Source organism: Parapedobacter sp. (assembly GCF_035556095.1).
Lineage (GTDB): Bacteria > Bacteroidota > Bacteroidia > Sphingobacteriales > Sphingobacteriaceae > Parapedobacter.
Window position 1 is genome coordinate 57,672 of record NZ_DATMFT010000024.1, and the last position, 46,411, is coordinate 104,082.

Consider the following 46,411-nt stretch of genomic DNA (forward strand, 5'->3'; position numbering starts at 1 on the left):
AGCCGCTATTGCACTAGCGATTTGAAGCGTGGACCATCAAACGTTTTCTTTACTACTTGTGGGAACCTTGTTATATCTGCCGAGGGTATACGTGCCCAGGAATCAAAAGCCCGTGCAAAGAAGCAGCCACTTAGCATTAGAGGAAGTAAAACTAGCGAGTTTTACAAAAGAATGACGGTAGCGGAAGCCCTACGGAATTATCGCCCCGACAAGCGGCTAACGATAAACTGGTATCCGGTATTTGATTACTCAATTGACCAGGTGTGGGCCACGTATGGTATGACGTCGGCGGATTTGATGTTTGCTAGGGCATTTTACCAGCAGAATGGCCTCGTGCCTGACTGGTGGCCGTTCCATCCTGCGTATGTTTTCGGAAACGAGCGGGTGAGCTGCATGTTTTGTGTGCTGGCGTGTATTGGTGATCTGCAATGTGGAGCGAAACACAACCCGGAGCTGCTGGGACAAATGATCGAGATGGAAGATGAAGGGAAGGCGACGTTTAAAAGTGGCTGGAGTTTGAGAAATCTATTAACTGAATAATATCATGAGTGAACTTAATAAAATATTGATCGGCGATGCTTTGGCGAGGCTAAAGGAATTGCCCGACGGTATTGCGCACACATGCGTAACGTCGCCGCCATACTATGGCTTACGTGATTATGGAGTGGCCTGCCAAATAGGTATGGAGGCTACGCCGGAAGAGTATATTGATAAGCTGGTGACGGTTTTTCGTGAAGTGCGGCGTGTACTACGTGATGATGGCACGTTGTGGGTGAATATTGGGGATAGTTATGCATCGGCCGCTAAGAAGCGGACAGATGAACAGGCATGCAGAAAATCGGGCTTGATGGGTGGTAAGGGTAACCAAATTGCTTGTAAGAATCAGCCTAAAAAGATGGGGCCGGGCTTGAAGCAAAAGGATCTAATTGGCATACCCTGGATGCTGGCTTTTGCTTTGCGGGCGGATGGGTGGTATCTGCGCCAAGATATTATTTGGAGCAAACCAAATTGCATGCCCGAATCGGTTACCGACCGCTGTACAAAAAGTCATGAATACATATTTATGCTTTCGAAGCAACCGAAGTACTACTATGACCATGAAGCCATCAAAGAGCTGGCTGTGTACGATGTGGATGGTACCGGTACCGCGGCGAGAAAGGCGCGCGTGGCAAACAGCAACAAAAGCGTGCCGGATGAGCTGCGAAACGGTATCAGAGCTGGATTTAAAGATGCGTCTAAATTTAACGGAAAACACAACGACAAACAGCGGGGCCATTCGAGACGGCATGAGGGTTTTAATGCTAGATGGGATCACATGACCAAGCGCGAGCAGGGACCGGGGATGCGGAATAAGCGGTCTGTATGGACGGTATCGCCCGCCCAGTTCCATGAGGCCCATTTTGCGACTTTTCCGGAAAAGCTGATAGTGGATTGCATAAAGGCTGGTAGTCCGCAGGGGGGGGTAGTGATTGATCCATTCGGGGGCGCTGGTACTACCGCCGTTGTGTCTGATAAACTGGGTAGATACTGGATTATCATTGAACTCAATCCGGCGTATGGAGATATTTCTACTAATCGGGTGGCGTCTAGTCAGGGTTTGTTTCAATTTAATAGGGTTGGTTAAATGTCACACGATTCAAGCAAACTGATTGCTTTCAACTACTTCGGGGGAAAACTTACCTGGACTGACTGGCTGTATAAGTACTTTCCGAAGCATGTGCATTTTATCGACGTGTTTGGTGGCTCGATGGCCGTTACGCTGAATAAACCGCTGAGCCGGATTAATACATATAACGACATCAATGGCGATGTAGTGAATTTTTTCCGGGTGCTGCGCGATTATCCGCGTGAGCTGATCACACAGCTTTTGCTTACACCGATATCGCGGCAGGAATATAATGAGTGCTGGGGTGATGTGGACGAACCGGTTGAGCGGGCACGGCGTTTTTACGTGCGTGTACGGCAAAGTATGTTTAGCATGGGTGGCCAACAGAAAAATAAGGGATGGCGGCTATCGAAAGCGAAAACGGATGTATGGGGGGGAGAAGTGGTTTCGCTGTGGTGGAATAGTATACCTAAACTGATTGAGATATCGGATAGGCTGATGAGCTTGCAGATTGAAAATAGGTGTTTTCGTGAGTTGATTCCGTTACTGGATTTTGCCGAAGCTTTCTTTTACCTGGATCCGCCGTACCCAGTGGAGAGCCGGGCCAGCAAAAATGATTACCGGTTTGACTTTACAGATAATGATCACATTGACTTGGCGACGGTGGCACGGGCGGCTACTGGGATGGTGATGATTTCATCTTATGACTGCGGACTGATGCGCGAGCTGTATGGTGATTGGGAAATGGTGGCTTTCCCCTCGAAACGGAATAATATACGTAGTGGCCTGGTGCAGGAATGTATTTGGATGAACTACGAGCATAAGGAACAATTGACACTTTTTAATAACTAAATATCATGAACGAAAATTTATTGAACACAGAAATTGACAAGCTCGACGAATTGTACGAAGGGCTGAAGGACTGTATTTACGGTGAAATGCCAGTGGGAAAAATGAATAAGGCGCTGGGCTTATTGGTTAAAATTCGCGACCAGTCGGCCACGAATATCCAGCGACTGGCGGCAATGGATGTCGGTCCTGTTTATCCTATACTGGAAGAGCTGGAGCGGGCTGAAACAAAGCACCCAGCGTGGCCTAGCGATCCTATTCATGCGGCAGCTGTTGTACAGGAAGAATGCGGGGAAATGGTAAAGGCTGCCGTGCAATATGTATATGAGGGCGGTGAGGAAAAGGCTTTGCTGGCGGAGGCTGTTCAGACGGGTGCAATGGCTATTCGGTTCTTGAAAAATTTTAATGGCCGAAAGACTACGCGATCGGTGACTGACGAATTTGATTGTAGCGCCACATAGCCATGCCTTGCGATTATTCGGAATATCCGGCCAATTGGAACGAAATCCGCCAACGGATTTTGGAACGGGCAAATCATTGCTGCGAGTTTTGCGGGGTAGCCAACTACACCGTAAAGGCTAACGGGACCAAGGTGGTACTGACGATTGCCCACCTCGATCATGATAAGAGCAATGCGGATGTTTTGGATGATCGATTGCGGGCGCTGTGCCAGGCGTGCCACCTGAAGTATGATTTGCCGAGGCATATCGAAAATAGGAAGTATGGCCGTAACTGGCGGCGCGACCAGTTGAAACTTAATTTTTGAACTTAATTTTTATCAAAATGCCAACTTTATCTTACAGCGGTGTATCGAGGATTGAAAAGCAATGTTGTGTATCCTTTAAAAAGGATGACGGGGCGGAGCTGGTGATGTACGGCGAAATCATCAATCACAAAGTGCTGAAGGATTCTATTGGACCGGTTTACCGCCACAAGAGCGATTTTCAAGCTCTTGACGAATCAACGCAAAAGGAGATAATTGAGGCTACGTATAAAGAGTTGCATACACTTATTTATAGCATACATGGAGACTAAGAAGAAAACATACGTGCTCACGGTGAGCAAGGTATTTTTGAAGGGCCACCCGCGGGCTGGCCAGCCTACGAACTTCCGGCAGCTGATACTGGAAGGAAAGAAAATACACACGATACGCGCCGGGGAGTACTGGCGCAAAGTGGCGGAAGAAGTTAACGCTGGGAATGCGGTGCTGAGTGTGCGTGACTGGATTGGAAGGCCATATAATAGTAAGCAAGACGAGTTTTTGCGGCTGGAAAAAATGGGGTGGCAGGAAACTATGGTATTGCCATATGGGGATGTGAGTAAAGATGTGCGCATACGTACGAATGCTATTCATGAGGGGAGTTTTAGCAGCGTAAGCGAAAAATACGTAGCTGCGAACGATGGGCTGGCGGTGGAAGATTTCCGCGCTTGGTTTGGCGGAAGCCTTACAGGCGGTATTATCCACTTCACGGACTTTCGGTATTGAGCTTTTTTTGTATCTTAGCATTGGTTTAGGTTGATAGCCCCAAATCCCTTTGGGGTGGCCCCGATCGGTAACACGGTCGGGGCTTTTTTGTGTGGTGGAGTTTAATTACTAAGTTGTTTTTTAAGAGGGTGGCGAAACTGCGTGGATAGCATGGATAGCGTGGACACACGTTCTATATATATAAAGATTGTATTAATAATCAACATATTATGATGCTATAGCTCGCGAAAACGCTCGCAAACATTATCCATCCGTGTCCACGCGTGTCCATACATTTACATCTTTGATATCCGAAACATTGGGAAGACTAAAAATATTAGTATAATTTTGTGTGTATGGAAGAGCATGGAACGATTAGACGTTTTGATAAATCAGTGCCGCATGAGCTGAAGCTTACGCTGCGCATGGCAAAAGATAACGGATGGTGGATTTACCAGCGGAGTACTAAGAAATGGTTTACACCGCAGGAATTTCAGAATGAGGCTTTCCGGTTGCTCGTTAAAGAGCCAGGTGGCCACATGAATGATTATGATTTTGTGCCGATGAACCCGTGGGACGGACTACGGAGGCGTGTGGACTATCTGCAAAAGGTAATGACGGAAACGATTGAATTTTCGCGCAGACTGGAAGAGCATTATAAGGCCAACGGGATATTTAAATAGTTAAAAACTATCTAATATATTTTTTATATAGTTTTTGATTATAATTAGCTATATTTGAGGGTACTAATTACCCAATACCATGAGCGACATTGTAAGAATAACCGTTAAGCCGCATGTAAGGCGTTATCTTTTGGTCCAATTTGGTCCGCAGCTTTTGATCTCCGATCGTAACTATGCCGCTGGCTTGTTACGATCGATGTTTGAGCCTTTTGCAAAGGATGATCCGGGGCGCATTCGCCCTTGCTTGAAGCATAGCCTGGGGGAAATGTATGATGTATGCATGGGTGAGACGGGTTTGCGGAAGTATGGTGGATATCTTAGCGCTGAGAAATTGAAGCTTTTTAGCGAGGCAATTGATTTGTTGATCAAACAGGAAATGTACCGCTGGTGCCATCACCCGGACGCGCCGGATACGAAGGTTGATTATAACATCCGCCGTTTTCAGGATTTTTACGGCTTCCAGGAGGAACATCTTTCGTTTGATAATTTGAAGCGCTGGTATTACCGCGAGCGCCAGCGGCTGGAGGTGCGAACGGGCGTAGATGAAAATGGGAAGCCGGGGCTGGTGATCCCAATGATGATTGAGGATTTTGATCGGCCAGTGGTGGGTGCATTCGGCAGTAATTTTCCGCCTCAAATGTCGCTTTTCGGGTGATTTTGCCGAAACCGTGGACACTTGTGGACACTAGGTGTTTTGTTATTTACCTAGTTATTAGTGTTTTAGGTTTTTAGGTGTTTTTTGTGTCCACGAGCCGTGGATAATGTAAAGCGCTGATTTTGTTGGGGTTGTATGGTTAATGTCCATCGTATCCATGATATCCAAGGGAAAACAGATATCAGCCTTTCCAAAGGACTATTTTTTTATTTTTAAAATCGGTATTATAAAAGCATCATAATCGCCGACCACTTCGATATTATTATCGGAAATGACTTTTGGTTTATGATTGATAGTTGACCGTTGCATCGGGACAAACTTGTTTTCGTCAAATTCTACGAGCACTATATCAGGATAACTAGGGTTTGCCAATATAACTCCGTCGTCCTTTAATTCCATTGCCAAGATATGAGGTTCATCAACCGGCTGCCATTTTAATTTGTTAACCAGATATTCTTTAGTTATTTTTTCTTTTGATTCCATATCCAAATATACAACTATTTCCCGTCCTTTCCCTTCAACACCGTTTGCTGTCACTTTGCGCTATGGCAAAGATTCATATACTACATGACGGCGACAACATTGGCTCGATTGCTCACGTGATCGAGATCGCCCACCACACTGATTTCTCATCTTTCGCGCCCATTGCTTTCAAAGCCGGCAAAGGCTGGAACCAAGTGGAAATACTTCCGGCCCAAGGCAGCTTGGAGCCTACGCGCGAGGAAACGGACAACGGTATGCGCTACACGTACCAAGGGAGGTTTCGTATACACCACCCGACAGCGGAGCTGGAGGCTACGCTGGCTGCTTACATTGGCCAGCGGTCGGTGCTGCGCATCCGCGACATGAATGGCCGCTACTGGGTGATTGGTTCGCCGGTGTGCCCGGTAACGATCGTAATGGCTGGCGATACGGGTGAGACGTATACCGGTGCTCCGCACTACCAGTATGGCTTTCGGGTGGAGCAACCGCACCCGGCGCTGTAGTGTCCTTTCGCCCGCTAAGGGCATTATTCAGTTTTGCATTCTCATAGTATTGGTTTTCCGGCACTGCCGTGGTGGTGGTGCCGGAATTAAAAGAGTTAAATGAAGCGTCCATTTTTTGAAGTTGTGCAGGCGAAAGCCGGGGAAGCTGGCCGGATAAATATCTACGGGGTGATTGGTCCCTGGTGGGATGAGACGAATGCCAAAGGTTTTATCCGCGCTTTCAATGCGTTGGAAAAGGAGCATGAGCGGATAAATATCCATATCAATGGACCAGGCGGTTCGGTATGGGAGGGTTTGCCGATTTTCAACGCTATCAAAGCGAGCAAGAAGGAAGTGCATACATATAACGACGGTATTGCCTTCAGTATGGCTGCAATGATCTTGCTGGCGGCTAAGCCGGGCCGGGTACACGCGGCCAAAGGTTCGTTGATGATGATTCACAACGTTAGCACGTGGTCATACGGGAACGCGCGGAAGCTCCGTAAGGATGCTGACACTATGGATAAGTATGACGATGTGCTGGGTGGTTTGATCGCAGACCGGACGGGCAAAGCCCTCGACGTGGTGCAGGCCGAATACATGGACTACGACGATCATTACTTTACGCCGGATGAAGCGAAAGCGGAGGGCTTTATCGATGTGGTGGAAGATTACGACGCTGAGGATATGCCGGAAAATGTGAAGGAAATGAGCCCTGAGCAGGTGGCAGCTTGGTATGATGAGCGGATGGAAGAGCCATCGCAGTCTTTTATGGCTAAAGTGATGGATCAAGTTGGCGCGATGATCGGTTTGAATAAGGATCAAAACCCGAAAAATATGTTTGGTAATAAATTTTCGAAACTCACAGCCCTGGCAAAAGTTGCTGCGGGTGATGTGACGGCGGAGCAAGTGGATGCCGTAAACACCGAAATCGCAGAGGCTGGGATTGAGGGTGTAACGCTTGCATTGGATAGTGAGCTGGCTACTGCTGAGCAAAACGCTACTGACTTGGTCGAGGCAAAGAAAAAGGTAACGGATTTGGAAGCTCGGGCGACTAAAGACAATGCAACCATTGAGGCGCTAAAGGCGGAAGTGGCAGAGCTGAAGGGTAAGCCAGCAGCTGAAACAACCACTACCAAAACGGATAAGGATGACGTGATCCCGACCGGTGAAAAAGAGGAAGAGGTGGACAATTTCCGCACTTCGGTGGATGAGGAGTATGAACAAATTTGGGGTAAGTAAGCCCTGATTGTGATTTGCTAAATTTTTAGAACTGGATAAGATGAAAAATTTTTCGAAAGGATTGGGGTTGGCGGTCGGCTTGTTGCTGACGGCTCTTTTATCGCTCTTTGTGGCGAATGCGGTGGGTAAACCTGCTTTGCTGGGGGTGCTTTTTGCTGTGTTTTTAATTGGGGGGCTGGTGCCTCGAGGGAACGCGGGTGTGCTCCGTGCAGAGGCATCGCCGGATATTTCGGCGCTGGCTGCATATGCAGGTAAATACGCGAAGGGATTGTATAGGCGTTTTGTAACTGGCATACAGGTATTCAACGATATCACACCCATGTTTAACGTTAAAAACAAGGTGAACCTGCATAAGCTAACCGTTAGTGGTGGCCCGATGCCGTACTCAGGTATTGAGGAGTCGAACCCTAACGACATCAAATTGAGCGGGCAGGTGCTGGAGGTTGATGATTGGCAGCGGGATATTACGATTGAACCGAAAAAATACCGTACGATCTATCTCGCGGAAGATCGTGGCCCTGGTGAAGGCGCTACTAACACTCGGATTCCGTACGCACAATTTACACTGGAAACGGTGGCTGATGAGAATGCCTCAGCAATCAATAACCAAACCGTTTGGAATGGTGTAGGTCGCGCGGCATTCAGCGCGTTTAATCCGGCTTCTACTTACGACGTAGGCGATTTGGTTCGCTTCAATACGGGTAAGAAAGATCACTATTTCCGTGCGTTGGACGAAACGACAGCGGGGCAGTCGCCCGCTACCCACCCAGCAAAATGGCTCAACGTGGATGTGCTGGCTATCTGTGAGGGTTTGGGGACTAAAATCCGCACGCTGCGTACAGCTGATGCATTGGGTAAAGTGGTTACAACGGGATCGTTGGCCACTGATGCGTATTCAAAGTTCAAAGCTGTGTACCGGGGCGTTCCCGAAGTAGTGCGCGCAAACAGGAAATGCTTTATGTATAGCTCTTTGTCTTCTTTTGAGGCGTTGCTTGATGATTTCGAGGGCGATATCTCGAAGTATACCGATAAGGATTTGAAGTTGGTCACATTGCCTACGTCCAATGGCAATTGCATCCTTAAGCCGGTAACGTGGATGAGTGGGAGCCAGCAGCTGGTTTGTACGCCGAAGGAAAATCTGATTGCTGCGACCGACTTGCTGGGCGATTACGAAAAATGGCGGCCTATCGAAAAGATGTACACGATCGACTTCGGTTTGACTGGTGTGCTGGGTTTCGGTGTGCAGGACCCGGAAGTGATTTCGACCAACGACATGAGTTAATAAACGTTGCCCGGCTTCGGCCGGGTAACTTTTCGATACTTTTTTACTGATAAAAAGATGCAAAAGTTTAAAACAATTGAAGAGGCGCAAGAAGCCTACGACAGATTGCAGGGTGTTCATACCGAATTGAAGGGAAAATACGACGCACAGGCTAAAGATTTTTCTACGGCTAAGGGTGTGGTAGAGGAGCTTACTGCGAAGCTGGAAGATGCTTCGACGGGCAAACCAGCGCAAGTCATAGCCGCCGTTGGGAAACAAAAGTACGTGGTCAATTTCGGCGTGAACGGAAAAACCAAACAGCAAGTAGCGGAAGATGGGAAGCTGCTGCAATCATTGGTGAAGGCTGAAAGCGGTGCGCTGACGGCGATTAAATAATGGTTGAACGATTTTAAAACCGTAAAACATGGATTATAATAGTATAATGGATATCGCGCTTGGCTTTCAAGATGGCTTGGAAAACGCCAGCGGTATTCAGGAAAAGGCTTACTTTATCCCCAGCTCTTATATAGAGACATGGGGGAAGCCAGCTGCGGACGGCACGACCGCGGAAAGCTTGGTGACGATCGAAAATGATCACATTTTAAAGGAGGGTAAGGCTCCCATTGCATTGGATGTGCTGACTGACAAGTCGGGCGTGAACGGTTCGATGGACGGTGAGATTTTGAGCAGTGTTTTCCAAGCTACGCTGGAAACCTTTATGCCACAATTGTCGGCAAAGAATCTTGGTAGCGCAGGTGCAATTAAGAATTACCGCGGAATCGTGTTGTTTAAACGCACCTTTGGCGGTGATTGGTTGCAAATTGGCTCGGAGGAGATTTTGGCACGTCCCATTCCTGGGGGCACGTTCGGTACCGGTGTAGGTCCTACTGGCGAGCCTGGTATTCGAATCAATTTCCAAGGCTTCAGCCATATGCCACTTTTCGTTTACAAAGGGGAATTTCCAGCCCCTGCACCCGGAGGATAGACTATGGCAGTGAAATTCTCTTTGCCAGCTGATCTTGCTGGCAGCTACGAAGTGGTAAATACCACATCGCCGATTTTGGAAAGCCGGATCGGTCGGATTGATTTTCGCAGGCTCACAAAAGAAAAGGCAGAGGCGTTGATCAAAGCGGGTACTAGGTACTTGCGTAAGATTGAAAAGAAACCTTCCACGGCGAAGGATAAGGAATAGGTGTGTGCTTTTTTTGGTTAGTTTGGAGCCACCGCTGGGAAGCGGTGGTTTTTTTGTTTAAATATGATACCACTTCAATCTAAAGTTCTCTACGTGGGAGAATAATTCTCGAAGATTGTCATTTATATCGTCAGGCTCATTAGGGGTTGCAAAAATTTGAGCATCAAGCCCTGATACAACTTCTTTAATAGTTTGCTCGGAATGTCCACTTTCGGCTGAAAATTCGAAGTAGGATTCCCTAATAGATTTTAGCTGCTCGATATTTTTACCAGCCGTTACGGCAAATGAATAGAACTTTACTAATGGGTTTTTTTTTCCAAATGACGACTTCAGTCTTTCACTTATATCGACTATTTCAATGTAAAAATTATCAAACCTTTTATAGTTTTTAATTACATAATTTAATGTGTTTTTTTGCCCATTATTTTTTTCGTCTATAGCTTTCTGGAAAAATGATTCTAACTCAACTAAATGGTAATTATTGAAAGGCCCCCTAATAAATGCTATATATTCAATAACAGAACCGGCTTTTGCCTTTGCGTCTATTACTAGGTCATACTTTTTTTGTTGTTTCCACGCAAAAAGAGCGATAGCAGCAATTACCATCGTGAGAAAAGATGCAATTGTGGTAATTAATTGCAATAATAATTCACTAGATGAAGAGTCAAAGTAAAAGTTAAACATAGATTTATAATTAATAGCTTAAGCAAATATACAAGTTTAACATCTACCAAGTGTCCTTTCCCCCACACTTTCCCTTTAGGATTTTTGAGTCATGCAGGAAATACGCGCATGGCTCGAAAATCAAGATTATCCCACTGGTGTCGCACTTTATGAAAAGTTCGGCACCAGTGACTTTCTAAAGCAACTTTTCGCAGGTGGATCCAGCCAGTATACCCGAACGAAGCTTTGGGAAGAGCTGGCTAGCTTGGTGCCTGAAGATGCTACCCATCCTGATCTGCCACCAGCGGAAGCCACTACCTCAGAAATGGATCACGAGAAAGTGATCACCAGCCCGATCTACCTGAAGCTTTGCCGCGATCGTGACCAGGTGTTTAGGCAGATCGACCGAAATATGTATTTGCTAGACACGTGCCGGTCCGACGATACGCGCTACAAAGCCGCCAAACAAATACTTCGCCTGCAGCGACGCAAGCAGGAATTTTTCGCGGAGCTGGATTACATGGAAGAGCATGGCGCTCCCATGCCTGTAGCCCCGCCTAAAGAGCATAAGACACCGGAAATGCAGCGGTTGTACGTGCAAATCTGCAAAGCCGAAAAAAGGCTGCTACAGCCTAATTTAAGGAACCGCGAAAAAACGACGCATTTGCTGGCACGCAAGCGTGCTAGGCTCGAAGAGCTGCGTAGAGAAAGGAGTGGTCTATGAGTTTGATACGGGCAAAGGACGTTGATATTGATGGTCCATTGGGCCGCATCTATAAAGCGCATTTGTCGAATAAGGTTGACCAGCTTCGGGCAACAGACAAAGCACTACTTACCCGCATGAGGCGGGTAGACACGTTGGTACGCGAAAAGAAGCTGCACGAAGAAAAGCGATATAATTCGGGGGGGGAATCTTACGTGTTTTCATTCAAGCGTCCCTATAAAAAGCGCGAGATTGTTGAATGGCTTCAATCGGAGTTCGGGATTTCTATCCGCCAGGCATATTTGGATGTCGAGATGGCCCAGCGCTTCTTTCACAGTTTCGAAACGTCGCAGGATCGTGAGATTGCTCGTGGCATGGCCATTGAGACCGGCGAGGAAATGATGGCCCGTGCGGAAGCTGCTGGCGACTTCCGCGCAGCTGCAGCTATTTTCAAAGAGCTCAATCAAATCAAGCAGCTGCGAACCTTCCAAATGGATTTGCTTGATCCGAGCGAGTACATTCCGACGGACCCCATACTGGTCGATGATCCGTCTAAGCTTGGCTTTCCCGCACTGGATGAGCCGGTGGAGGACATCAAGGCCCGACTGATGAAAAAGCTCAAAAAGGGATTCATTGAGACACTCGTAGAAGATGCTGAAACGGTTGATGATGAAAATGTGGAAGAGGAGGAAGTCTAATGGCCGAAATCTATCTTAACGATCCGCAGAAACGGTCATGGTACACCCAGTGCAAGGAAGAGTACGGCGTGTGGGGGCGCGGTACCGGAAAAACGCAAGGTCCCATTGCTGACCGTACCATACGGTTCGCCAATGCGATGCCCAGGGGGGCTACCGGTATTGTGGGCACGACGTACATGCAGTTGCTGGACCGTACATTGCCACCATTACTGAAGGCGTGGGAAGATCGTGGATACCATGAAGGCATACATTTTTGGGTGCGCACACGGCCACAAGATAGGTTGCTCATCCCGAAGCCGTTGTACAAAGTTCTACACCCGGAATACTCTATATTTTGGTGGAATGGCCACGTTTTTCATTTGATAAGCCAGGATAAGCCGGGACTCGCCAATGGTAAGACGCTCGATGCTATTGTATGCGACGAAGCTCGCTTTTTAAACCACGAGCGATACGTAGACGATATCGCGCCGATCAACCGGGGTAACCTCGACCACTTTAGCCATCTACCCTTCCACCACGCCGTGACCATGTTTACAGACATGCCGCGCGATCCGCGTGGGCGCTGGATACTGGATAAGGTGGAGCAGATGGATACGCGTGGCATCGCGGAGATCGCGATGCTCCAATATGAGCAAAACAAACTGTTACAAAAGCGCCTGCAAAAGAATCTAAGAAAGGGACAAATTAAGTATTTAAACCGCAGGATATCGGAGTATAACCGGGCATTGCATGCGGCACGGTCGGAGTACCCGGTTTATTATTCCGAGGCCAGCAGCTTAGAAAACCTAGCCATCCTGGGCGAAGAGCAGATACTGCAATGGCGGCGGGAAATGATTACCCCGGTTTTCAAAGCAGCTATCCTTAACGAAAAGATATTTTTGATTGATGATGGTTTTTACCACCTGCTGGATACCGATCACCATTGCTATAACGAGTACGACTACAGTTACATCGAGGGTCTGGGGCTACACTTACCACCGGATGCGCTATCTGATTGCCGGAAGGATGCTGATCTGATTAAAGGCAAAGCCATTGATGTGTCATTCGACTACAATAGCAAGATCAAATCATTGGTATGTGGGCAGGATACCAATCGCGCATACCGCGTATTGAAGTCGATGTTTGTTACCCGCGAGCAAGGTAAGATACTGACGGATTTGGTGGATGAGTTTTGCGAGTACTACAAACCGCACGATTGTCACGATGTTAATTACTTCTATGATCACACCGCAAAGGTAACGGACGCTACGCGTCTCAAAACATTATCTGAGATCGTGATGGATCAGTTCCAAGCGAATGGCTGGCATGTGCGTGGTATCGACATTGGCCAGCAGCCAATGCACGAAACGCGTTACCGGATGTGGGAGGAAGTGCTGAAGGAAAAAGATCATCGTTTCCAATCGGTACGCTTCAACCGGCAAAACAATGATAACCTAATCACGGCCATGCAGGCATGCGGTACCAGACAGGGGCGCAATGGCGTGGAGAAAGATAAGCGCCCCGAACAAAACAGCAAGGTAAAGCCCGAAGATGCACCGCACCTAACCGACGCGCTTGACACCCTCTACATTGGCAAGTTCCAATTTGATTATGGCTATGACCTACCAGTTACCGATCTGCTGATAGCTTAGGAACGCGAAGAGCGGGGAGCGCCCCACCCCCACCCCCCTATTCATATATCGTCAAAAGTGCACGGAAAGCTTTCCCTTTCGGATAGGGCGTGGCGGGGTCAACTGTGTGTCACTGCGCTAAAAATTTTCAGTTTTCACGGGTAAGGTTTTGGCCATGAAACTTTTGCCTCAAAAAATCGTGCACAAATGTGCGTCGCTGGACTTTCCCTGTTTCGTGTCCTTTCGTCCGTGCGCGCGAGGGGGGACTTTTGGGGCATGGAGATCATTAAGGTGAAAGATATGCTCAATACGATGGCCATGCGTGGCGCGGATGGTGAGCTGATTCCTTTCTCGATCACGTTCGTGACCTGCGACGAAAAGCTGGGGACTGGTGGTAAGAAAATTACGCTCGATCGCGCAGTACTGCTTGGCGGTCCCAGTTCGAAAAACAAGCGCGGTAGTCGTGATCCGCAGCACTACGGAAATTATACCAGGAACATCCGGCATGCAGACAGCGACCGGATTATAAAGATTCACGCGTTGCTGGTAACGCGATTCAACGGAATGAGGGTAGCACAATAATGGCAAAAAACAACGGGGTTGAGTTTGTAACGGATGATTTGGCGCTGATAGCTGGCGGGGAGATACTGGTGGAAATGGGTACGCCGGTCAATCTCGATCCGTTGAAAAAGCAACCGGTGAGCCCGAAGAAAAAACAGCAATCGAGCGAAGAGATAGCGCGTTGGGGAGAGGATAACGATTTCCCGCAGTTGATTATCGAAGCGAATGAGCGTAGCACGGAACTACCTTCATTGCTGGACTGGATGGCGCGGGCACTTCAGGGACGCGAGGTACTTCCGTTCATCAAGAAGTGGAATCCGGAAACGCGCAAGCTGGAGTATGAGTACGTGGAAGATGAGGAGATCACCAACTTTTTAAGCGATATCGCATTTAAGCGCTATATGCGCGAGGCCCCCACAGATTTCTTTTGGTTTTGGAACGTTTTCCCGGAGCTGATTAAAGCGAAAGGCGGCGATAAGATTGCTTACCTGGGCACGCAGGATGCGAGCTTTTGCCGGTGGGGGAAGCAAAACAACAAGGGGATCGTAGATAAGTGCTACATCAATGCGAACTGGCCGGATGCGAGGCCGGATGATAAGGAAACGGTAAAACTGCCGGTTATTGATCCCTACAGTAATGAGCGTATTGATTTGGTTAGGAAGAGCCAGGCGACTACGTTTATTTACCCAGTGTCGTATCCATCGCCGGGCAAGGTGTATTATCAGCTGGCAAAGTGGAACGGCTATTTGGTGAGCGGATGGGAGAGCGTGGCCCGTAAAATTCCTAAATCAAAAGAAAACCAAATGAAGCGCGTGTTTTCAGCGCTGTACAAACTATCAATCCCGATTGCTTATTGGCCAGCTACTTACAAGGATTGGGATAAACTATCACCTCAGGAGCAAAAGGAGAAAAAGCAAGAAAAGCTGGCGCACATTAACAAGACGTTGACGGGTGAGGAAAATGCCGGTAAAACAATCTTGACGGAATTTGGGAAGGATCGGGCGGGCAATGATTTGCCGGAATGGAAGATTGAGAAAATTGAGCGGCATGAGTTATCAGGGGAACACTTGGAAGATAGCCGCGAGGCCAGTGAGCATCTGATGCGCGCGCTGGGGGTTGACCCGACGTTGGTGGGCGATGGTCCCGGTAAGAAGATGGGCGGCGGTAGTGGCTCTGATAAGCGTGTGGCTTTCAATATCTACGTCGCTTTACAGCAACCATACCGTGATGTGATACTGGAGCCGCTGGATTTCATTGCGGAGTATAACGGCTGGAAGGCAAAACACCCCGGGCTGTGCTTTCGGATGGTGGAGATTGAGCTGGAAACGCTGGATAAATCTCATAAGACGGCTAAAGAAACAACTAACTGATATGAACACAACTAAATGGGATGTCGCTACTGAGCTGGACAAGCTCAAGATGATGGATCAGCGCCGGTCAGGGTCGACCGTGCTGCTTTTTTTATCCGACGCGGCGCAAGTTGAAGAGCTGGGGCGGATAATTGCCCAAGCGGGGAACTTAGCGAATGTAAAAGTGGTGCACATCGCGGAGTTGAATGGCCGCAAGCCCACGCACATAGCTGTAGATGAAGTTGACCACTTATCTTTTGAAGTGGATTCATCTTTGGCGTCTGTGTTAGACAAGATGTGCGAACGCTCCCCCGAAGATTTTCGGAGAGAATATTTAGGCGAGTTCCTTCCTGGCGGTGAACCTATCGCAGATCGACTGAAGGATGTTCCGATGGCTAAAAGTGAGTTTGTCGTGGCTTCGGAAAGTCGCGGCAAATGGAAGGGGCGCCGGGCGATTGAAAGGGGGTGGCGGCGATGATTTGGGTAACGACGGATGAGCAGCTGAAGGCGGCCGTTAGCGCGGTTACTGTTGATTTGAGTATCGATAGTTTGGGCTCGTTTCTGCTGGAGGTGGAGAGCGATTTTATACTGCTGATCGGGAAGTTGGCAAAGGATGAGCTGGTGGCGCTCCCTGATCATATTGCTACGGTGTATATACGGGCGGCGGCGGTAAACTTGGCGCTGGCGGCGTATGCTAGTAGCGGGGCGATGCTGATATCTGATGCGGGGATGCATGTGACGAAGAGCGACCGTAACCTCCCCGCGAGTGATAAGAAGATCGTGGCGTTTAAAAGGGATCGGCACAAGGTGGGCTGGGGCTATTTTGAAAAGTGCGTGGCACAAATGGAAGCTGATGCGGTGGCTTTCCCGGGATGGAAGGCGAGCGAAGAGCGGGCGCGGTACATGGCGCTTTTCGTGGATTACTCGTTTGAGTTCGCGCTGTATAGCAAGGTGAATGTTTCGCCTGATCTGTATCAGCGGCTGCGGCCGGAAATCCGCAAAACGGAGATTGATGTGCTGGCGCCGGTACTGGGTAGTGCGGTGTGGACGGAATTAAAGTCGCGCAAGAATGGCGACGGCGGTGACTTGGATGGCAAGTGGCAGGAACTGTTGGAGCAGGTGCTGCGGGCGCTGGGGCCGCTGGCGCTGGCGGATGCGCTTCCTTACCAAATGGTGGAAGTGGGCAAAGATGGTGTTTTCCAGCTGAGCGAGGCGGCGCTGAGTAGCACCAGCGATAACATCGAGGCGCGTAGCGTGGTGCAGCCCCGGGTGATGGCGGGGCTGTTGACGCGGCTAGTCTCGGAAGGCGAGGCGGAACTGGAACGGCTGCGCAAGTTCCTTAACGCGAACCGGGCGACGTTTGAGGGTGCGCCGGATCATGAGGTAGCGCCGATGGCAAAGATTAACGAGGGGTTGGATGATTCTAATGTGTACTTTTTATGAGACCGGATATTTTTTGGGATCATCTACGACTAAACCTATTCAATGGCCGGATACTGCAAGCCCAAAAAGTTGGGATTGATCGTATAATAGACCGCTATTATGTGGAGCGGTTACCCAGCGGCGGTTTTTCGCAATTGGCGTACTTGCTGGCAACTTCATATCACGAGACGAATAAGGCGATGCAGCCGAATTATGAAAACCTGAACTATACGAGTGCGATGCGGATTAGGGAGGTGTGGCCGAGCCGTTTCCCGACGCTGGCTAGCGCGGCGCCGTACGTGCGCAACCCGCGCGGACTTGCAAACTTTGTGTATAACGGAAGGCTCGGAAATCGACCGGGCACGGATGACGGGTGGAACTACCGTGGCCGTGGTGATGTGCATATCACGGGGCGCAACAACTACGTGTTTGCAAGTGAAAAAACGGGTGTGGACTTACTGGCTGATCCTGATTTGGCGTTGGATGAGTTGGTATCGAGCAAAATTTTGGTTGTGGGTTGCTTGGAAGGATGGTTTACACGGGGCATGCACCGTCTATCGGATTATGTGGCGGGTGGCTTACGGGACTTCGTGAATGCGAGGCAGGTAGTGAATGGACTTGACCAAGCGCGTTTGATAGCGGCGATTGCTGATGTTTTTGAAAGTGCGGCCTTGCGAACGGTTGCGTGATATCATGCTTATGGATGAAAAGAAAGTGAATTGGTTGGTAAAGAATTTTTCGGAGCTGGTTGGGCTCTTTGATACGAAAACGCGGGCTTCGATAATGGTGCTGTTGTTTGCGCTTATTGGCTTTTTGGGTTACGATCTGAGGCGGGTGTATAACGTGCGGGCGGTGGATAGTGAGGCGCGGTTGAAGCGATCAGAGGATTTTATATACAACCAGGTGCTGCGGCGGCTGGAGCCCGAAATATCGCAGATGCGTGAGAATACGGATAGTGCGCGGGCGAAGGTGGACACGATGGCGCAGAAAACGGCCCCGTTGCTGGAAAAGCTTTCGGAAGCGGTTGAGGATTTAAATAAGAAAAGGAGGTAGCAATATGAAACGGCTATTATTTGTTGCAGTAGTGCTGCTGTTATTGGGTAGTACTTCAAACCGGGTGCGCGAGCGGCGTACGATCGGTGTTGCGGCGCGTGAGCTGGGAATCAGTGTGGACTCGTTGGAGCGGAAGGTGATGGAACTTGAGGCGCTTACGAGCCAGCTTGCGGAGGTGGAATGAGGTGGCGCGGGGCAAAGATGCCGGTGGCATGGCACGTGTGGGAATGGGTATTGATTTTCGCGATATCGGGTTGCGGGGTATTTAGGGATTCGACGCGCGATAGGCGGCTGGATAAGGTGGATGCTTCGGTGTTGCTTGATGTGGCGCGGGTGGATACGAGCAAACGGCTAGTGCTGGAGCGATGGAATGTGCAGCAACGGATGCCTGGGCAATCGTATTCGTTTGGTGGCAATTTCGTAGACGGCTGGCTACGGGTGGTCAATCCGTTGTTTGAGCTGCAGATGGGGCTGGATAGCTTGGGTAATGTGCTGAGCGGTGCGCTTGTATTACCGCCTTCGGATGTGTCGGGATCGGGCGAACGGCTGACGCTGGAGCAAGCGGGGAAATCGGAACGGGATAACTCGCAGTTGGAAGTTAACGAAAAGCACAAGGCGGATGAGCGCACGGGTACGGCATCGTGGAAAGGGGTTTGGGTGTGGCTGGGGGGCATTGCGCTGGTGCTGGTGTTTTTATATGTGCTGGTGCGATATTATTTGAGGCGATGAACACGATACATATTGAACGTAGGGGTAAGCGGAGGTATTACCGTGCGCCATCGGAATGGAATGAGCTGACGCGGCGGCAGATTTTTGCCTGGTGCGGCATTGTGCGGCAAGCGATATCGGTAGAGGATGCGCTGGCGGCTGCGGTGCTGCTGTTTTATAAAATTCCGCTGGATCTGCTTAGCTGGCTTTCCCCGGGCCAGCGGTTTAAGCTGGCGGAAAGCTTGGGTTTTCTTGATGGTGAGAATAGGCTGACCACGAATGTGATCGGCCGCGTGCGGTTATTGGGCCGGGCGTACCACGGTCCGGTGGGCAGGCTGGCCAACGTGAGCATTGGGGAGTTTAGGCGCACGGAGATTTATTACCAGCACTGGCTGCGTTCGCGGGACCCGCAATTATTGCGGTTGCTGGCGGCGACGCTTTTCCGGCCGAAAGGTAAAGGTGGAGCGGATGATGTGCGCGAGCGGATGGTGGAGCGGCGTATTAACCGCAGGGCGCGGCTTTTCCGGCTGTTGCATCCGAACTGGTTGCATGCGATTCTGCTTTATTACGAGGGTTGCCGGGCTGCGGTACGGAAGCTTTATCCAAGGGTATTCGTGAAGGCAACCGGCGGGGACCAAACGGACGGTAGGCCACAACCGTGGAAGCTGGTGGATTTGGATACGCATATTTTGGCTTTTAGCGGTGATAAGCTGGGGACGTATGCGGAGACGAATGAGGTGAATATGCACGTATTTTTTAAACATATGACGCAACGGCTGGAGGAGTACGATGCGCGCCAGCGGAAAGGGGGAACGGTATGACGATAGCTGATTTTTTTGATTTCCTGGAAGCGAAGGCGGTGCAGCACGCGGATATACCGCACGACCCAGCCAATAAGAAGGTGGCATTTTACGGGTTGGATGATCCGTATGATTTGGAAGAGTTTGACCAGGCGCTGCGGAACTTTGCGGCTTTCCCGGCGATGCTGGCGGAGCTGAACGAGGGTGAGCTGGATGACAACGATTCGGCGAACTACACGGACACGATGATGGGCGGCTTTATGATCGTGGATAAGCGGCGCGGTAAGGAACCGACGCGGGACGTGCGCCACCGGTGCCGGGAAATAGGCAAGGCCATCATTACGCAGATACGAAAGGATTCGCGGGCGGGTGTGGTGAAGCCGGGGGAGATTGTACACATGCGGATCAACAATGTTTCTTACACGCCGGTGGGCCCATTGGCGTCGCAGTACTACGGTTACCTGTTTACTTTCCGGTTTATATGTCCTTTCTCTTTTTAGTGTATAGGGGGATTTTTGGGCTATGGCGATAACCCTTACACGTGAGCCCGGGGCGGCGGTTTTCAGCCGTAATCCGGTTGTTTTCGGCTTCCATACGGATAGGCGCTATGCGAACGAGGGTAGGCCGTTTGTAGGGCATTTGGTGTTTTCCAGTCCGCGAACGGATGGTGTGGTGATGAGGTTGGAGTATGGGGGGACAACGCTTTTTTTTGTTTTTGTGGATGTCATTGATGGCAGCGGCTTGCGGTTACCTGCATGGGATGGCGTTGAGACGATGGCGGAATGGCGTGATAAAGTGTTGGCGGCGTTGAGCCGCAATTATTACTTGAACCGGGATTTTGAGCTTACGGCCGTTTCTGATAATACAATAGCGCTTAGTGCGCGGGTAAATAGTGATGCGTATGATGTGACGCTGTTAGATGGCGTAGGAATAACAATGGGTTGGCAGCAGAGCGGCGTGCCTGCCTTGTTTACGGCCAACTTGAAGGTGCTGGCGGAGCTGTATGTGATGGGCTTGGACGGCGGGTATGAGCTGTTTGTGCAGGCGGTATTGGAGCCGGACGATAACGGGCACGTGGTGTGGGATGTTTCGGAAGCGCTAACAACGGCACTGCTGGCGGATGGACATGATCGGCCTAACCTTTCTTTGCCGGTGTTTGAGACCAGCGGCCGCACCGTCCGTCGCTTTTTTGTGCGGTACGCCGAGATGCTGGGGCAACCGCAACGGGTGGGCATAATAACGGACACGGCTGTGAAGTGGGGTGTATATGGCGGCTTCAGCAAGGGGATGCTGGCAGAGCGCTCTTTTCCGGGTTGGTTTGTATCTGCCGGAAAATTGAAGTGGATGGACCAAAGCGGCGGCTACCGCGTGGTGAAACCCGACCAGCCCGACTACTTGTATGCGGTGAATTTTTCGGGCGGGCAGCTTGTGGATTTGGACGTGCGGGTGAAGGTGCTTTTTTCTGACAATACGGACGTGACCTATACGGCCGATACGTTTGCCGCGGTACCGGAATTTATGCGGGTGATGATACCCGCGGGCATGAAGCAGCTGGGGGTGCACTTGCAGGATGCTGAAAAGGTGCCCGCGACTTATGAGGTGTGGCTGGAAGACGCTGGGGGTGTGCGCACGGAGGTGATGCGGTTTACCATCAACTACCGGTATGAGCCCTACACACGATTCTTTGTGTATGAAAACAGTTTCGGGGGGTATGAAGGGGTGTATGTATATGGCCGAAAAAGCAAGGGCTATGAGGTGGTGCAGCAGCGGGCTACGCTGACGCGGATGGCTGATTTTGTGTTGACAGATGGCGATAGCATTGATTTTGATGTGCGGCTGACGGATAGTGAAGAGGTGAACACGGGCTACATGACCAGGCGGCAGCTGCGGGGCTTCAGGGATTTCTTTTTGAGTACGGAAAAGTTTGCGTACAAAAATGGACGCTTCTACCCTATTACGCTGGTGAGCAAAAACATCAATGAGTTTCAAGATGGCAACAACCTGTTTGCCCTGGCTTTTGAGGTGGGTAGCCGGTACAGTGAAGAGCTTTTTACGGCGGATGAGGAAACCGATGAGTATGCTTACACGCCTGATCTGAGCGGGTATATCCCTCCCCCACCCTCTGATCCGGAAAATTTTGATGATAGGTATTATCTGAAAACGGAAACCTACAATCGCGCGGAGATTGATGCTAAGGTAGCGGCGGTACAGAATGCGCTCGTTGCCTATGCGGCGGCGACGAACGCGGATTTGGCGGCTAAGCAGATTGCGATTAATGGTAAAGCGCCACTTAACCATACGCACGACCAGTACGTGACTGAAGGATTTGTGTATGAGCAGCTGGATACCACGTGGACTTTTCGAGGCGACTGGGTACTGCCGGAACCTGATGAAGAAGATAGCGAGGTATACAGCGCGGGAATTTTCGTGGTGCATAATGGTGTGCTTTGGAAAAGTACGGCGGAGGATAACGTAAGTGAGCCGGGCGAGGCTGGTGCAGATTGGGAGCGTGTGCTGGATGGAGCGGTGTACAGGCGGGATGATACCTTGGGGTATGGGGCCGTATTCACCGAATTGTCAGCAGCTTTTGCTAATGCCCGGATAGGTGATGTACTGTATAGTGAGAGCAGCTATCAGCGCTGGGAGAAAGTGGCGGCGGATGAATGGATGCAAAGTGGTTTTGATAAAATAGTAAGATGAGAGAAATGAGACGGTTATTAACGTTGTTTTTTGTCGTTTGTGCGCTTACCAGTGCAGCGCAGACACAGCCTAATCTGCCGAGTGGGGCGCTGCCATACGGTAATCAACTTTTCAAAGATTTGCAGGGCAACATATGGACGGGCCGCGGGCCATACATAAACTTGGGCAGCTGGCATAATGTGGATTCGTTGCTGGCGTTGAAAGCCGATGCAGCCGCCCTTGCTGATTTTTACACACAGTCGCAGATTAATGCTTTTTTGGCGTTGAAAGCGGATGCTAGTGCACTAGATGACTTTTATACGAAGGCTGCGGCTGATGTGTTATTGGCCGGAAAGGTCGATAAGACGGCAACGATCACTAACTCGGGCGGGCTGGACGTAGGCGGATCGCTGGCCAGCGGCAGTGTGAGCATTGGGCTTAACGACACATATCTAAATAACCGCTTCCTGCGCAAGGATGTTGACGATGAAACGGACAACACCCTAACGGTCGCCGATCTGATAGCCGAGGCGGCGGAAGTGACGGAACTTCAACTACCATCGTTGGCTACAATGGCCAGCGCTACGGATTTCCTAGTGGTTGACGGCAGCGGGAACGTGGGCAAGAAACAACTGGATGAAGTGAGCATCGACATTGCAAATGCTGGCGGCACCACGCAGTTCCCGATAGGGAACAATGAAAAGATTCGCTTTGCTGCGACCGGCGACGCTTCGGTAAGCTTCAACCCGGCCACGAATACGATTACCTACAACAGCGTACCCGGCAGCGGGACGGGCGGCGTTGTGACATCCGTGTTTGGCCGTGATGGCGGTGTAACGGCCGAGGTAGGCGACTACTCCACCACGCAGGTAACAGAAGGCACCAATCAATACTTCACGCAGCCCCGGGTGCGGGCCACGCCTATAACCGGCTATGCGGCCACCAACAGTGTGATGGTAAGCACCGATAACATTGTGCAGGCACTGGGCAAGGCGCAGGGACAGATCAACGCGCGGGCGCTTGCATCGCGCACGCTGACGGTGAGCGGCACAGCGGGACGCATAGTGGCTAGCGGCGGGGCGCAGGACATCACGCAAAACAGGGAGTGGACGCTTGATTTAGCACCTAGCGGAATTACGCCCGGAGCATATACCAAACCCACCTTTGATGCCTATGGCCGCGCGACTGGGGGAGCTTCGTTAGCAGCTGGTGACATCCCGACTTTGCCAATAAGCAAGGTTACTGGGTTGCAATCGGCGTTGGACGGAAAAGAAAGTTCATCCAATAAAGCCACTTCTTTCGGCACGCTGAATAATACATTGTTCCCGACCACCCAAGCAGTCGCTACCTATGTCGGCTCGCAAATACCCTCGGCTCAGACTCTATATTTAGGTTCGTCGAGCGGCCAAATATCTATCAGCAATGGTAACAGCGTATCGCTATCGTCATTGGGCAGAGCGACTGTGATCGATGATATAGTTGAAGGCTGGCCAGCTACTGTAGGTGCAGGGTTGTGGCCATTTTCTAACACAACAGGGTCTACGGGGTACCCACTCGAAGTAGGAACTGGCATATTATTTAATCGCTTAGGCACAGCGGACTTTCGGCAGTCTTGGATGCTTTGGAAGAGCGGAACATTAAGCGACCACACATTACGTGTAAATTTTGGCACAGGGATTAATACATGGTCGGGTTGGATAACATTGGCCGATAGAGACTGGGTAAGCTCACAGATACCTACCATACCCACTGATTATGTGAATACTACAGGCAATCAATCAGCAATAGCAGGAGTTAAACAATGGGTATCAAATCACAGATGGCAACCGACAAGTGACTTATCTATAGTTACTGGTGGTGTCGTTGACATAGGGTTCTCGAATGGAAATGGCGCATTCATTAGAGGCGGGCAAAGAACTTCGGCCACTCAATCATTCCTTATAAGAGGTTACCAAAATAATGGCGTTCAACTAGAACTTAATGAAGGCGGTGTAAACGTACCTGAAAGCGGTACAGCAGGATATTTGATTGGAGGTTCAACAATAGTGGCCGCTGCTTCGGGTTCTACTGTGCTATCATCACCATCTAACAACGGAGTAGTCTACATATACCCGAATGGCAGAACTAACGCCGTTAACAGGTCTATCTTTTCATCCACCAACACTACCATAGGCACCTTGACTGGTCCGGGAATTCAATTGGTCACTGCCGATGCAGGTGGGGTATTAGGCCGTACAGCTATGCCATCTATAGGTAATGGTACTTTATCGCTAAACACAGGAACCGGTCTTACGGGGACAGCATCATTTACAGCTAATCAAACTGGTAACACCTCATTCACTGTAGCAACTGCTAGTGGGTATCTAATTCCTACGACTGGAGATATCGGCACTTGGAATACAGCTTACAGTAGGTCATTGACAGATGTATCTTTTAATGCAGCCAACGGAAACCTTGTATTACTACGGCAAACTGGCGGCAACTGGACAACTAGCCTAGATGGTAGATACTACATTGATGGCGAACAAGGTATACCCGCGAGAGGAAGTTTATATCAGGCCACTGCGACTACAGGTGGCAATCAACCTAATTTAGACTTTAACGATTTTGTTTCGCCGGGTTTTTACAAGAATCTAACCGGGCAAGGGTGGGCTAATAAACCAACTACTGGTACCTATTGGCACTTACAGAATTTACAGTATATAGGAGATAACACTACACAAGTAGTATGGCCTTATAGAGCGAACACAGAAGATATATGGCTGCGTTCGCGCTCAACTGGTACATGGTCCGACTGGTACATGGTCTTTACGACCAGGAATTTCAATCCAGCGAATTACCAAACAACCATCACAGGAGCGGCTTCCACTATTGCCAGCAGTGATCTTACCGCTGGTAGAGCTTTAGGTAGCAATGCATCGGGCAAGGTTGTGGTGAGCGCCACCACCACCACAGAACTAGCCTACCTGAGCGGAGCCACATCGAACATTCAGACACAGTTAAACAGTAAAGAAGCCGCTTTCAGCAAGAACACAGCCTTTAACAAGAATTTCGGTACAGCTGCTGGCACAGTTGCGCAGGGTAATGATTCAAGGATTGTGAACGCAGTACCGAATACCCGGCAAATAAATGGCAAGGCATTATCAGCGAACGTAACGCTAACGGCTGCGGATGTGTCAGCGGTACCGATTTCAGGCAACGCTACGATAACCGGCACAAAGACCTTCACTAGCCCGGTGAAAGGCGTTAATGCGACTGCAAATGATGAGTTTGTGACGATGGCGCAGATGAACACTGCCGTGCAGGATAATATCATAAGAGTTGACAGTTTGGCTATGGCAATAACCGATTCGTCCCTGCCGGCTAATTCGCTTTTAAGCCAAAATTACGCCGTGAGTGGGGTAATTACCAGCGACGTGGTAGTGGTGAATCATGACGGGCCGACGCAATTGATAGCCTCGGCAAAGGTGTTGACCAGCGGCACCATTACCATTACCATTCACAATCCGTACACCACCAACGTAACGGGGGTGCCGAATGTGAAGTTTTCGGTGAGAGTAATAAAATAAAAATCAGATAATCATGAAAACAATTTGGAAACGCCTGGCGAGCGAAACGCCGAAATTTTGGAATAAACTGGCTTTTTACGGCGGTATGTTGACCATTGTGAGTGCGGGCATCATTGGTGCGCCGGATGATATTGCTATCCCGCAGTTTCTTCGGGATGTGGCGAGCTACCTGGCTACGGCGGGTTTTGTGGCTACGCTACTGGCTAAGGCTACGACTACGGATACTGAGCTGAGTGAAAAATGATCTTCGGGCGGTACCGGTACAGGCTGAACCTGCGGGGCCTTGTTTTTTGGGGATATCTGGCTTTGCTGGTGGCTACGGCTTGGTGGCTTTTTGGTTAATGTGATATGGATGGGCTTTTTGCAATACGGTACGGGGATGTGACGCTGGACGTGGCGGAGGGGAGCCGTTTGACGGTGGAGTGGATGAGCGTGCTCTTTAATGAGGATAGCTTATTTGCTGGATCTTACTCCTACCCTATTTTGTTTCCGCTGACGCCGACGAACAAAGCGGTTTTTACGAATGCGCATGTTTTGGAAAACCGCGGTGCGCGCCGAAAGCTGCAGGTGCTGGTGCAGCTATATGGCCAGTCGTGGAAGCGGGGAATGCTGGCGTTTGATGTGACGGCGAATGGATATGAGGGGGATTTGCAGATTGATAGCGGGACGGTGGCGGAGTGGATGCGTGAGCGCTCGCTGGCCAGCGTGTTTACTATTTCCAATAACGGCAAGTTTGCGAAGCACATCCCAGTGAAGGTAAGCAGCACTGAACCTGAGCGAAAAGCGAAAATACTGGACAGCTGTGAGAATCCGGGGAAATATCCGTGGGTGTTTTTCCCGATGCGGAATGAACTCCGGACGGGTGATTTGGAAGCTTTACCGAGCGATGACCCGCCGGACAGTAAACGATATTGGTTTGTGAATGAGTGGGGCGGCGGTTTTTTTACGCCGCAGGTTAACCGCTTGTTTTGCCCGTTTTTTTACCTGACGTGGGTAATCGGAGAGGTATGCAAGTGGATGGGTTTTGAGGCCACCGGTTCGTTTTTGACTCATCCGGAGGTGCGAACTTGGGTGATTTATAACACGGGTATGATTGGGGGTGCTGAATTTAACAACGGATCGCTTGAATTGTACCCCGCCCGGCACCTACCGGGGATGAGCGTGGCGGCTTTTTTAAAAGCGCTGCGGAATGATTTGAAAGTGGCAATATACTTTGATAGCCACACGCGGAAAGCGCGCTTTGATTTGCCGGATGACGTATTGTCGCGCACGGATGCTGTGGATGTATCGGCAAGCATTGAGGCGGGGACGATGCGGATAAAGCGTAATGCGGTGGATGGCTACCGCCTGCGGACTATGGTGGATGATGGGGATGAGTGCTATACGCTGCATCCATACGTGCGCGATTATACTATTGGGCTGAGTGAAACGCCACGCGCGCAGGACTTGCAAACGGGGACTTTGTTTATGTATCGAGGCCCGATGTACTTGAATGCAACTGCCGAGCACCGGATGCCGTGGGCACGGCAAACGGCTAATATATATGACGAAGCTTACAGGGAGACGGAAGCGTATAATCAGCCGGACACGTATGGCCGGAATGATTTTAAGTTGCGCCTGATCGCTTACAAGGGAATGGTGCCCTGGGGAGCGCTGGGCAACAGCGGAATGATACCATACGCTACGTGTGATAACCTGAATGAGCTAGAGGAACCTGCATACGACTACTCGATGCAACCGGGGGGAGCGAGTGGGTGGCTGAGCAAGTTTTGCCTTACCTGGTATGAAATGCTATGCAGTACGGAGCCGCTTGATTTTATTGCAAGGCTGGACGTGGCGACGTTCATGCGTTTGTCGCCGCTTCGCAAAATGCTGCTGGCTGGTGATTCGCGCGCTGTCATACCTGCTCTTCCTGATCGGGTAACGTTTGAGCCTACAGATACGGGGCGCATAGTGGCATGCCGGGTGCTGGCTTATCCGCATTACAACCGGGGTGCGCTGGCGGAAGATATTGAAGTGGGCTTTTCTGAGGGGGAGGTGGTGGTGCCGGAAATAACGATATACGCGCGGCTGGCGCCGGAAAATGAGCGATACACGACCAATAAAAGCAAAGAGAAACGAAGGGTGGCGGACGTGGTGCTGTATTTCTACAGGGATAATGCCGGCACGATACCGTATAGCGTAACTGCGCTGCCTGTGCGGATACTGAGAAATTATAATAATTCGGGTACGGGTGTTAATGCGGATTTCACGCATGATGTTACCGCCGATGGTGAGCGGTATGTGGCATTGGTTGGGTGGGAGGTGTATCACTGGATTAAGCCAACGCTTTGGAACCTTTGGCAAAAATATGATGCTCGAACGACGTTTACGCTCGATGTGAGCCCGGACGGCAGTTATCAAAAACTATGATGGATCGTAAGTATGACGTGACGAAGCTGGTGCGCCGTGATACGGTGGATGGGTGGGCGCGGATTGCGATCGTGGAGTTTCAGAAATCGATCGAGAAAAAGCGTATCGGGGTGACCAGGCAGCTTTACAACTCTTTTAAAAAGCAGCTGGTGGCCGGTGGCGGCGATGTGAAGGGGGTGCTGCTGAAATTTTTGATGTATGGCCGTTTCCGCGATATGGGCGTGGGCCGGGGAATGAAGGCTTGGGAACGGGCGACAAACAAGGCGAACTTGATTGCAGCGAAGCGCTACGGGGCGGATGTCCCCTACTCGCGCCGGATGGCCAAGCGGTGGTACAGCAAAACGAAATGGGCGGAGACGCTACGGCTGGGGGAGCTGCTGGCGCGTGACCTGGGCGAGGAGATAACGGGCTGGATAGCACAGGAAACGGGCGGTGATGTAACGGTGCGGGTGTAGCGCTGGTGTCCTTTCCGGGGGCGGCTTTTGTACGTCTTTTTGTTGGATGGCGAAGACTCGGACGGACACAGAAAGTGTGCTGAAGCTGGTGATTAATGGCCAGCAGGCTAAGGCATCGGCAAAGGAAATTGAAGATAGCTGGCGGAAGGTACGCGCTGAGCTTAAAAATATGCGCGAAGAGGACAACCCTCGACTCTACGCGGAGAAAACCAAACAGGTTGAAAAACTTAAACAGGCGCTTGACGAATCTCGACGGGCGTTGAATGGCAACGCTACCGCTGCCAAAACTTTTAAATCTTCCATGCAGGATATCGCCAAGGGTGTTTTCGCTGGTAATATGTACCAGCGGGGATTTGACTTATTGGTGAAAGGTGTGACGGGCTTCATAACCAAAAACGCGGAGCTGAGCGACATTATGGGCGGGGTGATGAAAACAACTGGCCTGACGGGGGATGCGGTGGACCGGCTGAATGAGCGTTTTAAAAAATTCGATTCGCGCACGGCGAATACGCAGCTGATGAACTTAGCACAGGTGGCGGGTAAGCTGGGGATAACTGCGGAGCGTGATGTGGAGGGCTTTGTGCGGGCGGCGGACCGCATAGGCGTGGCACTGGGTGAGGACCTTGGCGGCGTGGAAGAAAGTATCAACAGCTTGGGAAAGCTGACGGATATTTTTAAGCTAAAGGATCGGTTTGGCATCGAGGAATCTTTGATGCGCGTGGGTAGTGCGATCAATACGCTGGGCGCGAGTGGTACGGCGGCTGAAAAGAACTTGGTGGACTTTGCGCAGCGGATGGCGGGTATTGCTCCAGCCGCGGGGATATCGCTACCGGCCGTGCTGGGGCTTGCGGCGACGGCGGATGAGCTGGGGCAAAGCATGGAAAGTAGTAGTACGGCTATTGGCCAGTTTATCCTCCAGCTGGGTAAGGATGTGCCGAAATATGCGAAGATAGCGGGGATGAGCGTTGCGGATTTTTCCAAGCTGCTGCGTGAGGATGCGATGGAGGCGTTTACGCGGGTGCTGGAGGGTTCTAAAACGGCTGGGGGCGGCGTGGCTGCGCTGGCGAAAAACATGGGGGTAATGGAGGTGAGCGGCGCGCGTGGTGTGGCGGCGCTGGGGGCGCTGGCGGAACGCACGGACTTGCTGCGGAGGCGGGTGCAGGAAGGCGCGGAGGCGTTTGATGAAAACACGTCTATCATGGCGGAGTTCAACAACATGAACACGACGCTCGCGGCGAACTTGGAAAAAATACAGAACCGGCTGGCGCAGCTATGGGAGCATAGTGGGCTGCGGCAGTGGTTTACGGATTTGACGGGGGCGCTGGTGGATAACCGTAGCGCAGTGGAGAAAGCTATCGGTGAGTATGAGAATGCTCGCAGTGAAATGCGGGCGATGGATAGGGATTTGGTGCCGCTGATTGATCGATATGAGGAGCTTACGGCTAAAGGGGAGCTCACGGAGGCGGAACACCAGGAATTGCATAAGATCATCGTTAAACTTTCTGAAGAATACCCGATTGCGATAAGCCAGGTGGATGCGTATGGGAACGCGCTGGCGATGAATACGGACATTTTGCGCGGCAACGTGGAAGAGCACCGGAATTACCTGCGCTTTATTAATGAAAAGGCGATTGCTGAGGCGAAGGATCACCAAGCGGAATTGAAGCGGCGCAAAGAGCGGATTGAGTCTGTTTTGAATGAAAGGAAGGTTACGGAGTTTCAGGGCTTATCTGCCTATGATCGTAGCGGTGGCCAGCTGGTGACGCGGGATATGACTAATGAGGAGTTGAAGGCGAAACGGGCGGAGCTGGAGGATGTGGTAAACGATATCCGAGCGCTGGACACGCAGATGGGCATGCTGGGTGAGGATACGCTGGGTGTGTTCAGGCAGATTGAAGGCAAGTATTCGCAGGGGGCGCTGGATAGCGTGGAAAAGATTACCAAGCGGATAGAGGAGCTGACGGAAGCGCGAAAAAATGCGGATGCGGGTAGCCAGGCTTATATGGAAGCGGAGGCGGGCATTGCTCAGCTTACCGCAAGGTTGGACGCAATGAACGGTGGCGATGCGCCAGGCGGTACTGGTGGTGGCGGGAAAACCAAAGAGCAGGAGAAGGCTGAAAAGGATGCTGAGCGAAAACGGGAAAAGGCGAAAAAAGACTACGAAAAATTGCTGAACGATTTTGGGGCGCTGGACGCTGCGCGGTTGCTGGATCTGATGGGAAAAAGTAAGCGCGAGGTAGAGGAGAGTAATGCGAAGTACCAAAAGCTGATTGACCAGCACAGGGATTTTCTGAAGCAGGAGGGTGTTACTGATGAGCAGCGAGCTGAGATAGAAAAAAAGATCGGTGAGCTGGAGGTGAACCAAAAGACTGCGAGCGATGCGATTAAAGTACGGCAGGAAAAAGAGTACTTGGCTAAAATCGAATCGCTGCGGGTGGGGCTGGCGAATAAGCATGCTAGTGAGCTGGATAAAGAGAAAGCTCGGATAAATGCTTTTTACGATAAGCTGGTAGACGAAAACCGTGAGAATGCGGAGGTGGTGGAGGATTTGAATAAGGCGCGGGCACGGGATATCACGGATGCGGAGATACGCGAGGCGGAGCGGTTGAAGCGCGAAAAGGAACGGCTGGAGGCGGAGTATCTGCGGGGTGGCATGAGTGGCTATGAAAAGCGGCTGGCAGATATTAACGCGAAGTATGATGCGGAGGTGGAGGCGCTTCGCAAAAAGTATAACCAGGAGTTGCAACTAAGCCAGGAGTTTCAGGATGCACTGGCGGCGATTGATCAGGGACGGCGCGACGCGGTGAAGGCGCTGGATGAGGAGGAACTGGAAAAGAAGATTGAACTGGCGGTACGGGGCGCGGAAATCATTAGCGATGCTGTTTTTCAGATTTCCGGAAACAACCGAAAGGCCGAAAGTGATGCCAAGCTGGAGCAGTTGCGAAAAGAGCGCGAGGCGGAGCTTAGTAATAAAAGCCTAACCGAAACTCAGAAAAAAGCTATCAACGATAAGTATGATAAGCTGGAAAAGGCGGAAAAAAGAAGGGCCTGGCAGGCACAGAAAAAAGCGGACATTGCCCAGGCTATTATTGCTACTGCGCTGGGGGTGGCTAAGTCGATACCGAACTGGATACAGATGGGTATCGCGGCGGCGGCGGGCGCGGCGCAGGTGGCTATTATATCGGCGCAGAAGCCGCCAACATTTGGCAAGGGTGGTATGGTGCCGGATGGTAGCAGCCACGCGCAAGGGGGCATTGATCTGTGGGATAGGCGACGGAGGCGTATTATCGGAAATATTGAGGGTGGTGAGCCGATACTGAGCAGGGAAACTTATCGTAATAATCGCGAGATTGTAGATGAGCTGCTGTATAGCAGCATGCGCCGTGATGGCGCGGCGATAAGGTTGAACCCTGATTTGATTGATGCGGACAGGGCGGTGCGCAATGGCGGATCGGTAGCCGCGCGGGTGGAGGCACCGGTGGTGAATGTGGCCGCTCCAAACGTGGATTTGCGTGGGTTGGAGAATGTAGTTGGCCAGCTGGTGGATGTTGTGCAGGATGCGGAGGGTAGGCCGGTGGTGATTTCTTACCGGGCGTTGCAGGATGCGAATGAGCGGGTGGGACGGATTACGAATGGCGTGGATGCCTAGTGTCCCTTGGATTACTTTCCCTTTTGCTTACATTTGAAATATGGGACTACTTAAAAAAGCTAAACGTAACGCGGCGCCAGCGGTAAACCAACTGGCGGAAAAGGTAAAGCAGGTGAATGATTTGGAGGCACTGGGGGCGCTTACGCTTAATCCTGACGAGCCGAGCGCGGTGATGTACCGCGAGTTGTGGAATGGCCGGGATAACAAGTATAAAGAGAATTTTACGGCCAATGTTTTCCGTGTGTGGGCGTTAACGCACTTGAAGCGGGTACAGGAACTGGGCGGGGTTTCAAAAATCATCTTTTCTATTTTTGACAAAGAAACGAACGAACCGCTGGGCACGTATAGTGATGCGCGGGGCTTCCGTGGACAATGATGGTGGAAAATTTCGTTTAGCCGCCTTGTACTTTCCCTTTCGTTTTTAGTGAGTTGTGGGAATTGTGTCCATCTTGTCCGCCTAAATCGCGTCAAACTTACTCATGATGTTACTTTTTGTTCGACTGGTCATTTTGAGATAAATCTCCGTGTACTTGATGGATGAATGCCCCAGTATTTCCTGCAGGTCTTTTATGTTGCCTCCCAATTCGAGGTAAGCGGTTGCAAATGAATCGCGGCCGGAATGGAATTTCAGATATTTATCGATGCCTGCCCGCTCAGCTATGCGGCGGAGCGTTTTGCAAAGCAGGCCGGACTCGACGAACGGAAATAGCCGCGCGCGCTTTTTGCCGATAAGCGCGGTGGCTGTTTTGGACATCGTGAACTCAACTACTTTACCGTACCGCCGCGTTTTGAACATATGGAGGCGCAGCACGTTGCCATTGCGGATGTGAAACCGTGGGTCTAGCTGCTCGATATCGGACTTGCGCAGACCGGTGTAGCAGCAAATGAGGTAGCGTCGTAGGATGTCGGCCTCGAATTCGGTTAGATCGCCTTCGTCGTAATAATTTTTCAGCTGCTTGATTTCGTCAATTTCCAGCGCATCGCGTACGCCATCGTGGAACGCAGGCATTTTGTAGCTGCTCATGGGGTCGTGGATGATGACGCCATCATCCGCAGCGATACCGAAATATTTGTGCAGCACGCGCATATGGGCGCATGTAGTGTTGTGGGATAACCGTTCGCGTATCCACGCCTCGATGTTTAGCATATCAATGGGTTGAACGGTGTTGAACTGCCAGCGGGTGCCTTTTTCTTTAAAATACTTTTCGGTGCGCCGGAACATGGTTTCGTGCCGTTTGATGGTTTCACCGTCAAGCACTTTCTCGGCCCCTAACAGCGAAGCGATAACGCGAAAGTACCCTATCACATCTTCGCGCGAGTTGAAGAGCTTCAGCGCACGCTTAAAATCATCGTGCGAGGCACTATGCTCGGCAACGTAGTAGCGCAGGATTAGCCTATTCCACTTTGCCAGCTCGTTTTGCAGCACTAGGTTATGCTGGTAGCATAGGGTATCATCCTTTTGCCTAGGCAGCAGCTTTTCGCCTTCTTTATCGAACAAATGTTTTGGCCAGGTGATACCCAGCGGATAGCGCTTGGACTCACCATCGATGATCAATTGAACGAATACGGTGCCGTTTTTTGCGTTGGCCCGGGCACGCATGCGAATCTTGACGGAAATCTTCTGTTGGTAAAATGACATAATCTGTGTCCAATAAAGGGCCATTGCCCTGGTTAAGAACACTGATTTGCCGTATCGAGGAAAGTTTTGGCCTTTTACGTGTGGCCAACGTAAAAACGGCGTCCACGTATATAGGAAGCCGTTTTTTGTGGTGTTTTTGTGAACCCACTGGTACAGAACTCGAACTCTTTTTTGGATGATTTGAGACGGTTGAATCAATTGAGAGACGCTTCAGATTTAAAGGATATTATATATACTAAAGAAATACAGTCTGCCACAATCAAACTGAAAAGATAATATTTGAACAATACTGAGGTTCTAGATTGGTTGCTTTTGGCAAGACAGCCCCCTTCAACTCTGTACTTATGAACACGATTGTCAAAGAACGGAGATAAAACAGTGATTTTGACCTCAGTAAGTTATTCAAGTTCAATAATTGTCGAGTGTTGTTCAGAATCACTGTCATTTTCTTTAGAGCGATAAATAAATTTCTCTTGATAAAGCAAGGGTTCGATCTCCTTTATTTTTGCTAACGCTAGGTCAGTTGCTAATACATACCAACCTTCACCTGCTTCACTATATAAATGTGGTGGTTGCATTTTGATATTTCCATCCAGCCAATAAACAGACTCTATCAGGCAATTGCCATATTCATCTGCCCAAGCAAATAACTTTCCTGGAAGCGGTTGCCATCCGAGATACTTTGCTAAGACCGGATTGAAGGCGATCCAATTGGATAATGTACTAAAATTACCATGAGTTTCTTCTCGAATAATAATTAGACTATTACCTGTTTTTGTAAGGTTGTGGTAATCATTTGTTTGTTTATTGATTACACCTCCAAAGATAAACCACCCATAGTTCGTTTCCGGGCTACCTTTAATCTGGCTCATGAACACCTGCGTTGCTTTACCCCAAAATAGGCTGGTAAGGACTGTGTATTCGCCAATAATATTACGTCCATCTTCATTGCGTAATACAGTCTCTTTCAATCTCGGATTTTTCTCTATTTCCTCCAGCCAATGTTTAGTGTCCAGCATGAATTTCTTTTCACCCAGCCGTCTAATAAATACAGGTCTTTTATTAGCAGCAAATAAATCGGGACCTTTGTCACGAGGGCCAAAAAATTGAACGGCAGATTCCTTATCAAATGTTCCGGCATCTACCAATTCGGACACCACTCTTGCGATAGCGCGTTTCACGGCTAGGACGCGGGGCTTAGTGTAACTATACCTCAAGCGTATCCTTTCCAAATGCTTACTAAAATCGCCATCGTCTCCATTCAGCCAATCTACAGGTATACCAGTTCGGCTTAACAGTATATTTGTGCGGTATATTAGCGTTTTTTCAGCAATTCCAGTCATCTTGGATAAGATCTTCAGATCCCGGTCTAGCGGTTTGATTAACCTGATGATCTGACCAAGTGGGTGTACTTCTCCTTCGATGTTAAGGGTAATGCTATCTGAGCCAGAGCTATCAAGATCCAACTTATAGAACGGCGATAAAGTTTGCTCAGCAATCTTGGGAATTTGTTGACCATTTAATTCTAGTAATTGAGCAGCCTCAGACCTAATCATAAAATTAGATGACATAGCTAATTGATTGAGTTTTGTGTAAAAGACAGAAATATCATTTCCGTATTCTTGGCATAATAGTAATAGACCGATGAATAGTTCTGCACTTTCATCATTATCCTTTTGCAACGAGGAAACAACCTGAATCGGATATTGCATCTTACCACTTAATTGACCTGCAAGCAATTTTTGTGCTGCCGTGTAAACAAGGGTTACTGGATATGCCGAAAAATAGTTCATCAAATCAATGATATTATCATAAAGGCTTTTATCTTGCGGACTTAGGTCAGGTAAATTCTCTGAAGGTGTGCTGGTGGACATTAATCTTTGAAGGTATCCAAACAGTTGTGACCATACAGCATCTTCATCATATCCGGGTGCTATCACAGGTAAAATTTCATCCAAAGCTTCTGCATAATTTCCGGACGATTCATTATGCAATAAGTCATAACTAAATACATCAAATGCTTTTTTTATCCCAGCGGCACCTTTTATTTTACGTAGCGCTGTGAAAGTTTTAATGCGGGAACCTCCATCATAAAATGTTATCCAGCCACTAGCACTGGACTGAGAGATTCCTTCGTTAACCAGTTGTTCAGCCAACGCGCTATCGCCAAGTTCGTAGGCTTTTTCACTTAACAAAACAAGTAACTCAATCGGCTTCCGGTTTCCGACTATGATTTCGCTGATCTCCTGTATTCTAGCCAAATCAATTGAGGATTCTATCTTCTTATAAACTTCTGTCCAATTATACCAGGAATTAGCCTTGTCTTCTTTCTTTAGCAAATCCCTGAATTGTTCGTAATTATTCACTAAAGCTATAACGTCTCTATGGAGCATACTTTGATGATCTGCACCGATAACAAGTGTGTTTGATGAAGAAGACGAGTCAGACCTACGATGATCGGGTTCTTCAGGAATAGCAAAACCCGGAATCAGTTCATGCACTTTTTTTCCGGTGTCCTTCAGGAACTCCTCCAGCACGATGAGCAATCCAGGGCGTTGTTCATCAAGTGCTTTTGTCGTAATGATGTGGTACATGGTCGGTATCCAAACATCATCAAATGTCTCAGAATAAAGTGCTTCCCCTTTTCGTAATAAACGCTTCAGTAAACTATGGTCGGAATCAACCGCAAAAAATAAATAGAGATCGGCGTAGATTCCGATTAATAATTCATATTCCTGTAAACTAGTTTCTTTTGCCAACAACGATTTTACAAAAGTGCTTACGGCATCTTCATAGTCGATTAAGGCATTATCAAGCATCCATTTCATTTGTGTAACGCCAGCACTCGGATTCCAATTGAGTGTCAAGCCCAGTAATTTAGTTGCTGCCAGATCAGCCGCTCGTCCCTCCGTGGCTTCCCTCAAATGATGTAGGTGCGATAAGAACCAACCTATATTTTGTGATGCTGTTTCTGGATGTCTTTGGATATCTTGAATCAGCCAGTCTAGCCAAGTGTTGTATTGATAATCTTTGCGGTAGCCAACACCGATAGATTCTTCTATTCCTTTTTTTAGCCATTTTTCTGCCTTTTCCTTGTCGTCGACTAACAGATAGCTTTTTGCCTGCTCCATGCATTCAGTAATCCTACCGTTAATATCTTTATCGATTAGCATGATCGATTCCTGTGAGGATAGTAATGTCAAAGCTCTTTCGACTTCCAAATTCATTGTGAGTAAGGTGTTGGCAATGCCACGTACGTGTTCGCTTGTCCAATATTTACAATGTTTGGCGATATTGGCTTCCAGCTCAGTAATTAATCCCTCCACATTTCTCCTGCCTGAAGCGTACACTGCTTGTATCAGAAAATCAAAATAATCTGTTTTCATTTGCGTGAGTCGGTACCAATACGAATTCCGCATTGGAAACTCACGATTGTAAAACTGGATAATTGGTTTAATCCTCCGAGTGAGGTCGATAATAGGTTTGCTTTCTAATCCCTCGCATAGTAACTGTGTTATCATACACAGCATACGTTGAAATTCAACAATAACATGGTCGTCTGAGGCGTATGAGTCTGAAGGGACAGCAGCTGTTATAGTCACCCCTTTGCCAATCAAGTTCATTACTTTATTGAGCTTTATTAGAGGCCGAAATACATTAAAGCTCGGCTCAAAGCCTAATTTTTCACTATTTTGTATCAGGGGCTGCTTAACACCGTCAATCCATTTAGCCGCGAGTTCTTTGTCCTTTTCGAGGCTTAAGATCAGTTCTGCCATCGCGATCCGTTTACCATTGCTAGTATTTGAAGGTGAAAAGTTGGCAAGCAAAATTTTCAAGAACTTCCTTGCCTCGTCCTTGTTTTGTCCTGCATTAGCATTTACTGCATAACGTAATATGTGGAAGAAATGGGTTTTCTGTTGGTCCACCGTTAGATCAAACCCAACGAGAACTTCTTGCATTTCAGAAAATTTTTCCTGATTAATTAGTGCGATAGCCAAGTCACGCATCAGCAGACTAGTAATTAACTCAGGGGTTATCATTGGTTCATGCTCTGTCGGGAGGTTGATCGCCTTAAGATTACTGATTTTTTGCAAGACTGTCTTGTGGCTTTGGAATAATGCCGCCGAGGTTACCCACTCCTGCAACAAGTTATAAGAGGAGTTGTCGATATTCTCCCGGTAATCCAAGATAATACCTTCTTCTGTAACCATTTCGGGCTGTGCCAGACTAAACAGCAACAAACCTTCGGCGCATTCTCCGAACTCGTAAAACAGTCTGGCTACTTCCAAAGCATAACGCTGGTTTATCAAGAGTGTTGCCCCTTTCCTAGCGTAGTGTTTAGCTTGTGTTATTTTACCTAATAACAGCAATTCTTCAATATATGAAGCTGGCTCAACGTTAAAAGTCCGCCGATCTAATTCTGCCAAAGAAAACAAATAACGAAGCAGGGTATTTAAATTACTGTCTTTTTGCGCAATTTCGATTCCCAACTTAATATCTCTTCTAATCTCATCAGGCGGGCGAAAATTGATTAGTTGTGAAAAGAATGCTTCAGGAGAAGTTGCTGCAATAAATTGTTCAAAATCACCTGACGCAAATAGGTGATAATTTTGTTTCCAGCTAGGTTCGACTGTCGACATATTATAGAATTTTGCCAAGCGTTGGTGGTAGCTGATGTCCTGGCTGGCGTCATATTTATTAGTCAATGGATCAACAGCCGACTCTGATAGTAGAAACAGTCGAAACGAGTTATGAAAAAACGTCCAATAATTTTGGCTTTCGTCAAATAGTATCCGAGCATTCCTATTAAAATCGAGTAGAGATTGTTTCGGCAGCCCCCATTCTTTAACGAAATCAATTGAGATACTTTCGTTGATCCGAGCCATCAGACCAAGCATTTCAATCAGCCCAGCATTGCCACTGACTGGTTCCCAAATTTTATTGTAATATAACAGGATATTACCATCAATTGTGATAAATCCACTTAATGTCTCGTCCCTATTTTCAGCATTTTTCAATTGCTCTACGAGATAAGATAAATATAGTGGGTGTCCTTGAGACTTGTCGAAAAGCAATTCTTGCTGTTCAGTGGTAAGGACGGGTGTAATTTCTGAAGATTCGGCATATTGAATTACCTCTTTTTTGCCCATAGGATTCATCTGGACTGAACGGCTACCTGACCTCCACTCCGCTTTAATTTCCTGACTAAGATCTTCCAACTCATAAGATTGACTACCGAGCACAATAAAAACACCTTCTGGCAAATCTGTAGGTAAGGGCAAGTCCCGTAGGAAGCTTTGTTTGACTGACGTATACTCCCTGGGTACGTGATCCAGTCCATCGATAACGATAATAGCTTTGGTTTTATGCTCCTTATGTTCACGCCTAAGCTCTTCCAATTGTTCCGAAAAAACAGATTTTAAGAACCCAAGATCTTTATAAGGCAAAACCGACTTTCTATAAAATCCTGCTTCCTTCAACTGAAAAACCAGATCAAAGTACAGGTTGGTTGCATCGCCACGATCCTGGTAGTTGACTGCGAATGAAGGATTGGTAAAGTCAAAGGCATAGTATTTAATAATTCGCTCCGTGCGCCCCTTCATCCATTCTGTCAGTAGTGTGGATTTACCACTTCCTGGGCCACCGACCAAAAAAAGATAGCCGCTATTATGTGTTGATAATTTTTCATTCAGGTCATTAACTGTTGGCCTTATGGATTGATAGCGGTTAATATCAACACTTAATTCATGATTAAATGTTGTCTTAAACTTTGTAGCCCAGACCAGACCATCAATGATTTCTTCTTTTGTAAATGGTACTACCCGCGCAGGGTCAGATACTTTTTCTAGCAAAAATGATCTAAAGGTTAGTAAATCATCTACTTCGCCTGAGTGCACTCGCAAACCAACTTTGAGGTCTACACCGATGTGAGCGGGATGAAATTCAAACTGAGAAATGAATGTTTTAAACTCAGGTTCTGATAGTTTCAGATTGTCTATCAATTCCTTAATGACTGAATTCCATTTTTCTACCACGGGTTGACCAAGTTTCCATTTTTGCCAAACCTCTACGTAAAAATCAGCAAAAGTCCCGATCATCTTTTTTCCAGACATTATACGATCATGTTTGGAAAGTGTCTTATTAGTCAGTAAATGAGCGATAACTTTTTTCTTGTTTTTGGAATGGATTTCTCCAAGCCCTTTCCAGCTCGATAGAATCAAGGGTAATAAATTAACGAAATTGAGATAGCTGATGGTTTGACCGGCAATAGTCCATTTCACTTGATAAGCGTGAACTTCACTTTTGGTAGCAAATTGAATATCGTCTAATTTTTCAGCTTCGGGATCGGCAATTTTAATCCATTCAAGATTGTTATTTACCAGCTCGCGGTAAGCAAAGCGGGCAAATTCATTGAATTGAGGCACATAACCACCCATCGCAGCCCGTTCGCCCATTGCCGATATCATGTCATCACTCATTTGATAAGTATATTAAAATGTTAATACATTAGTAATCAGTTTTTATATGCTTCTAACTAAATCCAAAGAGGTCTTCATGTATTTCATTATCTGTCCAGATACATTGGAGTTGTTCTATGCCTATTTTAGCAGCTATTACTAAAGTTTTAGAATGTTTTTGGCAACATATAGCAATTGCACTCATTTTAATTGGTTAATAATTAATGTATTAACATTATAAAACTTGGCATTATATAAATAACTGAGCACTTTATTAGCGAATTTAATCAAAATAGAGGTTAAAGCCACAGAAATTGTAGATATGACTTGCTTTTTTGTGTTTATCACATCTTTATATAGAGAGATATTAAAACTCTTTAAGAAAAATCTTACATGACTTCGTACAGTATAATGAAAGAAAACCATTGCTAAGGCTAATATTTGTGTTTAGATAGTGATAGTGTATAATTTAAAAACCTTAGCTATGAAACACCCTTTGAGCAATATTGTTGCTGAAATCCAAAAGCAAGAAAGGAAGCTGTCTGCTGAAACATCCAGTTTTATTGACGAAGCTTATCAAATGACAGTTTACCTTCAAGAGTTACTTAGCACTGTTAAAGAGGATATTTTAAAAGAAGGATTTTCCGATAAGAACGAGGAAATCCATTTTTTTAAACAGGTAAAACCCAATATCCTCGGGAAACTCATTTACTATAATAAGGTGTTCCGAATTGAAACAGCTTGTCCAGCAGATAATGGCAATTTACATCAAAACTATTTTAGTTTACAATTGTGTAATTTAAAGGATGAGTACACCGAACACGTGTGTAATTCCGATTTTTATCGGTACTATCGTTCTGGTCGTACTGATCGGGATGAACAATATTTCACACTTGGAAATATCAACTGCTACGATGGATTAAACAGTTTTGTTTTTGAAATTGACACTAAGTTTTCTACCTACTTTGATTACAAAATAGCGAAAATAATCGCCAACGAATTAATCTACAATTACCTCACAACAAAGTTAAGCCCCGAACAGAATCCCGATGTCTTGCTTCAACACGAAGAAACAAAAGACTTCTTTTGGACACAGACGAAAAATGCCCTTATCGAATTGATTTATGCGCTCTATGCGAGTGATACTCTTTCACATGGGAAAATAGGCATCCGCAAAATCAGCATGGTATTCCAAATTCTATTCCGCATTTCCCTAAATGACATACATAACAGCTTTCACCGAATGAAAACCCGTGCAGGTTCACGCACGTTATTTTTAGACCAACTAAAATATGATTTAGAGGAATATATGGATAAGGAAGAAAAACTGTAATTTTTATCTTCGACTTCAAGGATTAAGGACAATATCAAGCGGTATTGTCCTTTTTTTGTGCGCTTGCCGATAGGTGTCTATCGGCAAATCAGCCGAACAACGTACCGATCCGGTAAGCAAAAACGCTTAAATATCCTAAAAACAGCACTTTGCCTGATTTGTAAAAAAATGAAAAAAGTGACTTTTTGATACATACGTATCGGATGACAGCCTGCGCCAATCGCTCCAATTTTGTGGTATTAGAAATCGCTAAAAAGTTATTGTTATGAACATCGACAGAATGGAATTTATCGCATGGATGGAACGTATTATGGAACGCTTCGACATAATGAAAGAATACGTCCTCAACATCAAGAGAGAACGCCAAAGTATAGATGGCGAAGAGTTACTGGACAATCAGGATATCCTGCAAATGCTCAAAATAAGCCATCGTTCTTTGCAACGGTACCGTTCCACTGGAAAGCTGCCTTATTACACCATCAGCGGAAAGCTGTACTACAAACTTTCAGATGTACATCAGTTCATCAGGGAAAGTTTTAATGCACCTATAAGGCGTACTAAAGACAATCCCGGACAACGACCGCCGTCCAAGGATGGATAATTAAATGGGGTATCCACGAGGATTACTTTCGGACAATGTAAACTTTAAAAAATCAATATCATGAGCGAACAAGCAATCGAAAATCCACAGCAATATCCCGAACAGCTTTCGGATGTGCTGTTGGTGATGGACAAGGAGAAAAAGAAAATCCAAGCCGTTACAGGTGTTGACGAAAACGGTAATCTGAAAACCGTAGATGCCAACAAAAAAAACCAAAGCCAATTTATGCGAGTTGACAGAGCCGGAGATTTGTTTACAAATTTCTTCTCCAACTTTTGGCGACAGCTAAAAAACCCGACCTACTTTTCATTCTTTAAAGTACCTGCAAAGGAAGCGGTCGAAACCGCCAAACAGATACAGAAACAGGTCGATGCCCCCACAAAAGAGGGCGAAGCTGTCATGGCAAAGCATGAGGTCAAAGAGCCGAAGGAGCCACAGCAGGAAGCAAAAAAGGATGTGGAAGCACAACAGGCGACACCGGAACCACAGAAAACGCAAGAAACGCAGGAAAAAAACGACAATCGCTATAAGCCGGAAGATGTGGACTGGAATTATTTAGCGCAATTTGGAATAAGTAAAGAGCGGCTCGAAAAAGACGGGCAGTTGGATTTGCTATTGAAAGGTTATAAAACCAATAAGGTCTATCCGACAAGTGTCAATTTCGGTGCGGTCATCATGCGCTCGGATGCAAGGCTCGGCTTCCAAGACGGTGAAGATGGAAAACCCGTACTTATGATGTACGGTGTCCGCCATGAGCCTAATCTCAAATCCCCTTTCTTTGGTCATGAATTTACCAAAGAGGACAAAGAAAATTTGCTGAAAACCGGAAATATGGGGCGTGTAGTGGAACTGACCAACCGCAAAACAGGCGAAAAGATACCGTCCATTATCAGTATCGACCACCTAACGAACGAGGTTATCGCATTCCGGCAGGGCAGGATAAAAGTACCTGATGAGATTAAGGGCGTAAAGCTGACCGAAGACCAAAAACAGGATTTGAAAGACGGGAAAGCCATTTATTTAGAGGGATTGGACTTTAAGAACAGTACGAACAAAAATGCCCATGTTCAGTTCAATGCCGATAAAAAATATACAGAGTTCCTTTTCGGTGATAAAGCCCCCAAACAGGTACAGGAAAATGACCCGAAACAGTACCGTGGTAAAACGTTCTCGGATGAACAGTACAAACAACTCACCGAGGGCAAGACCCTTTATATTTCGGATTTCAAAGACGGACAGGGAAACCCATATAAGGGGTATGTTACATTGAACAAAGAAACGGGAGGCTATGATTTCAGCTTTAAAAACCCAAATGCGTTGAAAAACAAGGCACAGCCTGCCGAAGCACACAAAACACAGGTAGGCGTAAATTCCGAGGGAAAGACCAATGAGGCGACAAAGAACATCAGAGAGCCATTGAAACCGGAGCAACAAAAGCCGAAAAATACGAGACAACAGCAACGGCAGAACAACCCCAACGCTCCGGCTAAATCCAAAGGGGTGAGAAGATAACACTATAAAAAACATTTTTCTTTGGAAATCCCCTCTCACAGAATACGGAGGGGTTTCTCAAAGAGAAATGTCCAACACTTAATCCATTAATATAAATAGCATCATGAAAGCAATCATTGCAGAAAAGCCAAGTGTGGCGAGAGAAATAGCTACCCTTTTGGGAGCGACTGAAAAACGGGATGGCTACCTCGCAGGGAACGGCTATGAAGTTACGTGGGCACTGGGGCATTTGGTCGGACTGGCGATGCCCGAAGATTACGGGGTGTCGGGCTTCCAACGTGAAGCCCTGCCCATATTGCCCGACCCCTTTTTACTGACGGTACGAAAGATTAAAAAGGACAAAAGCTATGTTCCCGATAGCGGAGCATTGAAACAGTTGAAAACCATCGAACAGGTCATCGTTAGATGCGATAGTATTATCGTGGCCACCGATGCCGGACGTGAGGGCGAACTCATCTTTAGGTACATTTACGAGTACCTAAAATGCCGTAAACCCTTTGAACGTCTATGGATAAGCTCGCTGACAGAAAAAGCGATTAAACAGGGCTTTGACAGCTTAAAAGTCGGAAGCGATTTTGACGGACTATATAAAGCCGGACAAGGGCGAAGTAGAGCCGATTGGCTTGTGGGTATCAATGCCTCGCAGGCATTGAGCATTTCGGCAGGTCGTGGCGTGTACTCGCTCGGACGTGTACAAACGCCAACGCTTGCCCTTGTCTGCAAGCGGTATTTGGAAAACAGAGATTTTGCCATCAAAAAATATTTCCAAATCCAGTTGGAACACCGCAAAGGTTTTGTGGACTTTAAGAGCCTTTCCAAAACCAAATGGGATGAGAGGAAACTCGCTGACGATACGCTGAAATCCATTCAGCGTAACCGAACAGCCACCGTTTCGGCAATGGAAAGCAAAACGGTTACGGAACAACCGCCTTTGCTGTTCGACCTAACAGGATTGCAGAAAGAAGCCAACAAAAGAGCATCCTATACAGCCGAAGAAACATTGAACATTGCCCAAAGCCTTTACGAAAAGAAGTTTATCACCTACCCACGTACAGGGAGCAAATATATCCCCGAAGATATGTGGTCGGAAATTCCTGCAATGGTCAGGAATTTAGAGGCAAGAGCTTCATGTAAAAAAGCGGTCGGAAAAGTGAAATGGGGGCGTTTCAATAAACGCATCGTGAACGATGTAAAAGTAACCGACCACCACGGTCTGCTGATTACCGAAAAAATCCCGTCCGAACTGTCCGCACACGAAAACGTCATATATGATATGATTGCGCACCGCTTACTGGAAGCCCTTTCATCTGCCTGTACAAAAGAAATAACCGACATCGGATTGCAGGCTTTGCATTATGATTTCACATTGAAAGGGTGCAAAATCCTCGAAGCCGGATGGCGTGGCATCAAAGAAAAATTTACAGATGAGGACAGTGAGCCTGTGCAGGAACTGCCGGAATTAAAGGTCGGCGATGAGCTGAAAATCAAAGAGGCTTCCGTACTGGAAAAGAAAACCAAACCGCCTGTGCTTTACACCGAGGCAGGACTATTGTCGGCAATGGAAAATGCCGGAAAAGAAGTGGACAACGAGGACGAACGTAAAGCCCTAAAAGACATCGGTATCGGCACACCTGCCACAAGAGCCTCCGTTATAGAAACGCTTTTTAAAAGGGATTATATTCGGAGAGAAAAGAAATCGCTACTCCCGACCGATAAGGGATTGCAGGTTTACGGGGCTGTAAAGGACAAAAAGATTGCCGATGTTGCCATGACCTCCGAATGGGAAATGGCATTGCAGAAAATCGAGAACAACGATGCAGATGCAGATGCTTTTCACCGTGATATGGAAGCCTACGCTACTTCTATTACACGTGAACTTTTGGACATGAGCATTGCCAAAGAAAAACAACCCGAACTGACCTGTCCCAAATGCAAGAGACATCGATTATTGATATGGAACAAGATTGTAAAATGCCCCGATGAGGGGTGCGGTTGGCTTCAATTCCGTACCGTGTGTGGAGTGCCGTTAAGCCTTACTGATATAGAAAGCCTTATAACCAACGGAAAGACCAACCTTATCAAAGGCATGAAAAGCAAATCGGGCAATAAATTCAATGCCTATATCGTCATGAACGATAAAGGTGAAACCTCCTTTGAGTTTGAAAAGAGGAAGCCAAAAAGGAAATAAATGTTTTGTTTTTTTGACGGCACACAGCGTGAGGGATAGAAGCGACATCCTTTTGTGGTCCTTGCAGATCCACAAAAGATATAGCAGATAGCCCGACCCGTCTGCATTTTTTTTCGAGCCTGGGCATGGTGATAAAATGCAGACGGTGGCACGGCCAAATCTTATATTCCGTCCTGCTCGTCCATTTTCCGTAAAAGTTCCTCTCGAAGTACATCAAGGAATTTAGTGCGGTTCATTTTCCGGTTTCGTAATTCCAAATAGGTCTGATAGAAATTACCCAAATCAACACCAAAAACACTTTCAAAATATCGGGCTATTTCCCTTATATCATTGTTCCCATTGTCAAACACCCTTTGATAGTGCAAAGCGTAAATCAATTCAATCAAAGAAGCTTTACTACCCGTCCAATTCAATCTAGGAAGGTCTTTAGC

General features: G+C 48.0%; 44 protein-coding genes (1 of these 44 running past the window's edge). 39 read left to right on the top strand and 5 right to left on the bottom strand.

The window, feature by feature from the left end:
- The 9 genes from VNQ80_RS15500 to VNQ80_RS15540 all read left to right on the top strand — a co-directional run.
- On the top strand, positions 1–540 hold the 3' portion of the coding sequence (locus VNQ80_RS15500; protein WP_325640269.1) for a phosphoadenosine phosphosulfate reductase family protein. Its footprint begins 315 nt before the window's first position; only the last 540 of its 855 coding nucleotides appear in the window; its start codon lies beyond the left edge, outside the window; its stop codon occupies positions 538–540.
- Positions 533–1,624, top strand: coding sequence for a site-specific DNA-methyltransferase (locus tag VNQ80_RS15505; RefSeq protein ID WP_349255659.1), 1,092 nt, complete (start codon positions 533–535; stop codon positions 1,622–1,624). Before VNQ80_RS15500 ends, VNQ80_RS15505 begins: the two co-directional genes overlap by 8 nt.
- On the top strand, positions 1,625–2,458 hold the full coding sequence (locus VNQ80_RS15510) for a DNA adenine methylase (protein WP_325640273.1): 834 nt from the start codon (positions 1,625–1,627) through the stop codon (positions 2,456–2,458). It begins immediately after the preceding gene.
- 5 nt (positions 2,459–2,463) lie between these two features.
- Positions 2,464–2,916: a hypothetical protein gene (locus VNQ80_RS15515; RefSeq protein ID WP_325640275.1), complete on the top strand. Its 453-nt coding sequence runs from the start codon at positions 2,464–2,466 to the stop codon at positions 2,914–2,916.
- A 2-nt stretch (positions 2,917–2,918) separates the two neighbouring features.
- The gene (locus VNQ80_RS15520; RefSeq protein ID WP_325640277.1) at positions 2,919–3,221 is read left to right on the top strand and encodes a hypothetical protein; all 303 of its coding nucleotides are present in this window, start codon (positions 2,919–2,921) and stop codon (positions 3,219–3,221) included.
- Positions 3,222–3,238: 17 nt separating this feature from the next.
- Complete coding sequence (locus VNQ80_RS15525) at positions 3,239–3,490, top strand: hypothetical protein (RefSeq protein ID WP_325640279.1); 252 nt, start codon at positions 3,239–3,241, stop codon at positions 3,488–3,490.
- Positions 3,480–3,941: a hypothetical protein gene (locus VNQ80_RS15530; protein ID WP_325640281.1), complete on the top strand. Its 462-nt coding sequence runs from the start codon at positions 3,480–3,482 to the stop codon at positions 3,939–3,941. The genes VNQ80_RS15525 and VNQ80_RS15530 overlap by 11 nt, the downstream gene beginning before the upstream one ends.
- Positions 3,942–4,276: 335 nt before the next feature.
- Entirely contained in the window at positions 4,277–4,603 is a 327-nt protein-coding gene (locus tag VNQ80_RS15535; RefSeq protein WP_325640283.1) for a hypothetical protein, read from the top strand.
- Between the two features lie 79 nt (positions 4,604–4,682).
- On the top strand, positions 4,683–5,258 hold the full coding sequence (locus VNQ80_RS15540; protein WP_325640285.1) for a hypothetical protein: 576 nt from the start codon (positions 4,683–4,685) through the stop codon (positions 5,256–5,258).
- Between the two features lie 198 nt (positions 5,259–5,456).
- Here VNQ80_RS15540 and VNQ80_RS15545 read toward each other — a convergent pair whose 3' ends face one another.
- Entirely contained in the window at positions 5,457–5,795 is a 339-nt protein-coding gene (locus tag VNQ80_RS15545) for a hypothetical protein (RefSeq protein ID WP_325640287.1), read from the bottom strand.
- Between the two features lie 8 nt (positions 5,796–5,803).
- Here VNQ80_RS15545 and VNQ80_RS15550 point away from each other — a divergent pair, with 8 nt between their 5' ends.
- The 6 genes from VNQ80_RS15550 (at position 5,804) to VNQ80_RS15575 (ending at position 9,918) form a co-directional block, all read left to right on the top strand.
- The gene (locus tag VNQ80_RS15550) at positions 5,804–6,244 is read left to right on the top strand and encodes a hypothetical protein (RefSeq protein ID WP_325640289.1); all 441 of its coding nucleotides are present in this window, start codon (positions 5,804–5,806) and stop codon (positions 6,242–6,244) included.
- A gap of 99 nt (positions 6,245–6,343) precedes the next feature.
- Positions 6,344–7,465, top strand: coding sequence for a head maturation protease, ClpP-related (locus VNQ80_RS15555; RefSeq protein ID WP_325640291.1), 1,122 nt, complete (start codon positions 6,344–6,346; stop codon positions 7,463–7,465).
- Between the two features lie 40 nt (positions 7,466–7,505).
- A complete protein-coding gene (locus tag VNQ80_RS15560) occupies positions 7,506–8,747 on the top strand; it encodes a hypothetical protein (protein ID WP_325640293.1) in 1,242 nt (413 codons plus the stop codon).
- Positions 8,748–8,804: 57 nt separating this feature from the next.
- The gene (locus VNQ80_RS15565; protein ID WP_325640295.1) at positions 8,805–9,122 is read left to right on the top strand and encodes a hypothetical protein; all 318 of its coding nucleotides are present in this window, start codon (positions 8,805–8,807) and stop codon (positions 9,120–9,122) included.
- 28 nt (positions 9,123–9,150) lie between these two features.
- Positions 9,151–9,711 (top strand): hypothetical protein, encoded by a 561-nt coding sequence (locus VNQ80_RS15570; RefSeq protein ID WP_325640297.1) that lies wholly within the window; start codon positions 9,151–9,153, stop codon positions 9,709–9,711.
- 3 nt (positions 9,712–9,714) lie between these two features.
- A complete protein-coding gene (locus VNQ80_RS15575; protein WP_325640299.1) occupies positions 9,715–9,918 on the top strand; it encodes a hypothetical protein in 204 nt (67 codons plus the stop codon).
- 57 nt (positions 9,919–9,975) lie between these two features.
- Here VNQ80_RS15575 and VNQ80_RS15580 read toward each other — a convergent pair whose 3' ends face one another.
- Complete coding sequence (locus VNQ80_RS15580) at positions 9,976–10,602, bottom strand: hypothetical protein (protein WP_325640301.1); 627 nt, start codon at positions 10,600–10,602, stop codon at positions 9,976–9,978.
- A 91-nt stretch (positions 10,603–10,693) separates the two neighbouring features.
- Between VNQ80_RS15580 and VNQ80_RS15585 the strand changes: the two genes are divergently transcribed.
- From VNQ80_RS15585 to VNQ80_RS15680, 20 genes are all read left to right on the top strand, one after another.
- Positions 10,694–11,305 carry a hypothetical protein gene (locus VNQ80_RS15585; protein WP_325640303.1) on the top strand — a complete coding sequence of 204 codons (612 nt, stop codon included), beginning with the start codon at positions 10,694–10,696 and terminating at the stop codon, positions 11,303–11,305.
- On the top strand, positions 11,302–11,982 hold the full coding sequence (locus VNQ80_RS15590; RefSeq protein WP_325640305.1) for a hypothetical protein: 681 nt from the start codon (positions 11,302–11,304) through the stop codon (positions 11,980–11,982). Before VNQ80_RS15585 ends, VNQ80_RS15590 begins: the two co-directional genes overlap by 4 nt.
- A complete protein-coding gene (locus VNQ80_RS15595; protein WP_325640307.1) occupies positions 11,982–13,613 on the top strand; it encodes a hypothetical protein in 1,632 nt (543 codons plus the stop codon). The genes VNQ80_RS15590 and VNQ80_RS15595 overlap by 1 nt, the downstream gene beginning before the upstream one ends.
- A gap of 255 nt (positions 13,614–13,868) precedes the next feature.
- On the top strand, positions 13,869–14,174 hold the full coding sequence (locus VNQ80_RS15600; RefSeq protein ID WP_325640309.1) for a hypothetical protein: 306 nt from the start codon (positions 13,869–13,871) through the stop codon (positions 14,172–14,174).
- Positions 14,174–15,523: a hypothetical protein gene (locus VNQ80_RS15605; RefSeq protein WP_325640311.1), complete on the top strand. Its 1,350-nt coding sequence runs from the start codon at positions 14,174–14,176 to the stop codon at positions 15,521–15,523. Before VNQ80_RS15600 ends, VNQ80_RS15605 begins: the two co-directional genes overlap by 1 nt.
- A gap of 49 nt (positions 15,524–15,572) precedes the next feature.
- Complete coding sequence (locus VNQ80_RS15610) at positions 15,573–15,980, top strand: hypothetical protein (protein WP_325640313.1); 408 nt, start codon at positions 15,573–15,575, stop codon at positions 15,978–15,980.
- The gene (locus tag VNQ80_RS15615; RefSeq protein ID WP_325640315.1) at positions 15,977–16,945 is read left to right on the top strand and encodes a DUF6712 family protein; all 969 of its coding nucleotides are present in this window, start codon (positions 15,977–15,979) and stop codon (positions 16,943–16,945) included. The genes VNQ80_RS15610 and VNQ80_RS15615 overlap by 4 nt, the downstream gene beginning before the upstream one ends.
- Positions 16,942–17,613, top strand: coding sequence for a hypothetical protein (locus VNQ80_RS15620; RefSeq protein WP_325640317.1), 672 nt, complete (start codon positions 16,942–16,944; stop codon positions 17,611–17,613). The genes VNQ80_RS15615 and VNQ80_RS15620 overlap by 4 nt, the downstream gene beginning before the upstream one ends.
- A 10-nt stretch (positions 17,614–17,623) precedes the next feature.
- The gene (locus VNQ80_RS15625) at positions 17,624–17,977 is read left to right on the top strand and encodes a hypothetical protein (RefSeq protein WP_325640319.1); all 354 of its coding nucleotides are present in this window, start codon (positions 17,624–17,626) and stop codon (positions 17,975–17,977) included.
- Positions 17,978–17,981: 4 nt separating this feature from the next.
- Positions 17,982–18,161, top strand: a complete 180-nt coding sequence (locus VNQ80_RS15630; RefSeq protein ID WP_325640322.1) for a hypothetical protein — start codon at positions 17,982–17,984, stop codon at positions 18,159–18,161.
- Positions 18,158–18,706, top strand: coding sequence for a hypothetical protein (locus VNQ80_RS15635; RefSeq protein WP_325640323.1), 549 nt, complete (start codon positions 18,158–18,160; stop codon positions 18,704–18,706). Before VNQ80_RS15630 ends, VNQ80_RS15635 begins: the two co-directional genes overlap by 4 nt.
- Entirely contained in the window at positions 18,703–19,506 is an 804-nt protein-coding gene (locus tag VNQ80_RS15640) for a hypothetical protein (RefSeq protein ID WP_325640325.1), read from the top strand. The genes VNQ80_RS15635 and VNQ80_RS15640 overlap by 4 nt, the downstream gene beginning before the upstream one ends.
- A complete protein-coding gene (locus tag VNQ80_RS15645; RefSeq protein ID WP_325640327.1) occupies positions 19,503–19,985 on the top strand; it encodes a hypothetical protein in 483 nt (160 codons plus the stop codon). The genes VNQ80_RS15640 and VNQ80_RS15645 overlap by 4 nt, the downstream gene beginning before the upstream one ends.
- A 22-nt stretch (positions 19,986–20,007) precedes the next feature.
- Positions 20,008–22,185, top strand: a complete 2,178-nt coding sequence (locus VNQ80_RS15650; protein ID WP_325640329.1) for a hypothetical protein — start codon at positions 20,008–20,010, stop codon at positions 22,183–22,185.
- A gap of 5 nt (positions 22,186–22,190) precedes the next feature.
- Positions 22,191–25,733, top strand: a complete 3,543-nt coding sequence (locus VNQ80_RS15655) for a pyocin knob domain-containing protein (RefSeq protein WP_325640331.1) — start codon at positions 22,191–22,193, stop codon at positions 25,731–25,733.
- A 13-nt stretch (positions 25,734–25,746) separates the two neighbouring features.
- The gene (locus tag VNQ80_RS15660) at positions 25,747–25,977 is read left to right on the top strand and encodes a hypothetical protein (protein ID WP_325640333.1); all 231 of its coding nucleotides are present in this window, start codon (positions 25,747–25,749) and stop codon (positions 25,975–25,977) included.
- Between the two features lie 104 nt (positions 25,978–26,081).
- A complete protein-coding gene (locus VNQ80_RS15665) occupies positions 26,082–28,145 on the top strand; it encodes a hypothetical protein (protein ID WP_325640335.1) in 2,064 nt (687 codons plus the stop codon).
- The gene (locus tag VNQ80_RS15670; protein ID WP_325640337.1) at positions 28,142–28,600 is read left to right on the top strand and encodes a hypothetical protein; all 459 of its coding nucleotides are present in this window, start codon (positions 28,142–28,144) and stop codon (positions 28,598–28,600) included. Before VNQ80_RS15665 ends, VNQ80_RS15670 begins: the two co-directional genes overlap by 4 nt.
- A gap of 46 nt (positions 28,601–28,646) precedes the next feature.
- Positions 28,647–32,249: a phage tail tape measure protein gene (locus VNQ80_RS15675; RefSeq protein ID WP_325640339.1), complete on the top strand. Its 3,603-nt coding sequence runs from the start codon at positions 28,647–28,649 to the stop codon at positions 32,247–32,249.
- 40 nt (positions 32,250–32,289) lie between these two features.
- On the top strand, positions 32,290–32,625 hold the full coding sequence (locus tag VNQ80_RS15680) for a hypothetical protein (protein ID WP_325640341.1): 336 nt from the start codon (positions 32,290–32,292) through the stop codon (positions 32,623–32,625).
- Positions 32,626–32,706: 81 nt separating this feature from the next.
- Here VNQ80_RS15680 and VNQ80_RS15685 read toward each other — a convergent pair whose 3' ends face one another.
- Together VNQ80_RS15685 and VNQ80_RS15690 are read right to left on the bottom strand one after the other, a co-directional pair.
- Positions 32,707–33,888: a site-specific integrase gene (locus tag VNQ80_RS15685; protein ID WP_325640343.1), complete on the bottom strand. Its 1,182-nt coding sequence runs from the start codon at positions 33,886–33,888 to the stop codon at positions 32,707–32,709.
- 398 nt (positions 33,889–34,286) lie between these two features.
- The gene (locus VNQ80_RS15690; RefSeq protein ID WP_325640345.1) at positions 34,287–40,367 is read right to left on the bottom strand and encodes an ATP-binding protein; all 6,081 of its coding nucleotides are present in this window, start codon (positions 40,365–40,367) and stop codon (positions 34,287–34,289) included.
- A 463-nt stretch (positions 40,368–40,830) separates the two neighbouring features.
- Between VNQ80_RS15690 and VNQ80_RS15695 the strand changes: the two genes are divergently transcribed.
- The 4 genes from VNQ80_RS15695 (at position 40,831) to VNQ80_RS15710 (ending at position 45,980) form a co-directional block, all read left to right on the top strand.
- A complete protein-coding gene (locus VNQ80_RS15695; RefSeq protein WP_325640347.1) occupies positions 40,831–41,679 on the top strand; it encodes an RteC domain-containing protein in 849 nt (282 codons plus the stop codon).
- Between the two features lie 265 nt (positions 41,680–41,944).
- Entirely contained in the window at positions 41,945–42,280 is a 336-nt protein-coding gene (locus VNQ80_RS15700; protein ID WP_149347399.1) for a helix-turn-helix domain-containing protein, read from the top strand.
- Positions 42,281–42,340: 60 nt separating this feature from the next.
- Positions 42,341–43,792 (top strand): DUF4099 domain-containing protein, encoded by a 1,452-nt coding sequence (locus tag VNQ80_RS15705; RefSeq protein ID WP_325640351.1) that lies wholly within the window; start codon positions 42,341–42,343, stop codon positions 43,790–43,792.
- Positions 43,793–43,895: 103 nt separating this feature from the next.
- A complete protein-coding gene (locus tag VNQ80_RS15710; RefSeq protein ID WP_325640353.1) occupies positions 43,896–45,980 on the top strand; it encodes a type IA DNA topoisomerase in 2,085 nt (694 codons plus the stop codon).
- A 161-nt stretch (positions 45,981–46,141) separates the two neighbouring features.
- Here the strand turns inward: VNQ80_RS15710 and VNQ80_RS15715 are convergent.
- The coding region (locus tag VNQ80_RS15715; RefSeq protein ID WP_325640355.1) for an RteC domain-containing protein at positions 46,142–46,411 on the bottom strand (270 nt) is incomplete at its 5' end.

What these genes read in the sequence shown, in the direction of transcription:
- VNQ80_RS15600 (WP_325640309.1), top strand. Translation starts at nt 13,869, where the DNA reads ATGGAGATCATTAAGGTGAAAGATATGCTCAATACGATGGCCATGCGT.
- VNQ80_RS15510 (WP_325640273.1), top strand. Translation starts at nt 1,625, where the DNA reads ATGTCACACGATTCAAGCAAACTGATTGCTTTCAACTACTTCGGGGGA.
- VNQ80_RS15680 (WP_325640341.1), top strand. Translation starts at nt 32,290, where the DNA reads ATGGGACTACTTAAAAAAGCTAAACGTAACGCGGCGCCAGCGGTAAAC.
- VNQ80_RS15515 (WP_325640275.1), top strand. Translation starts at nt 2,464, where the DNA reads ATGAACGAAAATTTATTGAACACAGAAATTGACAAGCTCGACGAATTG.
- VNQ80_RS15555 (WP_325640291.1), top strand. Translation starts at nt 6,344, where the DNA reads ATGAAGCGTCCATTTTTTGAAGTTGTGCAGGCGAAAGCCGGGGAAGCT.
- VNQ80_RS15535 (WP_325640283.1), top strand. Translation starts at nt 4,277, where the DNA reads ATGGAAGAGCATGGAACGATTAGACGTTTTGATAAATCAGTGCCGCAT.
- VNQ80_RS15700 (WP_149347399.1), top strand. Translation starts at nt 41,945, where the DNA reads ATGAACATCGACAGAATGGAATTTATCGCATGGATGGAACGTATTATG.
- VNQ80_RS15565 (WP_325640295.1), top strand. Translation starts at nt 8,805, where the DNA reads ATGCAAAAGTTTAAAACAATTGAAGAGGCGCAAGAAGCCTACGACAGA.
- VNQ80_RS15660 (WP_325640333.1), top strand. Translation starts at nt 25,747, where the DNA reads ATGAAAACAATTTGGAAACGCCTGGCGAGCGAAACGCCGAAATTTTGG.
- VNQ80_RS15635 (WP_325640323.1), top strand. Translation starts at nt 18,158, where the DNA reads ATGAGGTGGCGCGGGGCAAAGATGCCGGTGGCATGGCACGTGTGGGAA.
- VNQ80_RS15530 (WP_325640281.1), top strand. Translation starts at nt 3,480, where the DNA reads ATGGAGACTAAGAAGAAAACATACGTGCTCACGGTGAGCAAGGTATTT.
- VNQ80_RS15595 (WP_325640307.1), top strand. Translation starts at nt 11,982, where the DNA reads ATGGCCGAAATCTATCTTAACGATCCGCAGAAACGGTCATGGTACACC.
- VNQ80_RS15690 (WP_325640345.1), bottom strand. Translation starts at nt 40,367, where the DNA reads ATGAGTGATGACATGATATCGGCAATGGGCGAACGGGCTGCGATGGGT.
- VNQ80_RS15570 (WP_325640297.1), top strand. Translation starts at nt 9,151, where the DNA reads ATGGATTATAATAGTATAATGGATATCGCGCTTGGCTTTCAAGATGGC.
- VNQ80_RS15630 (WP_325640322.1), top strand. Translation starts at nt 17,982, where the DNA reads ATGAAACGGCTATTATTTGTTGCAGTAGTGCTGCTGTTATTGGGTAGT.
- VNQ80_RS15665 (WP_325640335.1), top strand. Translation starts at nt 26,082, where the DNA reads ATGGATGGGCTTTTTGCAATACGGTACGGGGATGTGACGCTGGACGTG.
- VNQ80_RS15670 (WP_325640337.1), top strand. Translation starts at nt 28,142, where the DNA reads ATGATGGATCGTAAGTATGACGTGACGAAGCTGGTGCGCCGTGATACG.
- VNQ80_RS15615 (WP_325640315.1), top strand. Translation starts at nt 15,977, where the DNA reads ATGATTTGGGTAACGACGGATGAGCAGCTGAAGGCGGCCGTTAGCGCG.
- VNQ80_RS15625 (WP_325640319.1), top strand. Translation starts at nt 17,624, where the DNA reads ATGGATGAAAAGAAAGTGAATTGGTTGGTAAAGAATTTTTCGGAGCTG.
- VNQ80_RS15525 (WP_325640279.1), top strand. Translation starts at nt 3,239, where the DNA reads ATGCCAACTTTATCTTACAGCGGTGTATCGAGGATTGAAAAGCAATGT.
- VNQ80_RS15685 (WP_325640343.1), bottom strand. Translation starts at nt 33,888, where the DNA reads ATGTCATTTTACCAACAGAAGATTTCCGTCAAGATTCGCATGCGTGCC.
- VNQ80_RS15560 (WP_325640293.1), top strand. Translation starts at nt 7,506, where the DNA reads ATGAAAAATTTTTCGAAAGGATTGGGGTTGGCGGTCGGCTTGTTGCTG.
- VNQ80_RS15655 (WP_325640331.1), top strand. Translation starts at nt 22,191, where the DNA reads ATGAGACGGTTATTAACGTTGTTTTTTGTCGTTTGTGCGCTTACCAGT.
- VNQ80_RS15645 (WP_325640327.1), top strand. Translation starts at nt 19,503, where the DNA reads ATGACGATAGCTGATTTTTTTGATTTCCTGGAAGCGAAGGCGGTGCAG.
- VNQ80_RS15640 (WP_325640325.1), top strand. Translation starts at nt 18,703, where the DNA reads ATGAACACGATACATATTGAACGTAGGGGTAAGCGGAGGTATTACCGT.
- VNQ80_RS15585 (WP_325640303.1), top strand. Translation starts at nt 10,694, where the DNA reads ATGCAGGAAATACGCGCATGGCTCGAAAATCAAGATTATCCCACTGGT.
- VNQ80_RS15550 (WP_325640289.1), top strand. Translation starts at nt 5,804, where the DNA reads ATGGCAAAGATTCATATACTACATGACGGCGACAACATTGGCTCGATT.
- VNQ80_RS15675 (WP_325640339.1), top strand. Translation starts at nt 28,647, where the DNA reads ATGGCGAAGACTCGGACGGACACAGAAAGTGTGCTGAAGCTGGTGATT.
- VNQ80_RS15620 (WP_325640317.1), top strand. Translation starts at nt 16,942, where the DNA reads ATGAGACCGGATATTTTTTGGGATCATCTACGACTAAACCTATTCAAT.
- VNQ80_RS15540 (WP_325640285.1), top strand. Translation starts at nt 4,683, where the DNA reads ATGAGCGACATTGTAAGAATAACCGTTAAGCCGCATGTAAGGCGTTAT.
- VNQ80_RS15575 (WP_325640299.1), top strand. Translation starts at nt 9,715, where the DNA reads ATGGCAGTGAAATTCTCTTTGCCAGCTGATCTTGCTGGCAGCTACGAA.
- VNQ80_RS15710 (WP_325640353.1), top strand. Translation starts at nt 43,896, where the DNA reads ATGAAAGCAATCATTGCAGAAAAGCCAAGTGTGGCGAGAGAAATAGCT.
- VNQ80_RS15590 (WP_325640305.1), top strand. Translation starts at nt 11,302, where the DNA reads ATGAGTTTGATACGGGCAAAGGACGTTGATATTGATGGTCCATTGGGC.
- VNQ80_RS15520 (WP_325640277.1), top strand. Translation starts at nt 2,919, where the DNA reads ATGCCTTGCGATTATTCGGAATATCCGGCCAATTGGAACGAAATCCGC.
- VNQ80_RS15695 (WP_325640347.1), top strand. Translation starts at nt 40,831, where the DNA reads ATGAAACACCCTTTGAGCAATATTGTTGCTGAAATCCAAAAGCAAGAA.
- VNQ80_RS15580 (WP_325640301.1), bottom strand. Translation starts at nt 10,602, where the DNA reads ATGTTTAACTTTTACTTTGACTCTTCATCTAGTGAATTATTATTGCAA.
- VNQ80_RS15605 (WP_325640311.1), top strand. Translation starts at nt 14,174, where the DNA reads ATGGCAAAAAACAACGGGGTTGAGTTTGTAACGGATGATTTGGCGCTG.
- VNQ80_RS15610 (WP_325640313.1), top strand. Translation starts at nt 15,573, where the DNA reads ATGATGGATCAGCGCCGGTCAGGGTCGACCGTGCTGCTTTTTTTATCC.
- VNQ80_RS15705 (WP_325640351.1), top strand. Translation starts at nt 42,341, where the DNA reads ATGAGCGAACAAGCAATCGAAAATCCACAGCAATATCCCGAACAGCTT.
- VNQ80_RS15650 (WP_325640329.1), top strand. Translation starts at nt 20,008, where the DNA reads ATGGCGATAACCCTTACACGTGAGCCCGGGGCGGCGGTTTTCAGCCGT.